The 55,317-nt window shown below is 64.8% G+C and carries 53 protein-coding genes, 2 tRNA genes and 5 pseudogenes (2 of these 60 only partly in view); 28 read left to right on the forward strand and 32 right to left on the reverse strand.

The features are described 5' to 3' along the window. A protein-coding gene (gene tmk, locus EAO78_RS05035) for a dTMP kinase (RefSeq protein WP_122104760.1) crosses the window boundary here: on the forward strand, positions 1-179 show its final stretch. Its footprint begins 421 nt before the window's first position; the window shows 179 of its 600 coding nt (coding positions 422-600); its start codon lies beyond the left edge, outside the window; the stop codon is at positions 177-179. Positions 180-208: 29 nt separating this feature from the next. Here the strand turns inward: tmk and EAO78_RS05040 are convergent, their stop codons facing one another. Then, the gene (locus EAO78_RS05040; protein WP_122104761.1) at positions 209-529 is read right to left on the reverse strand and encodes a hypothetical protein; all 321 of its coding nucleotides are present in this window, start codon (positions 527-529) and stop codon (positions 209-211) included. 95 nt (positions 530-624) lie between these two features. Continuing rightward, positions 625-1,194 carry a DUF5813 family protein gene (locus EAO78_RS05045; RefSeq protein ID WP_122104762.1) on the reverse strand — a complete coding sequence of 190 codons (570 nt, stop codon included), beginning with the start codon at positions 1,192-1,194 and terminating at the stop codon, positions 625-627. Between the two features lie 129 nt (positions 1,195-1,323). Here EAO78_RS05045 and EAO78_RS05050 point away from each other — a divergent pair, with 129 nt between their 5' ends. After that, a complete protein-coding gene (locus tag EAO78_RS05050) occupies positions 1,324-2,637 on the forward strand; it encodes a carboxylate--amine ligase (RefSeq protein WP_122104763.1) in 1,314 nt (437 codons plus the stop codon). Positions 2,638-2,711: 74 nt separating this feature from the next. Here the strand turns inward: EAO78_RS05050 and EAO78_RS18385 are convergent, their stop codons facing one another. Together EAO78_RS18385 and EAO78_RS18390 are read right to left on the reverse strand one after the other, a co-directional pair. Continuing rightward, complete coding sequence (locus EAO78_RS18385) at positions 2,712-2,858, reverse strand: SDR family oxidoreductase (protein WP_238987615.1); 147 nt, start codon at positions 2,856-2,858, stop codon at positions 2,712-2,714. Positions 2,859-2,878: 20 nt separating this feature from the next. Beyond that, positions 2,879-3,127, reverse strand: a pseudogene (locus tag EAO78_RS18390) (SDR family oxidoreductase); the annotation flags it as partial. Between the two features lie 165 nt (positions 3,128-3,292). Here EAO78_RS18390 and EAO78_RS05060 point away from each other — a divergent pair. After that, positions 3,293-4,219 carry a DMT family transporter gene (locus EAO78_RS05060; protein ID WP_122104764.1) on the forward strand — a complete coding sequence of 309 codons (927 nt, stop codon included), beginning with the start codon at positions 3,293-3,295 and terminating at the stop codon, positions 4,217-4,219. Positions 4,220-4,451: 232 nt separating this feature from the next. Here the strand turns inward: EAO78_RS05060 and EAO78_RS05065 are convergent, their stop codons facing one another. Beyond that, positions 4,452-5,909 (reverse strand): MATE family efflux transporter, encoded by a 1,458-nt coding sequence (locus tag EAO78_RS05065; RefSeq protein WP_122104765.1) that lies wholly within the window; start codon positions 5,907-5,909, stop codon positions 4,452-4,454. Between the two features lie 315 nt (positions 5,910-6,224). Here EAO78_RS05065 and EAO78_RS05070 point away from each other — a divergent pair, with 315 nt between their 5' ends. From EAO78_RS05070 to EAO78_RS05080, 3 genes are all read left to right on the forward strand, one after another. After that, complete coding sequence (locus EAO78_RS05070; RefSeq protein WP_122104766.1) at positions 6,225-6,827, forward strand: TetR/AcrR family transcriptional regulator; 603 nt, start codon at positions 6,225-6,227, stop codon at positions 6,825-6,827. Between the two features lie 182 nt (positions 6,828-7,009). Further along, positions 7,010-7,279: a type II toxin-antitoxin system HicB family antitoxin gene (locus EAO78_RS05075; RefSeq protein ID WP_122104767.1), complete on the forward strand. Its 270-nt coding sequence runs from the start codon at positions 7,010-7,012 to the stop codon at positions 7,277-7,279. A gap of 2 nt (positions 7,280-7,281) precedes the next feature. Continuing rightward, the gene (locus EAO78_RS05080) at positions 7,282-7,527 is read left to right on the forward strand and encodes a type II toxin-antitoxin system HicA family toxin (RefSeq protein ID WP_122104768.1); all 246 of its coding nucleotides are present in this window, start codon (positions 7,282-7,284) and stop codon (positions 7,525-7,527) included. Positions 7,528-7,756: 229 nt separating this feature from the next. On the opposite strand, the gene EAO78_RS05085 is transcribed toward EAO78_RS05080, so the two are convergent. Further along, positions 7,757-7,830 (reverse strand) — tRNA-Ile (locus EAO78_RS05085). Positions 7,831-7,944: 114 nt separating this feature from the next. Continuing rightward, positions 7,945-8,583: an FxsA family protein gene (locus tag EAO78_RS05090; protein ID WP_122104769.1), complete on the reverse strand. Its 639-nt coding sequence runs from the start codon at positions 8,581-8,583 to the stop codon at positions 7,945-7,947. A 136-nt stretch (positions 8,584-8,719) separates the two neighbouring features. Between EAO78_RS05090 and EAO78_RS05095 the strand changes: the two genes are divergently transcribed. Both EAO78_RS05095 and EAO78_RS05100 read left to right on the forward strand, forming a co-directional pair. Next, positions 8,720-9,427 (forward strand): DUF1405 domain-containing protein, encoded by a 708-nt coding sequence (locus EAO78_RS05095; protein WP_122104770.1) that lies wholly within the window; start codon positions 8,720-8,722, stop codon positions 9,425-9,427. Between the two features lie 71 nt (positions 9,428-9,498). Beyond that, positions 9,499-10,545, forward strand: a complete 1,047-nt coding sequence (locus tag EAO78_RS05100; RefSeq protein WP_122104771.1) for an enolase-like domain-containing protein — start codon at positions 9,499-9,501, stop codon at positions 10,543-10,545. 263 nt (positions 10,546-10,808) lie between these two features. On the opposite strand, the gene engB is transcribed toward EAO78_RS05100, so the two are convergent. After that, a complete protein-coding gene (engB, locus tag EAO78_RS05105; RefSeq protein ID WP_122104772.1) occupies positions 10,809-11,429 on the reverse strand; it encodes a GTP-binding protein EngB in 621 nt (206 codons plus the stop codon). Between the two features lie 138 nt (positions 11,430-11,567). Then, the gene (locus EAO78_RS05110) at positions 11,568-12,284 is read right to left on the reverse strand and encodes a DUF4013 domain-containing protein (RefSeq protein ID WP_122104773.1); all 717 of its coding nucleotides are present in this window, start codon (positions 12,282-12,284) and stop codon (positions 11,568-11,570) included. A gap of 157 nt (positions 12,285-12,441) precedes the next feature. Between EAO78_RS05110 and EAO78_RS05115 the strand changes: the two genes are divergently transcribed. Beyond that, positions 12,442-13,188: a 5-formyltetrahydrofolate cyclo-ligase gene (locus EAO78_RS05115; protein WP_122104833.1), complete on the forward strand. Its 747-nt coding sequence runs from the start codon at positions 12,442-12,444 to the stop codon at positions 13,186-13,188. A 113-nt stretch (positions 13,189-13,301) separates the two neighbouring features. After that, a complete protein-coding gene (locus tag EAO78_RS05120; protein ID WP_122104774.1) occupies positions 13,302-14,099 on the forward strand; it encodes a ZIP family metal transporter in 798 nt (265 codons plus the stop codon). Here the strand turns inward: EAO78_RS05120 and EAO78_RS05125 are convergent. Continuing rightward, positions 14,096-15,598 (reverse strand): cytochrome P450, encoded by a 1,503-nt coding sequence (locus EAO78_RS05125; RefSeq protein ID WP_122104834.1) that lies wholly within the window; start codon positions 15,596-15,598, stop codon positions 14,096-14,098. The genes EAO78_RS05120 and EAO78_RS05125 overlap by 4 nt on opposite strands. Before the next feature lie 118 nt (positions 15,599-15,716). On the opposite strand from EAO78_RS05125, the gene EAO78_RS05130 reads away from it, so the two are divergent. Beyond that, on the forward strand, positions 15,717-16,415 hold the full coding sequence (locus EAO78_RS05130; protein WP_122104775.1) for a helix-turn-helix domain-containing protein: 699 nt from the start codon (positions 15,717-15,719) through the stop codon (positions 16,413-16,415). A gap of 50 nt (positions 16,416-16,465) precedes the next feature. Here the strand turns inward: EAO78_RS05130 and gatE are convergent, their stop codons facing one another. Both gatE and EAO78_RS05140 read right to left on the reverse strand, forming a co-directional pair. Continuing rightward, a complete protein-coding gene (gene gatE, locus EAO78_RS05135) occupies positions 16,466-18,349 on the reverse strand; it encodes a Glu-tRNA(Gln) amidotransferase subunit GatE (protein ID WP_122104776.1) in 1,884 nt (627 codons plus the stop codon). A 497-nt stretch (positions 18,350-18,846) separates the two neighbouring features. Next, positions 18,847-18,931: transfer RNA gene (locus tag EAO78_RS05140), tRNA-Leu, on the reverse strand. Between the two features lie 163 nt (positions 18,932-19,094). On the opposite strand from EAO78_RS05140, the gene EAO78_RS05145 reads away from it, so the two are divergent. Then, a complete protein-coding gene (locus tag EAO78_RS05145) occupies positions 19,095-19,655 on the forward strand; it encodes a DUF420 domain-containing protein (protein WP_122104835.1) in 561 nt (186 codons plus the stop codon). Between the two features lie 88 nt (positions 19,656-19,743). Here EAO78_RS05145 and EAO78_RS05150 read toward each other — a convergent pair whose 3' ends face one another. The 4 genes from EAO78_RS05150 to rqcH form a co-directional block, all read right to left on the reverse strand. Then, positions 19,744-20,442 (reverse strand): halocyanin domain-containing protein, encoded by a 699-nt coding sequence (locus EAO78_RS05150; protein WP_122104777.1) that lies wholly within the window; start codon positions 20,440-20,442, stop codon positions 19,744-19,746. Between the two features lie 90 nt (positions 20,443-20,532). Next, positions 20,533-22,032, reverse strand: coding sequence for an amidophosphoribosyltransferase (gene purF / locus EAO78_RS05155; RefSeq protein ID WP_122104778.1), 1,500 nt, complete (start codon positions 22,030-22,032; stop codon positions 20,533-20,535). A gap of 141 nt (positions 22,033-22,173) precedes the next feature. Beyond that, complete coding sequence (locus EAO78_RS05160) at positions 22,174-22,557, reverse strand: DUF5820 family protein (RefSeq protein ID WP_122104779.1); 384 nt, start codon at positions 22,555-22,557, stop codon at positions 22,174-22,176. Positions 22,558-22,861: 304 nt separating this feature from the next. Next, the gene (gene rqcH, locus EAO78_RS05165; RefSeq protein ID WP_122104780.1) at positions 22,862-25,048 is read right to left on the reverse strand and encodes a ribosome rescue protein RqcH; all 2,187 of its coding nucleotides are present in this window, start codon (positions 25,046-25,048) and stop codon (positions 22,862-22,864) included. A gap of 136 nt (positions 25,049-25,184) precedes the next feature. Here rqcH and EAO78_RS17860 point away from each other — a divergent pair, with 136 nt between their 5' ends. The 8 genes from EAO78_RS17860 to EAO78_RS05200 all read left to right on the forward strand — a co-directional run bounded on the left by EAO78_RS17860 (position 25,185) and on the right by EAO78_RS05200 (position 32,977). Further along, complete coding sequence (locus EAO78_RS17860; protein WP_162498049.1) at positions 25,185-25,361, forward strand: hypothetical protein; 177 nt, start codon at positions 25,185-25,187, stop codon at positions 25,359-25,361. Next, on the forward strand, positions 25,358-26,404 hold the full coding sequence (locus EAO78_RS05170; RefSeq protein ID WP_122104781.1) for an FAD-binding protein: 1,047 nt from the start codon (positions 25,358-25,360) through the stop codon (positions 26,402-26,404). The genes EAO78_RS17860 and EAO78_RS05170 overlap by 4 nt, the downstream gene beginning before the upstream one ends. Beyond that, complete coding sequence (locus tag EAO78_RS05175; protein ID WP_122104782.1) at positions 26,401-27,597, forward strand: FecCD family ABC transporter permease; 1,197 nt, start codon at positions 26,401-26,403, stop codon at positions 27,595-27,597. The genes EAO78_RS05170 and EAO78_RS05175 overlap by 4 nt, the downstream gene beginning before the upstream one ends. Continuing rightward, positions 27,598-28,515 (forward strand): ABC transporter ATP-binding protein, encoded by a 918-nt coding sequence (locus tag EAO78_RS05180; RefSeq protein ID WP_122104783.1) that lies wholly within the window; start codon positions 27,598-27,600, stop codon positions 28,513-28,515. It abuts the gene before it with no gap. 85 nt (positions 28,516-28,600) lie between these two features. Beyond that, the gene (locus EAO78_RS05185) at positions 28,601-29,788 is read left to right on the forward strand and encodes an ABC transporter substrate-binding protein (protein ID WP_122104784.1); all 1,188 of its coding nucleotides are present in this window, start codon (positions 28,601-28,603) and stop codon (positions 29,786-29,788) included. A 1-nt stretch (position 29,789) separates the two neighbouring features. Beyond that, on the forward strand, positions 29,790-31,094 hold the full coding sequence (locus EAO78_RS05190; RefSeq protein ID WP_122104785.1) for an ABC transporter substrate-binding protein: 1,305 nt from the start codon (positions 29,790-29,792) through the stop codon (positions 31,092-31,094). After that, complete coding sequence (locus tag EAO78_RS05195) at positions 31,095-31,874, forward strand: FAD-dependent oxidoreductase (protein ID WP_122104786.1); 780 nt, start codon at positions 31,095-31,097, stop codon at positions 31,872-31,874. It abuts the gene before it with no gap. A gap of 38 nt (positions 31,875-31,912) precedes the next feature. Next, positions 31,913-32,977, forward strand: coding sequence for a DUF7551 domain-containing protein (locus tag EAO78_RS05200; protein ID WP_122104787.1), 1,065 nt, complete (start codon positions 31,913-31,915; stop codon positions 32,975-32,977). Positions 32,978-32,998: 21 nt separating this feature from the next. Here EAO78_RS05200 and EAO78_RS05205 read toward each other — a convergent pair whose 3' ends face one another. Further along, on the reverse strand, positions 32,999-34,171 hold the full coding sequence (locus EAO78_RS05205; protein WP_122104788.1) for a pyridoxal-phosphate-dependent aminotransferase family protein: 1,173 nt from the start codon (positions 34,169-34,171) through the stop codon (positions 32,999-33,001). Between the two features lie 415 nt (positions 34,172-34,586). Between EAO78_RS05205 and EAO78_RS05210 the strand changes: the two genes are divergently transcribed. After that, positions 34,587-35,879, forward strand: a complete 1,293-nt coding sequence (locus tag EAO78_RS05210) for a sensor histidine kinase (protein ID WP_238987616.1) — start codon at positions 34,587-34,589, stop codon at positions 35,877-35,879. Positions 35,880-35,903: 24 nt separating this feature from the next. On the opposite strand, the gene thrS is transcribed toward EAO78_RS05210, so the two are convergent. After that, complete coding sequence (gene thrS / locus EAO78_RS05215) at positions 35,904-37,850, reverse strand: threonine--tRNA ligase (RefSeq protein ID WP_122104789.1); 1,947 nt, start codon at positions 37,848-37,850, stop codon at positions 35,904-35,906. A 167-nt stretch (positions 37,851-38,017) separates the two neighbouring features. Between thrS and EAO78_RS05220 the strand changes: the two genes are divergently transcribed. Next, the gene (locus tag EAO78_RS05220) at positions 38,018-38,998 is read left to right on the forward strand and encodes a PLP-dependent cysteine synthase family protein (RefSeq protein WP_122104790.1); all 981 of its coding nucleotides are present in this window, start codon (positions 38,018-38,020) and stop codon (positions 38,996-38,998) included. A gap of 67 nt (positions 38,999-39,065) precedes the next feature. On the opposite strand, the gene EAO78_RS05225 is transcribed toward EAO78_RS05220, so the two are convergent. The 3 genes from EAO78_RS05225 to EAO78_RS05235 all read right to left on the reverse strand — a co-directional run bounded on the left by EAO78_RS05225 (position 39,066) and on the right by EAO78_RS05235 (position 41,240). After that, positions 39,066-39,488, reverse strand: a complete 423-nt coding sequence (locus EAO78_RS05225) for a CoA-binding protein (protein WP_122104791.1) — start codon at positions 39,486-39,488, stop codon at positions 39,066-39,068. A 59-nt stretch (positions 39,489-39,547) separates the two neighbouring features. After that, complete coding sequence (locus tag EAO78_RS05230; RefSeq protein WP_122104792.1) at positions 39,548-40,336, reverse strand: CPBP family intramembrane glutamic endopeptidase; 789 nt, start codon at positions 40,334-40,336, stop codon at positions 39,548-39,550. 82 nt (positions 40,337-40,418) lie between these two features. Then, on the reverse strand, positions 40,419-41,240 hold the full coding sequence (locus EAO78_RS05235; RefSeq protein ID WP_122104793.1) for an IS5 family transposase: 822 nt from the start codon (positions 41,238-41,240) through the stop codon (positions 40,419-40,421). A gap of 102 nt (positions 41,241-41,342) precedes the next feature. Here EAO78_RS05235 and EAO78_RS05240 point away from each other — a divergent pair. Next, positions 41,343-41,468, forward strand: a pseudogene (locus tag EAO78_RS05240) (IS1595 family transposase); the annotation flags it as partial. A gap of 173 nt (positions 41,469-41,641) precedes the next feature. On the opposite strand, the gene EAO78_RS05245 reads toward EAO78_RS05240, so the two are convergent. Beyond that, on the reverse strand, positions 41,642-42,037 hold the full coding sequence (locus EAO78_RS05245; protein ID WP_122104794.1) for a hypothetical protein: 396 nt from the start codon (positions 42,035-42,037) through the stop codon (positions 41,642-41,644). Between the two features lie 136 nt (positions 42,038-42,173). Then, positions 42,174-42,482: pseudogene (locus tag EAO78_RS18400) on the reverse strand (hypothetical protein). 265 nt (positions 42,483-42,747) lie between these two features. Here EAO78_RS18400 and EAO78_RS05255 point away from each other — a divergent pair. Next, on the forward strand, positions 42,748-43,119 hold the full coding sequence (locus tag EAO78_RS05255) for an SHOCT domain-containing protein (protein ID WP_122104795.1): 372 nt from the start codon (positions 42,748-42,750) through the stop codon (positions 43,117-43,119). A 141-nt stretch (positions 43,120-43,260) separates the two neighbouring features. On the opposite strand, the gene EAO78_RS05260 is transcribed toward EAO78_RS05255, so the two are convergent. The 3 genes from EAO78_RS05260 to EAO78_RS17660 are packed head-to-tail and all read right to left on the reverse strand — an operon-like array spanning position 43,261 to position 46,896. Next, the gene (locus EAO78_RS05260; RefSeq protein WP_122104796.1) at positions 43,261-44,046 is read right to left on the reverse strand and encodes an ABC transporter permease; all 786 of its coding nucleotides are present in this window, start codon (positions 44,044-44,046) and stop codon (positions 43,261-43,263) included. Further along, complete coding sequence (locus EAO78_RS05265) at positions 44,039-44,956, reverse strand: ABC transporter ATP-binding protein (RefSeq protein ID WP_122104836.1); 918 nt, start codon at positions 44,954-44,956, stop codon at positions 44,039-44,041. The genes EAO78_RS05260 and EAO78_RS05265 overlap by 8 nt, the downstream gene beginning before the upstream one ends. A 5-nt stretch (positions 44,957-44,961) precedes the next feature. Further along, complete coding sequence (locus EAO78_RS17660; protein WP_136516484.1) at positions 44,962-46,896, reverse strand: COG1361 S-layer family protein; 1,935 nt, start codon at positions 46,894-46,896, stop codon at positions 44,962-44,964. Positions 46,897-47,301: 405 nt separating this feature from the next. On the opposite strand from EAO78_RS17660, the pseudogene EAO78_RS18405 reads away from it, so the two are divergent. The 3 genes and pseudogenes from EAO78_RS18405 to EAO78_RS05285 all read left to right on the forward strand — a co-directional run. Beyond that, a pseudogene (locus tag EAO78_RS18405) lies at positions 47,302-47,526 on the forward strand (aminotransferase class V-fold PLP-dependent enzyme); the annotation flags it as partial. 188 nt (positions 47,527-47,714) lie between these two features. Beyond that, on the forward strand, positions 47,715-49,244 hold the full coding sequence (locus tag EAO78_RS05275; RefSeq protein ID WP_122104798.1) for an SLC13 family permease: 1,530 nt from the start codon (positions 47,715-47,717) through the stop codon (positions 49,242-49,244). Positions 49,245-49,557: 313 nt separating this feature from the next. After that, positions 49,558-49,956 (forward strand): DUF7383 domain-containing protein, encoded by a 399-nt coding sequence (locus EAO78_RS05285; protein ID WP_122104800.1) that lies wholly within the window; start codon positions 49,558-49,560, stop codon positions 49,954-49,956. 103 nt (positions 49,957-50,059) lie between these two features. Here EAO78_RS05285 and EAO78_RS05290 read toward each other — a convergent pair whose 3' ends face one another. From EAO78_RS05290 to EAO78_RS17665, 3 genes and pseudogenes are all read right to left on the reverse strand, one after another. After that, positions 50,060-50,473, reverse strand: a complete 414-nt coding sequence (locus EAO78_RS05290) for a TRAM domain-containing protein (RefSeq protein ID WP_203227831.1) — start codon at positions 50,471-50,473, stop codon at positions 50,060-50,062. A gap of 54 nt (positions 50,474-50,527) precedes the next feature. Then, positions 50,528-50,608: pseudogene (locus EAO78_RS18780) on the reverse strand (DUF7837 family putative zinc-binding protein); the annotation flags it as partial. A gap of 145 nt (positions 50,609-50,753) precedes the next feature. Further along, entirely contained in the window at positions 50,754-50,957 is a 204-nt protein-coding gene (locus tag EAO78_RS17665; protein ID WP_136516485.1) for a hypothetical protein, read from the reverse strand. 133 nt (positions 50,958-51,090) lie between these two features. Between EAO78_RS17665 and EAO78_RS18785 the strand changes: the two genes are divergently transcribed. Beyond that, positions 51,091-51,372 carry a DUF7344 domain-containing protein gene (locus tag EAO78_RS18785; RefSeq protein ID WP_463467549.1) on the forward strand — a complete coding sequence of 94 codons (282 nt, stop codon included), beginning with the start codon at positions 51,091-51,093 and terminating at the stop codon, positions 51,370-51,372. A gap of 278 nt (positions 51,373-51,650) precedes the next feature. On the opposite strand, the gene EAO78_RS05305 is transcribed toward EAO78_RS18785, so the two are convergent. The 3 genes from EAO78_RS05305 to EAO78_RS05315 all read right to left on the reverse strand — a co-directional run. Continuing rightward, positions 51,651-53,828 (reverse strand): heavy metal translocating P-type ATPase, encoded by a 2,178-nt coding sequence (locus EAO78_RS05305; RefSeq protein WP_122104838.1) that lies wholly within the window; start codon positions 53,826-53,828, stop codon positions 51,651-51,653. Positions 53,829-53,960: 132 nt separating this feature from the next. Further along, positions 53,961-54,389 carry a universal stress protein gene (locus EAO78_RS05310; protein ID WP_122104803.1) on the reverse strand — a complete coding sequence of 143 codons (429 nt, stop codon included), beginning with the start codon at positions 54,387-54,389 and terminating at the stop codon, positions 53,961-53,963. Positions 54,390-54,966: 577 nt separating this feature from the next. Then, positions 54,967-55,317 carry the end of a polymer-forming cytoskeletal protein gene (locus EAO78_RS05315; protein WP_122104804.1) on the reverse strand. It continues 765 nt past the right edge of the window, so only the last 351 of its 1,116 coding nucleotides appear in the window; the start codon falls outside the window, past its right edge — the gene reads right to left on this strand; it ends in the stop codon at positions 54,967-54,969.

Below are 55,317 nucleotides of genomic sequence, written 5' to 3' on the forward strand. Positions count from 1 at the left end.
CGGGCCGCACGGACAAGTTCGAGCGGGACGGCTACCTCGCCGCGGTCCGGGAGAACTACGAGCGGTTGATCGATGCCGAGCCGGGACGGTTCGTTCGCGTCGACGCCAAGCGGGCCCCCGAGGACGTGATCGCCCGCGTCGAGGACGTCGTCGCGTCCCTCCTCGCGGACGCGGAGTAGCGGGCATTCGCTTGCGTCTTCCGGAGACCTCATCGCGTGTCGGGGAGTTCGTACTCCTCCGGCGGCGGCACGTAGAGGTAGTCGATCGCCACGCCGAGCACGATCGGGAGCCCGACGAGCGCCGCGACGACGATCGTCGGACTCACGAGGTCCACGCCCGTACCGACGCCGATACCGGTGAAGAACAGCGTCGAGACGAAGAGCAACATCGGCGTCAGGACGATCGTGTACAGTACCCAGCCCCACGAAGTGGCCAGCCGGAGCCTGAAGAACCGGGTCGTCACGCCGGCGACCAGCGTGTGGAAGGCGACGAGCGCGACCAGGCTCGCGAACCCGAGGAACGCGATCATACCCGCACTACGGTCCCCCCGCTTTTGCCCCTATCGACGCATGTCGGTCGAGAGGTGGCGTCGCGGGGTCGCGCCGATCGGTCCGGATCCACGACTCAGAACCCCTCGGAGCCGCCGCCCTGCCGTCTGGCCGACGAGATGAGTCCCTCGACGGGCTCGGTGTACTCGTAGCCGGGGATCACGCCTTGGACGTAGGTCCCCTCGACGAAGTCGATCAGCGCGCCCGCGTCGTCGACGCCGCGCCGCTCGTTTACGTCCGTCAGCTCGAAGTTCACGACGATCGTCCCGCCGTCGCGCTCCACCCGCGGGTCGAACTCGCGGTTCCCGCGAGTCACCCCGCCGACGTCGACGACGCGGCGTTCGAACGTCTCGTACCAGCCCGTCTCGACCACGTCGGCCACCTCGTCGACGGTCACCGCCGACAGCGTCGGGACGCGGACGGTGACGAGGAAACGGATCCGACCGTCCTCAGGAGACGGTTCGGCCGACACTTCGGCGTCGAAGGCGGTCGTCTCCGACGTCCAGGCCTCGTCGCCGGCGGGCTCGAACGAGCCGTGGTCGCGGAAGGCCCGGCGGACGCGACTCGGGAGTCCGTCGGTGGCGGCGTCCGGCTCGACGGCGGCGTCGCGATCCCCGCCGTCGCCCTCGCGTTCGCTCTCGCACATACCACGAACGAGGGGCCGCATCGTACAAAAGGCCCGTGTCCTCGGGAGCGACGACTGCCGGCCGTCATCGATGGGGGCACGTCGGGCCGGTACTGGTGTGCCTTTGTGTCCGGACGCGAGAGGAACCGTATGGCAGACCGCTTCCGCTCGACCGAGGGGTTGATCGACGCGCTCGCGGACGCGTCGTTCGACCGACCGCCAGCGCTCGTCAGCAACGCACACGTCACCGGCCTCGGGGTCGCCCGCGCGCTCGACGCCCACGGCGTGCCCGTGATCGCGCTCGACCGCGCCGCCGGCGACGGAACGGAGCCCGTTACCCACGACGGGCTCGCACCACCGTCCGAGGCCGTCGACTTCGCCGGCGCGGTCACCTACCCGCTCGACGACTTCGACGGCTTCCGCGAGGACGTGGAGGCGATCGTCGACGCCGCCGGCACCGAGGCGGTCGCGTTCGGCTGTATGGACGAGTGGGCGCTCGTGTACGCGGAGGCCGACCCCGACGGGGTCCGGCTCCCCTACTCGGGGATCGACACGATCGACGACGTGTTGAACAAGTCGCGGCTGTACGCGACCTGCGAGGAGCTCGGCATCCCGTACCCGGAGACGTACCGGCTGGGGGGCGGGAGTGAGGAAGGGAGCGATGGCGGGACGATCGACGAGGACGCCCTCGAGGAGGCGGTCGACGCCCTCGGCTTCCCCCTCGTGGTGAAGCCCGCCCGTAAACGCGAGTTCGAGGAGGCCTTCGGCACGAACGTGCTCACCGTCGCGGACCGCGAGGAGCTCGAGGAGGTCGTCGCGGGCGCGGCCGCCGAGGGCGTCGAGGTGATGGCCCAGAACCGAGTCGACGTCGCGACCGGGAGGGACCACTCGCTGGCGTCGTACGTCCCGCCCTCGGGCGTCGACGACGCGCTCGCGGTCGTCGGCAACGCCGCGGTTCGGTACCCGCTCCAGTTCGGCACCTCCTGTCTCGTCGAGGTCGCCGACGAGCCCACGATCGAGGAGCGGGCGCTCGCCGTGCTCGAGGACGCCGGCTACCACGGGATCAGCGAGGCGGAGTTCGTCTACGACGACGAGCGCGAGGAGTTCCTGTTGCTCGACGTCAACACGCGGCCGTGGAAGTGGATCTCGCTGCCGGTCGCCGCGGGCGCGAACCTTCCCATGGCCGCGTACGCGTCCGTCACCGACGCGGAGTACGACGCCGAGGGAGTAGATCCGAACGAGTCGGCGCGATGGGTGTACCTGCGCGACTACCTCTCGCTTCTGGCCGGCGACGACCCCTTCTGGGACCAGCTGTCGGCCGACGACTGGCGGCGGCTCGTCTCCGGCTCCTTCGAGCAGGAGGGCGACCTGACCACCGGGATCTACCGCCCCTCGGATCCGGGACCGGCCGCGAAGCTGTTCGAGACGGAGTTCATCGACCGGGAGTACTACTGCTCCTGTTGAGGGGGTGCGGGCGCTCCGGATGACCGCCCGCGAGACGACTCAGCGGATGGCCACGAGTTGTGGCGTCTTCGCCTCTACTGTGCTAGCAACCCACCGTCGATAACAATCGGTTGTCCCATGACGTACGAGGCGTCCTCGGAACAGAGCCAGACGACGGCGTCGGCTGTCTCTTGGGAGTCACCGAGACGCCCTTCAAGTTCACGTCGATCATCCGGTCCCACTCCGCCTCGTCGTACTCGGCGAGACGAGTCCCCTCATCCGCGATGCCCGCGTTGTTGTGTGCGAAGTCCAGCCCACCGTACTCGTCGAGCGCCGTCCGTACCATCGCGGCTACGTCGTCGGAGTCGGTGACGTCCGTCCTGACGAACGTCGCTTCGCCGCCGTTATTCTTGACCATCTCGACCGTCCCGTGGCCACCGTCCTCGTCGATATCGGCGACGACGACTTTCGCTCCCGCCTCGGCGAATCGAAGCGACGACTGACGACCGATCCCCGACCCACCACCAGTAACGACCGCGACTCCGTCTGTATTCCGTTCGTGATCTGAACTGACACGCCGTTAGACGTGACATGATAACCGTTCACAACTTCTCGTAAGAGACGTATCGTCGCTCGTTTCGGTATACTCAAACACCGGGAGAGTGACGTCCGGTTCGTGAACCGGTATCGAAACGGGGGTCTATTTCTCACCCTCTGTCTCATTTGGGGAACGACGTTCGTCGCGATCAGCGCTGGTCTGTCACACTTCCCTCCGGTGCTTTTCGCCGCGTTTCGGTACGACCTCGCCGCGATACTGCTCCTCGCGTACGTCTATCACGCGAGGGATATATCGCGTCCACGGAAGCGAAACGAGTGGGCGGAGGTCGCCGTCGGTGCGGTGTTTCTCATCGCTGCGTATCACGCGTTCCTCTTCATCGGCCAACAACATACGACCGCCGCGACGGCCGCGATCATCGTGAGTCTCACCCCGGTTCTCGCGGCGGGCTTCTCGCGAGCGTTCGTCCCGGAATATTCGCTGACCCTGATCGGCGGTGTTGGCCTCCTGTGTGGCGTGGCTGGCGTGGTCGTCATCGCACGTCCCGACCCAGCGAACCTGCTGTCGTCGGACGTGGTCGCTACGGGCTTCGTCTTCTGTGCCGCTTCAGCGATGGCGCTCGGAAGCGTCCTCTCGCGCCGGATCGAGACGTCGCTCCCCACGCTCACGATGCAGGCGTGGGCGATGCTCGGCGGATCGGTTCTCATGCACGTGGTGAGCATCTCGATGGGGGAACCGATCGACGTCGAGGCTTGGACGCACCCGGAAGCGATCGGCTCGTTAGCGTTTCTCGTGATCGTTTCGAGCGTACTCGGATTTTTCCTCTATTTCACCCTGCTCGAGGAGCTCGGTCCGGTCGAACTCAACATGGTTTCGTACGTCGCACCTGCCATCGCCGCGGTCGTCGGCTGGCTCTACCTCGGTGAATCGATCCGTCCCTCGACGGTCCTTGGATTCGTCCTCATCGCCATCGGATTCGTCCTCACGAAGCGGCGTTTCATCGCACGGGAGCTTTCGGCACTGAAAGTCGAATCGACGGTGGAGTGACGTTTTGAAGATACGGGACAACTCCACCCCTGGCTCGTCCTGACCGCAGAGAGTGAGAATCCAGTACTCTCCGTGGTCCTTAACGGAATTTTGCTTTCTCTTCGGCCCGATCCGCCATCGGGCAACGTCGACGGTCAGTGGGAAGCCCTCTCGAAGGTCTCTCGGATCCTTCGTGAATCCTCGTTGCGGGCCCGTCGATCAGCGATCTCCGGCGGTACTGATCACGCTACGCCTAGTCGTCCGTCAAGTCCACATCCGCCACTGGACCGTCCACTTCCTCAGCGATCGCTCGTCCAGTGAGGTCTCCGCTGCGCCAAGTTCCACGGCGATACCATGCGTACGCGATCACTGCGCCGATAACGTTTGAGACCGCGAACGACAGCCAGATGCCGGTCTCGCCGATCCGGCTGGCGGCGACCCACGCGATCGGGAATCGAATGATACCGAGCATCAGTACCGAGATAGCCGCGGCGGTGAGCGTCTTTCCGGCCCCCCGAAAGCTCCCGGTGTATGCGCGCATGATGCCGATGAAGCCGAACGTCAACGCGACGATCCGGAGGAACTGCGAGCCGACTGCCACGACACGGACGGCATCGGCTTGATCGGCGCCGACGAACACGGAGACGATCGGTTCGGGGACGAGAAAGACGATGACACCGGCCACCGAGAGGACGGCGAACAGCGTCTTGGCGGCTAGATTCGCGGCTCGTGCTGCCCGGTCGGGCTTTCCTGACCCGATGTTTTGACCGGTCATCGTCTCGACGCCGCGGGCGACCGCGATCGCCGGGAGGAAGACCACGGAGAACACGCGCGTCCCGATCCCGTAGGCGGCCACGACCGGATCGGGAAACAGTGCAACGATGAACAGCAGGAGGTTCATCGAAACCGCCCGTCCGGTCCCCTCGATCGAGGCCGGCAGTCCGATACGGACGAGCCGCTGCAGGTAGCTCGCGTCGGGCACCATATCTCGGAGGTTGATCTGGACGCCACGCACCCCGCGGAACATGACAGCGAGCCCGACGACCAGCGCCAGAGCCCGGGAGAACACGGTTGCGATCGCCGCGCCCTCGATCCCGAGTGCGGGGAACGGTCCCCACCCGAAGATAAGGAACGGGTCGAGTGCGATGTTGAGCACGACCGACCCGAACATCACGAGCATGGGTGTGATCGTGTCGCCGTACCCGCGCATGAGCGCGATGAACACCGCGAAGCCGAACATGGCTACGAGTCCCAACGAGATGACCTCCATGTAGCTCGACGCGAGGGGCAACACGTCCGCCGACGCGCCCATGAGGTCAAGAAACTCTCCGACGAAGAGGAAACCGACACCGCCGAGGACCACCGAGGCGAGCACTGAGAACGTCACCGTCTGGGATGCGGCGTACTCCGCCTCACGCGGTTCGTCCGCACCGGTGTACTGAGCCACGAGGACGCTCCCCGCGACGGAGATCCCCATCCCGAGCGAGATCAACAGGAAAACGAGCGGAAACGCGAAGCTGATCGCCGCGAGCGCGTCCGTACTATACTGTCCGAGCCAGAACGTATCCGCGAGGTTATACGCCGTCTGGAAGAGATTCGTGACGACGATCGGCATCGAAAGGAAAAACAGCGGTTTCGCGATCCCTCCCGAGGTAAGATCGAACTCTTCGGGGCCCTTGAACAGCGCGTCGATACGGTCAAACAGCCCCATCAGCGGGACGCCTCCCCACGACTCCGACGGTTATCAATCGAAGGTCGCCGTCCGGCCGAGGACCGCCTTCCGATGTCCCCACCCGTATCCGTATCGAACGTCCCCGTCGGGATCACCGTAGATATGTGGTCCATCGTCGTTGATATCGAACTTACTGACTAGTTAGTCAAAAAAGTTCGGAAGTCGGATACGATAGCTATATCCGTGCCTCACAGGAGTTAAAGCATGATATAGAAGTGATCTTTGGGTAAGTTTCGAGGATCAAGGCAGGCATAGTCGCAATCGTTATTCCCTCGTGGTCGGAACCCTCCCGGTATGGCAGAACCCTCGGGGCGGACCTTCTCGGACGCGGACGAGGAGATCATGCGAGCGACCTACCGCGCGCTCCGCGAACACGGCTACGCCGACCTCACGATAAAGCAGATCGCGGAGGAGTACGGCAAGTCGACCGCCGCGATACACTACCACTACGACACGAAGGAGGACCTGTTGGCGGCGTTTCTCGACTACATTCTGAACCGGTTCGTCGCCTCCATTCGCGAGATCGAGACGACTGACCCCGAACAGCGTCTAACGGTTCTGCTCGATAAACTGCTCGTCGCGCCACAGGAGAACCCGGACCTGTCGGTCGCGCTACTGGAGATGCGGAGTCAGGCCCCCTACAACGAGGCGTTCGCCGAGCGGTTCCGGCAGAACGACGAGTACGTTCGCTACCTAGTCAAGGCCGTCATCAACCACGGCATCGACGAGGGTTCGTTCGCCGACGTCGACGCCGACCGCGTGACGCGGTCGCTGATGACGATCGTCGACGGCGCTCGCACTCGTTCGGTGGTGTTCAACGACGTGGGCGAGTACGAGCACGCGAGGCGGATCGCAGAGGAGTACGTGGACGCGATGCTCAGGGAAGTCGACGCGTAACGTCGTCTGTGCGACGCCGTGAAGCTCCTCGCTCAGACTGAACTCGTTGACGATCGAATCCTAGCAGATGGCGTCGTTGAGGATATCGGGAAAGAGATCAGTAATGGTAACTGAGCCGTTTCTCGATTTCTTCAACTCGTCGCGACCGAACGCTTATCCCGTGTTGAGAACTACCACGAAGTATGAGTACGGGACGGGAGATCCGGCTGATCGAGGAGGAGGACGGACTCTGGTCGGCGATCGACGAGGAGACCGGCGTGGCCTCCAGCGGAGAGACCCGTGAGGAGGCGCTGGAGATGCTGGACGAGGCGGTGTCACTCCACACGGGAGAGGCCGGCGAGCCGGTCACCGATGAGGACCTGGAAGAGTGGGGTCTCGATCCCGATTCTGTTCCCGATGAGGCGGGCGTTCCCGACGCGCCGTGGTTTAACGACGCGGACGAGACGGCGTGATCGTGGTCCGCCAGCGATTCAGCGGGTCGGGCATCGCGTCGGTACTGACGAACATGGGGTACAAGCCCGTCGATCGGACGGGGAGTCATCTCAAGCTGCGGTACGTTCACCCGGAGACCGGTGAGGTCCGGAACGTCACGGTCCCGATCGGACACGAGATCGGCGGGAACACGCTTCGGAAGATCGCCGACCAGTGCGGCGCGGAGGACTTCCACGCGTGGTGCGAGTGGATCGACGAGCACCGGTGAGGCACGGCGTCGGGTTTTAGCGACTTCTATCTTCTTTAGGAAGTTCGTATGCGCTTAGAGTCGACCGGGAAGCCGGACCAGTACAAGTGTGGATGACCGACGACGAGCTCGAGGAGATCGGATTACGTTTTTTCACCTCCTTCTCAGGAGCGTTAGAACGCCGAAATTGGGTGGCTGGGGAGTCCCAGCCCACCAATCCCGCACGGCCAAAGACCGTGCGTACAGTAGGTGGGCCAACACGGATTTGAACCGTGGACCTCCCGGTTATCAGCCGAGCGCTCAACCTGACTGAGCTATTGGCCCAGGTGAGCGCATCAGGTGCTTTCGTGGGTAGGATTTTAAGGGTTTCCTTTCAATAGCGCGCCGCCGTCACGCGGTTTGTGACCGGATCGCGAGACCCGAACGGGGTCCGAACGTTCACTCGGAGCGCTGCTCGCGGTCCGGATCGTCGTCCTCGACCGTGTACTCCACGTCGACGACGTCCTCCGGGTCGTCGTCGGATCCGCTTCCCCTTGCTTCGCTACCACCGATGCCGCCCGAGGGACCCCCGTCGTCTCCGGACGAACCCGGAAAGCCGCCCGGGAAGTCCTCGGCGTCACCCGGGAACCCGCCGTCGCCTCCGGTGGCATCCCCGCCGGGGAAGCCGCCGATGTACACGTTTCCGGTGGCGAACCCGCCGGTCTCGCTGTCGATGTACGGGACGACGACGTACCGCTTGACCGCCATCCGGGTCGGGACCCGCGTGAGCGGCAACGCGAGGAGGAATCCGAGCGCGTCGGTGACCAATCCGGGGGTGAGCAGGAACGCGCCGGCGGCGATGAGGAGCCCGCCGTCGAGCAGCTCGTCGGTCGGGGGCTCGCCGCGAGCGAGCTTCCGTTGGACCCGCGCGAGCGTCGCGCGTCCCTCGGCGCGCAGGAGCAGCATCCCGAGTATCGCCGTCAACACGACGAGCCCGACGGTCATCGGCCACCCGAGTCGCGTCGCGACGAAGACGAGGAACAACGCGTCGGCGAGGGGGACGACGAGGAGCAACGCGAGCAGCGTTCGCGGGCGCATGCCCCACGGTTCCGGCCCGGCCCCCATAGCCCTTTTCGTCGCGGACGAACGGTCCGATCAGGACCGCGACCGCCCGTCCCCGCCCGCCTCCGCCCGCGACCGCCACGGCTTTGAACCGGCGGGTCGAGCCACGGTCATGGACATCGTCGGCGCGCTCGGCCGCGACCCGCCCGAGCGCGGATCCTCGGAGGACGGCCGACCGACTCGGTGGGTCGCGCCGCTCCCGGCGGCGCTGGAGGACGTCGCCTACCGGTTCGTCTGGGTCATCGTCGCGATCAACCTCCTCGGAACCGCCTTCGGCTTCTGGTACTACCGCTTCCAGTTCGCGCGGGTGCCCGTCGAGATGTGGCCGTTCGTTCCCGACAGTCCCGGGGCGACGCTACTCATCGCGCTCGCGTTCGCGTCGTGGGCGGTGGGCCGCTCCAGCGACACGCTCGCGGCCCTCGCCTTCTTCGGGAACGTCAAGCTCGGGCTGTGGACCCCGTACGTGCTCGTCGTCTTCTACCCCGAGTTCCTCGCGAACGCGGGGCCCGCGCTGTACGCGTTCCTGTTCGTGAGCCACCTCGGAATGGTGCTTCAGGCGTTCGTGCTCCACCGGATGACCGACTTCCCGGTTCGGGCGGTCGGGATCGCGACCGCGTGGTACACCGTCGACCTCCTGATGGACTACTTCGTTCCGGTGATCGGCGGGGTCACCCACACGTCGCTCCCGTACCGCGACGGCCTTCCGTGGTTCACCACGACCGTCCTCCAGGTCGCCGCCGCGGGTGCGGTCGTACTCACCGTCGTGCCGATCTTCCTCGCGCTCTGGACCCGCGTCGAGACGCTTCGCGTTCAGGGCTGAGCCGTTTCGCGGGTCGAACGAATCCTCGGTTACGACGCCTGTTTAAGTCCCCGGGCGGCGTCGGACGACCCATGAGCGCGTACGAGCGGATCGCGGACCTCACCGTCACGATCGAATCGGTCGACCGGCGGCGGTACACCGCGGACACGACGAGCGGGTTCGAGCGGACCACCACCGAGTTCCGGCTCACCGGCGACGGCCTGGTCGGGCGGGGCGAGGACGTCACCTACGACGCCGCCGACCACGACGCGCTCGCCGGGACCGACCCGATCGATCTCGAGGGCGAGTGGACGATCGCCGATCTGTCGGCCGCCCTCGGCGACGTCGACCTCTTCGCCGCGAAGCCTCCCGAACAGAAGGCCTCCCGGAACTATCGACGGTGGGCCGTAGAGAGCGCCGCGCTCGATCTGGGGTTGCGCCAGGCCGACACGAGCCTTGGGGAGTACCTCGGGATCGAGCCGGATCCCGTTCGGTTCGTCGTCTCGACGCGGCTCGGCGATCCGCCGACGGCGGATCGGGTGGAAGAGTTGCTCGCGGTCGACGACGACCTGGAGTTCAAGCTCGACCCGACGCCCGACTGGCCCGACTCGGCGTTCGAGCGCCTGCGCGAGACGGACGCGGTCCGGGTTCTCGACCTGAAGGGGTGGTACGAGGGGACCGACGTGGACGTGCCCGCCGACCCCGAGCTGTATCGCGACACGCTCGCGGCCTTCCCCGCCGCCGTGATCGAGGATGCGGCGTTCACGGCCGAGACGCGGCCGCTCCTCGAACCGCAGGCCGACCGCCTCTCGTTCGATTACCCGATCGACGGGGTCGACGCGATCGAATCGCTGCCCGTCGAGCCCGGGTGGTGTAACGTCAAACCCTCTCGGTTCGGCACGCTCGAGTCGCTCCTCGAGACGATCGCGTACTGTCGCGAGGAGGGGATCACGATGTACGGCGGCGGCCAGTTCGAGCTGGCGAGCGGGCGGACCGCGATCCAGACGCTCGCCGCGCTGTTCTACCCGGCCGCCCCCAACGACGTCGCCCCCGACGCGTTCAACGACCCGGAAGCGACCCCGCCGTACCCGAGGAGCCCGCTCAAGCCGAGCAAGGACGCGGTCGGGCTGGAGTTCTAGACTGCCAACCACCGAGCGGTCGGCGCGTGCCGTGAGCGGCCCACCGGGCCGCGAACGACCGCGCGAGGGAGTCGATCGCCGACGGCGACCGACGAGGCTGGGGAGGCGTGAGGTGCGGTGTTGGGCGGTCGGGTGGGATCCAAAGGGGCAGCCGGGCTGCGGGCGCACGCTCGCCGCCCGGCTGGGGCTTTGTAGCCGTTCGTCTCGGAACCGCGTTCGATCGGATCGCGCCGTGGGACGGGACATCCGAGACGGAACCCGACCTACGAGACGAACTTCAACAGGTCGTCGCGGTTGTGCTCGTGAAACCGGTCACGGAGACACTCCTCGAGCGCGTCGATGTCGCCGCGTTTCGCACAGATGGGCGCGACCGTGTCGGACCACTGCTGCCACGGCGGGTAGAGGCCGAGCCGGTCGCAGATCTCGTTCAGCCGCTCGTCGAGGTCGTCGATCTTGTCGGTCTTGTTCACGGCCACGATGGGGTCGACGCCGACGTCCTCGAGGAACGCGAACATCTCCACGTCGTGGGGGACGTTCCCGCGCTCCCGGTGGCGGTCGATGATGTCGACGGCGCTCTTCCCGTCGAGGACGACGACGCCCGCGAGGACGTGCTCGGCGTTCTCCTCGACGTACCGTATCACGTCGGTTTTGATCTCCTCGCGGCGCTCCGACTCGACGCCCGACATGAAGCCGAAGCCGGGGAGGTCCGTGAACATGAACGACTCGCTCGTCCAGTCGAAGTGGTTCGGCTGGCGGGTGACGCCGGGTTTCCCCCCGACTGAGACGTCGTGACCCGTCAACTCGCGCATCACCGTCGACTTGCCGACGTTGGATCGTCCCACGAGGACGACCTCCGCGTCGCGGTCCGGCCGGTCTTCGAACATACCGCCACTCCGCCGGCGAGCGGGTTAAATGGCGCGTCGCGGGGGCGACCGTTCCGAGCCACGGTGGGGATGGGGAGGATCGCCCGGTCGGCTCCCCGTCGGTCTCGGATCCTCCCCGATCTCACGTTCCGTCCGGTCTCACACCGATCCCGTCGAATCAGTCGGGTCGATCGGCTCCGCGGGGTCGGCCGAGCCGGCGTCGAGTTCGTCGCTCTGGGTCGCGAACGCGGAGCCGAACATCCGGAACACCGCGACCTGGCCGTAGAACTGGAGGAAGGGGACGAGGAGCAGTCCGACGACCGTGATCGCGAGGATCCCCGTCGCGATCCAGAGGACGAACGTGACCACGAGCGGCATGAAGATCGCGACGAGGTACTCCGTGCTCAACAGGGTCGGTTTCAGGAGACTGACGTCGAAAGCGGCACCGATCTCGCCGCGGGCCGCGTAGGCGGTCAGCGCCGCGGGAACCGCGTAGTAGACTAAGAGCAACACCGGCAGGAACGCGAGCGCTAAGAGCACTCCGAGCACTCCCACGATCGCGCCAGCGTCGCCGCCGATCGCCCCGCCGGCACCGATCACGACGAAGACGAGGATCCCGTACGCGAGCACCGGAACGAACGTGTACGCGACGGTGATGACGGTTCCGATGATCCCCTTCACGAGGAGGTCGCCCCAGTCCTCGAACTCCGGCGGGTCCTCCGCGCCCTCGACGGTCGTCTCGAGGACCCGAACGAGGTATCCGAGGATGACGAATGCCGGGAGCAACAGCACCGAGAGGAATCCCAAAACGCCGCCGATCAGTACGCGTCCGATCCAGTCGCCGCGCAGCGGATACGACAGTCCGTCTTCGAGCATGCCCGAACGATCTCACAGGGAGTATATAAACTTACATCGACGATCGACGGCGGATCGGCGAGATCGATGCCGGAACGAGGAGCGTGACCGGGGATCGACGGGACGTTCCCGGAACCGCTTAATCGCGCGCCCTCCACACGATGCATACATGACGAACATGGACAAACGGGAGGTCCAGACGGCACTCTGGGACGCCCTCGAGGACCGCGGGATCGCCCGGTTCCCCTTCCCGCCGCACGACCGGATCCCCAACTTCGCGGGCGCGGACGAGGCCCGTGATCGGCTAACCGAGACCGCGGAGTGGAAGTCGGCGACGACGCTCAAGGCCAATCCCGACGCCCCGCAGCTGCCGGTTCGTCGGGCCGCGCTCCGCGCCGGCAAGACCGTCTACGTGGCCCAGCCCCGGCTCCGCGACCCGGATCCGTTCCTTCGGCTCGATCCCGCCGAGATCGACGACGCGGACGCGGCCATGACCGTCTCGGGGATCTCCGAGTACGGCGTCCCGACCGCGCCCGAGGACGTGCCCCACGTCGACCTCGTCGTCTCGGGTTCGGTCGCGGTCACGACCGACGGAGCCCGGATCGGCAAGGGCGAGGGCTACAGCGACCTGGAGTGGGCGGTCCTCCGCGAGCTCGACGCGGTCGACGACGACACGACGGTCGCGACGACGGTTCACGAACTCCAGGTCGTCGACGACGCTCCGTCGCCCGTCGATGACGCGACGGTACTCCCCGAGCCCGACCGACACGACGTGCCCCTCGATCTCGTCGTGACGCCCGAGCGCGTGATCCGGACGGAGAGCACCGCCGAGCGTCCCCCGGGCGTCGACTGGGACGCGCTCGACGCGGAGCGTCTGGACGAGATCCCCGTCCTGGCCGAGCGTGCGCCCGACGCGGAGCGGTGAGTTTCGGAAACCCCGGCGATTTCCGACGGGTCGGACGGTGCGATCGAGGCGATCCGGATCTCGCAGCCTCATCCGTCACGAATTTGTCGTCCCGGCGAGGAGTTCGGACACGGATGGCGCTCCTCGAGAACCTCGTCTTCGTCTTCGTCGCCGGGCTCGTCACGGCGCTCGCTACCGGGCTCGGCGCGATCCCGTTCCTCTTCTTCGAGTCCATCGGCGACCGCGGAAACGTGGTTCTCTGGGGACTCTCCTCCGGTATCATGGTTACCGCGTCGTTGTTCGGGCTGATCGACGAGGGGCTGGCCGAGGGGACGGTCGGTGAGGTCGCGGTCGGGATGGCCGCCGGCGTCGTCCTCGTGATCGTGGCCCACGAGGTGCTCCTTGACGCCGACGTCGACCCCAAGGAGTACGAGGAGGCGGACTTCCGCAAGCTCGTGTTGATCCTCGGCGTTCTGACCGTTCACAGCTTTCCCGAGGGCGTCGCCGTCGGCGTCTCGTTCGCGGATCTCGGGCTGGAGGGTGGAGTCTCGGTCCTCGGGTTCACCGTGCCCGCGCTCGCGGTCTTCATGACCCTCGCGATCTCGATCCACAACGTCCCCGAGGGGACGGCGATCTCGATCCCACTGCGGGCGATGGACGTCCCGGAGTGGAAGATGGTGTGGTGGGCGGTGTTCTCGAGTCTGCCACAGCCGATCGGCGCGGTGATCGCGTTCGCGTTCGTCCGGATCGCTCGGGAGTTCCTGCCGTACGGGTTCGGGTTCGCGGCCGGCGCGATGATCTACCTCGTCCTCACGGAGTTCCTTCCCGAGGCCCTCGACGCGGGCGAGGGGCTCCCCTACGGCGGCAAGCGCGAACTGGTCGGCGGGGTGCTCCTCGGTGCCGCAGTGATGGTCCCGCTGGCGTACGTCTAGCCGTCGGCGGACTCGAGCCTCCCGTCCGGTTCGCGGACCCTGACGCGCACCGGTCCCGCGGGTCGCGTGTTCGCGCTGGCGCGGAGCGTCAACTCCTCGTCCACCGCCTTCAGTCGAACCCGCCGGAGGAGCGTCGCGGTCGCGAGCCGCAGTTCCTGCCGCGCGAACCGCATACCGATACAGTGGCGCGGCCCGCCGCCGAAGGGGAAGTACGCGTACTCCGGCCGCTCCCCGACGGCCGGACCGGGCGTGTCGTCGCCGACCGACACCGCACCCGACGGCGACGTTCGAAGCCACCGTTCCGGCCGGTACGTCTCGGGATCCTCCCACCACCGATCGTCGTGATGGACGACCCACGGCGAGAGCGTCACCACGACGCCGGCGGGGAGCCGGTATCCACCGAGCATCACTGGCTCGGTCGGCTCCCGAAAGAAGGAGTGAACGGGCGGGCGGAGCCTGAGCGCCTCGTCGACCGCGGCGGTGAGCGCCGGACAGTCGCGGACCTCGACCGGCGTGGGATCGTCGTCGAACGCGCCCACCTCCCGGCGGACTCGTTCCTGGAAGTCGGGGCGCGTCGCGAGCGCGTGGAGGGTGTAGGTCAGCCCGAGCGCGCTCGTCTCGTGGCCGGCGAACAGGAACGTCACGGCGTTGTCGAGCAGTTCGTCGTCGTCGATCGCTCCCAGTTCCGCGGCCGCGACGAGCGTCCCCAGCAGGTCGTCCGCCGACCCCGGATCCGCGGGCGGGCCGGCGGCACGACGTTCGGCGACGAGGTCACGGAGCGTCTCCCGGAGCGCGTCGAGGCGGCGGCGATACCGCCGGTTCATCGGCGTCGGAACCCACTCGGGGAGGAAGGAGGTCAGCCGTCGCATGTCGAAGCGCTCGGTGATGCTCTCCGCTGCCGCCCGTACCGTCTCCCGTTCGCCCTCGATGTCGTCGCCGAGGAGCCCCTCGGCGAGGACCGAGAACGCGTACTCCGTGGCCGCCTCGTGGACGTCGACGGCGTCGCCGTCGCGCCAATCGTCGACCATCCCCCGGGCGTGGTCGATCATGGCGTCGCCGTATCCGTCGACGCGCTCGCGGAAGAACGCCGACCGCATCGCGGTCCGCTGTTCGCGCCACGTCTCGCCCTCCGCGAGAAAGAGCCCGTTTCCGAGGAGGTTTCCGAGCTGCTCGCGGGGCATCTCGCCTTTCACGTAGCTCGCGTGGTCCTCGACGAGGACCCGACGGATCGCGTCCGGATCGGTGAGGAGGTAGCTCTCCGTGCCGAACACGTCGTACCGGGCGACGCCGCCGCGTTCGGCGGCCCGGCGTTCGTAGAAGCCGAGCGCGTCGGCCGCGATCGAATGGACGTCGCCGAGGACGGGAAGTCCGTCGGACTCCGGCGGTCGTGCGGCGGCCCCGTTGTCGGTGACGACCTCGTCGCCGGGGTCCCTCACATCGGTCCCGTCGACTACGCGTCGATCGTTCTCGCCGTCGTGTCGCCGAACCGAGTCACTCATGTCTCCGAATGGACGTCGGCGCGTGCTGACGCTTCGGGCGGACACGTCCGCGTCCTTTTGCGTGAACCCGCCCGTATCGTCTCGTACCTTCAAGTCGCCGGCGACCGACGCCTCCCGCATGCGGTACGTCCACGTCGAGTTCCGGTTCCCGCCGTCGATCCGACATCCGATGCACGACTTCCTCGACGGCGACGAGAACTGGCGCTCGGAGCTTCTGACCTGGCGACGCCTCGACGACGGGACGCTCGCGACGCTGTTTCGAGTCACCGCGCCGCGGGAGCCGTACCTCGAACGATTACGGGCCGTCAATTCGATCGAGCGGTTCGAGGTCGGGCCGCCTGACGGGCCTCCACCCGACGGCGGCGGTGCTGGCGGAACCGACGGGAGCGTCGAGACGTTCCACCTCAGAGTACACGAGACGCTCGACGGTCCCCTCGACGCGTTCCTCGGCGCGTTCCTCGAGACCGAGTTCCTCTCGGTTCCGCCCGTGGTGTACCGCCCGGAGGGACGGCTCTCGTTCGGCGTCGTCGGTCCGCCGGACCAACTGCGTGACGCGCTCGCGGCGCTCCCGGATCCGATCGACGCCGACGTCGACCGGATCGGGTCGTACGCCGGCGGCCGCCGGCTCGCCGGCGTCGAGGTGACCGACCGGCAGAGGGAAGCCCTCCGTGCGGCGCGACGGGTCGGGTACTACGACGTGCCGCGCACCGGGTCGATCGCGGACGTCGCCGACGCGCTCGGCTGCTCGTCCTCGACGGCGGGGGCACACCTCCGGAAGGCGGAGGCGACGCTCGTCGACGCGTATCTCGACGGCTGAGCGGGAGTTCAACCGGGTTGAATCCGGGAGCCGGATGATCCCGGAGAGCCCTACGAACGCTCCGCGATCTCCTCGCGGAGGGCGTCGGAGACGACCTCGCCGTCCGCCTTCCCGCGAAGCGCGCCCATCGCCTCGCCCATCAGTCCCGAGAACGCGCCCATCCCCTCGTCTTCGACCTGGTCGGCGTTGCGATCGACGACCTCGCGGACCGCCTCGCGGACCGCCTCGTCGCTCACGCCCGAGAGGCCCGCCGCCTCGACCGCCTCCTCGGCCGTCAGCTCGGGGTCCTCCGCGAGCGTCGAGAGCACCTCCGGGACGCCCTCCTTGGCGAGGTCGCCCGACTCGACGAGGTCGAAGACCGCGAGGAAGTGGTCGGCGGTGAGGTTCTCGACGGGCGCGCCGTCCCGCCTGATCTCCGTCGCCGTCGACTCCAGCGTCGAGGCGGCGAAGGTCGGATCCACGCCGCGCTCGACGGCGGCCTCGAAGGTCGGGAACCGCCGACCGAACGCGACCTGCTCGGCGAGCCCGCGGTCGAGGTCGAACGACTCCACGTACCGGTCGGTCTTCTCGTCGAGCAGCTCCGGTCGGTCGACGTCCGACGGGTCGGGCTCGACCGGCGGCACGTCGGTCTCGGGGTACATCCGCGCCGCGCCGGGCAGCGGCCGGAGGTATCGGGTCGTCCCGTCGTCGTTCGCGCCGCGCGTCTCCTCCGGAACGCCCTCGATCGCGGCCTCCGCGCGCTCGGCCGCGGCCTCGATCGCGAGGTCCGCGGTCTCGGGGTCGGCGGCGACGATCGCCACCGCGTCCGCCTCGCCCGCGCCGACCGCCTCGCGAAGGTCGTCGACCTCGGCCGCGGTCACGCCGTAGGCGGGCAGCTCGTCGGTGTGGAAGATCCCGCCCGCGCCGTGGCGTTTGGCGTGGTCCGACAGCTCCGTGCCGAGCCGGCGGTCCGGCCCTATCTCCCGGCCGACGAGCCCGCTGAAGCCGAAAATCGGAACCGCGGTCACCTTCCCGCCAGAATCGAGCGCCCCCCGGATCACGCCGGAGTCGGTGTCGGCGAACACCTCGGTGGCGTCCCGGACGTCGCCCACGCTCGCGTCGCGCTCGCGGAGTTCGTCGCGGATCGCGAGCAACTCGGCCTGTCTCCCCACCTCGCCGCGGACGATGTCCTCGATCCCCTGGAGGTCTTGAACGCCCTTGACCTCGACTCGCGCACCCTCGGCGATGGAGACGTTCACGTCCTGACGGATCGTTCCGAGCCCGCGTTTGACCGCTCCAGTCGAGCGGAGCAGCATGCCGATGCGTTCCGCGGCCTCCTTCGCTCCCTCGGGGCTCCGTATGTCCGGTCCGGTCCCGATCTCGACGAGCGGGACGCCGAGCCGGTCGAGCGAGTAGACGACGCCGTCGTCGGTCTCCTCGACGCGTTTGGCGGACTCCTCCTCTAACATGAGGTCCGCGATGGAGACGGTCCCGTCGCTCGTCTCGATCTCGCCGTCCTGTCCGAGCAGGATCGACCGCTGGAAGCCGGAGGTGTTCGAGCCGTCGATCACGAGCTTCCGCATCACGTGCGCCTGGTCGACCACGCTCACGTCGAGGAGGTCGGCGATCTGGAGCGCCACCGACAGCGCCTCCTCGTCGACGCGGCGGGGCGGTTCGTCGTCCTCCTCGACCAGACAGGTCGTGTCGTACGCGAGGTAGGTGAACTCGCGGTCGACCCGGCTCTCCTCCACGGCGGCCTGGTCGAGCTCGCCCAGCTCGCTCTTCGTGGGATGGAGCCGACGGGTGATCTCCCGGTCGGCCGCCGCGGGGTCGCGCTCGACGGTCGGGGAGTCACAGAACAGCTTCGTCGCCGTGTCGAGCTGCTGGTGTATCTCCAGCCCGGCGACGAGGCCCAACTCCTCGTGGTCGTACTCGGGGTTCGCGTCCGTACTCATTACGCCCCACTCCGACGGCGCGCGACTAAAAGGGTGGCAGTTCGCGCGAGCACCGATCGACCGTGGGAATGCGCGGTGGAGATCGGCATCGGCGACGTGACTTATCCGGAACGAGGCGGTGGCGCGCCTCCGAGCGGGCCACCGGCCCGCGAGGAGCTCGCGAGGGACGTCGCGAACGAAGTGAGCGACAGGGCGAGAGCTCCGCTCTCGCTTGAAACCGGACGTAGTCCGGTGACGAGGCTGGGGAGTCGTGAGGTGCGGAGTTGTGCGGGGCGGGACTCAAAGGGGCAGCTGGGGCTTTGAACGTGTGCACGCCTACGTACGGATTATAAACGAGAACAGCATCGTCCGACCGAGTGATCGTGGCTTGACGATGTCCCCTGCATCGACATCCACTGAGAGTAACCACTCGTGGCGTGGCGTTCGTAGGAATTGTGCGTGGGTGCTGTCGTAGAGACAACACCGTGCATCGGTGTGGCGGGTGTGCCGCCGTGCGATGCGTGGGACCGGATTTGAACCGGCGGACCTCTACAGGACAGCGCCCTCAACGCTGCGCCGTTGGCCTGGCTTGGCTACCCACGCTCGCGTCGTTTTCTCGCGTTTCGTCGTACCCCGTCCCAGATTAAAAGCCCTTCCATTCGACACCGGCGTGCCGACCGATGGCACCGACGGACGCGGGCGGATCGTCGCCGACGGACGCGCCGGGACCGGCACCGGTTTTGCGCTTCGAACCGATCAACGAGACATGCGAGAGTGGGCCCGCGAGAACGTCCCGTCTCTGACCGCCGTCGCCTCCGTCGTGTCGCTCGCGCTCGTCTTCGGGGCCGTCGGCGGCGTGGTTCCGAGCAGCCTCCTTCCGCGTGCAAGCGACGCGACGCTCGCCGCGATCCCGCACCTGAACGCCGCGATCTCCGCGACCGCGATCGCCACGATACTCCTCGGCTGGCGGGCGATCGCCCGCGGGAACGTCCGACGGCACCGGGCGTTCATGCTGGCGTCGTTCGCGCTGTTCGCCGCCTTCCTCGCCGGGTACCTCTACCGACTGGTCCTCGTCGGAACCACGGAGTTCCCCGGCCCGGAAGCCGTCTACACCTACCTCTACCTCCCGTTCCTCGCGATCCATATCCTGTTCGCGATCGTCTGTATTCCCTTCGTCTTCTACGCGCTGATCCTTGCGGCCACACGGCCGTACGAGGAGCTGTACCACACCCGCCACGCACAGGTCGGGTTCGTCGGCGCGGTCCTCTGGCTCGTCTCCTTCGCGATGGGGATCGGCGTCTACCTTCTCCTGTACCACTTTTTCTGACGGAAGGAGTCCTCGAGGAGAGGAGTCGAGAGGCGACGTCGAGAGGAGACTACGGTTCGATCGAGAAGGATCGAGAACGTCCGTCGCGCTACCGGTTCTTCTCCGCCTTGCGGTGGGCCGCGTAGAACAGCGGCACGAGCAGCGAGCCGGCGACCCCGAGACCGAGGGCGAGCGCGCCCACGTCGCTCGCGGAGAGGTCACGGCCGCCTCCGCTGCCGTCCTCTCCGCCGCTGCCCTCGCCGTCCCCTCCACCGCTGCCATCGCCGTCGCCGCCTCCACCGTCGCCCTCTCCGCCGCCGTCCGGGCTCACGATGTCGTCGTCGACGTCGCCGATCGCGACCGATCCCTTCATGCCGACCGCCTCGTGGGGGACACAGAGGTAGTTGAAGACGTCGCCCTCGCTCGCGTCCTCGAAGGTGTACTCAAAGGTGTACCCCTCCTCGTCGACGCTCTCGCCGCTGTCGAACGTCTCGTCGTTCGCGACGACGTTGTGTGCGCCGCCCTGGCCGGTCCACTCCCATACCACGGTCGTCCCGGGATCGATCAGGATCGCGGCCGGGCCGAAGAGCAGACCGGTATCACCCGCGCCGACCTCGACGGTGACCTCGTCCTGCCCGCGGTAGTCGTGGGTGCCGTCGTAGTTCCCGACGTCGTCCAGCCACCCGTCGTACTGGGCGGCCGCGGTCCCGCTGCCGGCCGCGAGCCCCGCCGCCGCGACGGCGCCCGCGCCGCCCGTCCTGAGGAGCCCGCGACGACTCATCGACGCCTCGTCGGCGTTCCCTGTCATACGCGCATGTCGAACGGTCGCCGTATTTAAGCTCCCGATACGTTCCGCGTGGCCGAGAACCCGACGCGTTCGGACCGGCCGGAGAGCGGTTCAGTCGTCCGCCGCCGGCGCGCTCGTCGACGGGCTGTCGACCGGCCGGTCCGTCTCCTCTCCCTCGACGTCGAAGGGATACTCGCCGGTCACACAGCCCAGACAGAGGTCGGCCCGGCTCGCGTCGAGCGCCTCGGCGACCGCGTCGATCGAGAGGTACGACAGCGAGTCCGCCTCGACCCGGTCGCGGATCTCCTCGGTCGACTTGTCCGAGGCGATGAGCTCGTCGCGTGTCGCCATGTCGATCCCGAAGTAACAGGGCGCGACGATCGGCGGCGCGCCGATCCGGAGGTGGACCTCCTCGGCGCCCGCCTCACGGACCAGTTCGACGAGCTGCGTCGAGGTCGTCCCGCGAACGATCGAGTCGTCGATGATGGTGACCGACTTCCCCTCGACGGTCGAGCGGATCGGGTTCAGCTTCAGTCTGACCGCGCGCTCGCGTTCGTCCTGCGTCGGCATGATGAACGTCCGGCCGACGTACCGGTTCTTCATCAGCCCCTCCGCGAACTCGATCCCGCCGTCCTCCTCGATCCGTGGCTCGCCGTCGACGGTCGTCTCCGCGGCCGCGTCGGCGTACCCGGAGGCGAACGCCCGCCCGGAGTCGGGGACGGGCATCACCACGTCGGACTCGACGCCCGACTCCTCCCACAGCTTCCGGCCGAGCTCGCGACGCACCTCGTAGACGAGGTCGCCGTCGATCACGGAGTCGGGTCGCGCGAAGTAGACGTGCTCGAAGAAGCAGTGGGCCGTCGAGTCCGCTTCGACGAGCTGGTAGGTGTCGTAGCCGGAGCCGTCGGGCTCGAGGACGACGAGCTCGCCCGGCCGGACGTCACGGATCAGCTCCCCGTCGAGGGTGTCGATGGCGGCGGACTCGCTGGCGAGCACGTAGCCGTCGTCGAGCTTGCCGAGACACAGCGGCCGGTTCCCCATCGGGTCGCGCACGCCGAGGACGGTGTCGTCGTGCGTGATCGCGAGCGAGTACGAGCCGTGGATCCGGTTCATCGTGTGTTTGACCGCGCGGACCAGGTCCTCCTCGAGTAAGTTCCGCGCGAGGTCGTGGGCGATGACCTCCGTGTCGCCGTCGGAGGTGAACGCGTGGCCGGCCGCGGCCAGCTCCTCGCGCACCTCGTCCGCGTTCACGAGGTTCCCGTTGTGCGAGAGCCCGAGCGATCCGGACTTGAAGGACACCGAGAAGGGCTGTGCACAGCTCTTGTCGAGGCTTCCGGCCGTCGGGTAGCGTACGTGGCCGATGCCCGTCGAGCCGGCCAGCGACTCCAGGTCGCCCGGCTTGAAGGCGTCGCCGACGAGCCCGCGCTCGACGTGGCCGTGTTGCTGGAAGCCGTCGTGCGTGACGATCCCCGCCGACTCCTGGCCGCGGTGTTGGAGCGCGTACAGCGCGTAGTACAACGGCCGCGCGGCGTCCCTCTCCGCGAGCGAGACGCCGACGACGCCGCACTTCTCTCGCGGCTCGTCGTCGGCGTGATCCCCACCGGCGTTCATGTACCCGACCCTGGGACGGGAATCGATAAAAACCCTCGTGTTCGTGGCGTTCGTGACCTCATGGAGGGCACGTCTTATCCACGAGTGTGGATCATCTCGTGCGGGAGGCGGCGACCGGGAGAACCGTCCGCCCGCGGTCGATCACGCCCCGCCGACCAGTTCGTCCAACCGCTCGAAGTACGCTTCACGAGGGACCTGATAGGCCGCCCGGTAGTCCACGTCGCCGGCGGCGAACCGCTCGGCGACGGCCACGGCCGCGTCCGTGCCGGCCTCGCGCGACTCGTACGTCTCGGCGACCGCCTCGATCTCGGGCTCCAAGAAGAGGACGACGTGCCACTCGTCGGTCGCGTACTGGCCCGACCCCGGGCGGGCGTTCCGCGCGCCGTTCGTCAGGTAGATCGTCGGCAGGCACTCGGCGGGGACGTCGTCGCCGTCGAAGACGTCAGGCCGGTAGACGAGGATGGCCCGGCCGCTCGGCTCCTCGTTCCACACCCGCCACCCGTCGGGGAGCGCCTCGAAGCTCATGGTTACGCTCGGTCACGGGGCCTTGAAAGGGTCGCGCTCCGAGGCGAACCGGCGCGCGAGAAAGTCACGAAAAACGTATCCGAGATCGAGAAAAGGGATTATATCTTGACGAGTAGTATATAATGTGGTGACAATACCATGCATACAAGAACTCGCGTCCCGGTCGGAGCGACGCCGAAGCGGACGTACGCCACCTGGGACGAACACCGAGAGGCACTCCGTCGTGAAGCGGACGCGAACCGCCGGCGGCGGGCTGAATCGCGTCGGTAGCTCGACGCCGTCGGCGCGAGGCCGACCCGATCCCTCAGTCGACGACGTCCGAGCCCCCCGGCGGCAGGAACTCCTGGAGCTGGTCGGCGCTCGCGACCTTCCGCACGAACGACTGGTCGGCGAAGCGCTCCTTGAGCGTCCGATACACCATCATCGCGGCGTCGTTCTGCGCGTACATCCCCGGCTCCAGCGTGACGTGGGCGGCCGCCCGCTCCACGATCGCCGACGGCGGCCCGCCGATCGCGCGGGTGACGGGCTCGCACTGGACGCCGACGGCGACCCGGCAGGGAACGTCCTCGAAGTAGGTGCGGTCGCCGCGGATCACGAAGCTCCCCTTCTCGATGTACTCGCCGCTCTCGGGCGTCTTCGACACCTGATCCGGCTCGACCATGTAGGCGTCGCCCGCGCCGCGGCCGTCCTTCCAGTCCGATGAGTACGAGACGGCGAACTGTGCGGCCTCCCGCAGGGTCTCCTCGGAGAAGTCCACGGGGTCCGCCGACTCGGACGGCCCCGCCGCCTTCAACAGCGTCACCGGGCCGCCGTGTGCCTGCGTGTGGAAGAACCGGTCGTGGTTGCCCATGTATTTCTTCACCAATTCCTCGTTCTGGTCGGCGTTGCGCCCGCCGATGACGAGGTAGCCCGTCGAGGTGTGGAACCAGCGGAACCGCTCGTACCAGTCGTCCGGCTTCCGTATCGGGATCGACGTGCGCGAGAGCCAGTCGATCTCGTACTCCTCGTCGTCCTCGTCGCCCTCGGCGTTACCGTCGGTGCCGGGCTCCTCGTCGGCCGCCTCCCACTCGGCCTTTCGCTCCTTTACCGCCTCCAGCTCCTTCCGGGTCGACGCGATCGCCTCCTCGGCACCCTGCTTCTTCTCCTCGATCCGTTTCGCCTCCCGGTAGAGCCGGTCGGCGTTCACTTCGACGCCGTCGTCGGCCTCGAGCTCGACGGCGAGGTCGTCCTCGCCGAGTTCGACCGTGACGGTTCCCGCGCTCCCGTCGACGTCGATCACCGTCTCCGCGGCCGCGATCCCCCGTTCGGCCCCCTCCTCGAGCGTCGCCTCGATCTCCTCCCACGACACGTCGTTCCCGCGGGCCTCCCGGACCGTCGAGAGGACCTCGTCGACGAGGTCGTAGTGGGCGTACACGAGCTCGGCGCGCTCGCGCTCCGTTTCGGCCTGCTCCTCGAACCCCTCGATCGCGCCGCGTTGCTGTTCGATGATCCGCTCCTGTTTGGCGATCTCCTCCTCGAAGTCCGGGCGGGAGGGCGACGCGTCCGCGGGGGCGTCTCCCGTCTCCTCGTCGTCGCGCGCGAGCCGGTAGAAGTACTCGTCGACGGCGGCGTTAAACGAGTCGAACCCCACGCTCGGAAGTCCCTCGCGTTCCGATAGCGGGAACGGCGTGACGTCCACGACGGGGCGGTCCGCCGACTCCGCGTTCGAGTCGTCGACTTCCCCGTCCTCCGATCCCTCGAGCGGCTCCTCGTAGACGCGCGGGTCGATGTCGCCGGAGCGGAGGCGCTCGGCGATGCGTTCGAGCGCCCCGTGGAGCGCCCGGTAGGTTCCCTCGTCCGCCTCGTCGATCGGGGTCTCCTTCTCGACGCCCGCACGGGAGCACACCTCCTCGGCGTAGAGGCCGCCGAGGTTGAGCTGGGTGGCGAGCGTCCGGACCACGTCGGTGTCGGACTCGTCCATGTGCCGGACGAACGCGTCGAGGCTCACGTCGAGGGGGTTGAGCCGCGAGGCGGGATACTCGTACTGCGCGCCGGGCGCGACCGTGCGGGACTTGAGCCGGACGGTCGACAGCGAGCCGACCACCTCGCCCGTCTCGTCGAGCGCGGCCACGTTGCCCTGCCCGAACAGCTCCGCGACGAGCGTCGTGTTCTCGTCCTCGCGCTCGAACTCGAAGGTGAGGATCCGGTCGAACTCGTACTGGGTGACGCCCGCGAAGTCCGCACCCGACAGCCGGTTCCGCAGCATCTTCGCGAAGTTCGGCGGCCGGCCGGGCGCGTCCGCGACGTGTTCGGGATCGGCGGCGTGGGCGCGCTTCACGTCGCCGACCTCGATCATGAGTTCGACGCGACCGTGATCGAAGTCGCGCAGCTTCAGCCGGAGCAGGTCGTCGTCGTAGAGGTACGCCTTGTCGACCTTCGCGCCCTCGTACCGGCCGAGCTCGGTGACGAGCGCGCTCAGGTCGATGCTCGATAGCTCCCGCTTCGGGTCCATACGGGCTCCACACGCGGCCCGGGAAAAGGCGTGTCGTTGTGGCTTCCCGTCGGAACGCGGTCTCGACCGATGCGTTCGTTGAAAACGGACGGCGAGGATTCGAAAACGATTTAATCCTTTAGGCGGGCCTAAATCTATGGCGAGACGGACGGGTGAAGACGAGACGATCCGGCAGGACGCCGCCGGACACGGCGGCAGGACCGTCGACGCCGGGGCCCCTGCGGGTCGCGTCGACGGTGCGGAGCCGTTCGACCGAGTGGGTTCGTTCGACCGGGAGAAACCCACGAGCATCGCGAACGGAGGCGGCACGTGACCGACCCGGTCGATCGCGACGTCGTCGTGGTCGGCGGGGGTCCGGCGGGTGCGTCCGCCGGCGTCTTCATCGCTCGCGGGGGATCGAGCGTGACGGTCTTCGATCGGGGCCGGTCGTCGATCGCCCGCTGTGCGCACCTGGAGAACTACCTCGGGTTTCCCGCGGGGATCGACGTCGGCACGTTCTCCGACCTCACGCACGACCACCTTCGACGGGCGGGCTGTACGGTCGTCCCGGACCTCGTCGAGTCGGTCGAGTGGTGGAACCCCTCCGAGGAGGACGCCGGCCGCCTCGACGACGGATCCGACCGCGTCGGCGACTCCGGCGATCCCCGCACCGACGCGGGCTTCCGCGTCACGCTTCAGGAGGGCGAGCCCGTCACTGCCCGTCGAGTCGTCGCGGCCACACGGTACGGCGGCGAGTACCTCCGCGGGCTCGACGACGACGCGATGTTCGAGACCCGCGAACACCACGGGGAGACGACGGAGCACTTCGACCGCGAGTACGCCGATCGGGACGGAACGACGCCGATCGACGGGCTCTACGTCGCCACCCCGTCCGAGGCGGATCGGCAGGCCATCACGGCCGCCGCGCGCGGAGCCCGGGTCGGCAAGCGGGTCGTCGCCGACATCCGGATCGACGACGGCTGGTGGCCCGCGGCGGCTGAGGGCGTCGACTGGCTCCGCCGTGAGGCCGAGCTCGACGACGAATGGGCCGACCGCGAGCGCTGGTGCGAGTGGTTCGATACACACCACGCCGACGCGCCGGTCGATCCGGACTCGGACCGGTTCGCGCGAGTTCGCGAGGCAGCCGTCGACGAGGCCCTGTCGGCGTACGTCGACGCCGAGCAGATCGAGTCGCGGGCGGCGGCCGGCCAGCGGGCCGTGGCCGAACGACTGGACCCGAGCGCCGTCGTCGACGCCCACGACGCCGACGCGCTGCTCGACGCGCTGGACGACGGGGCGATCGCCGAGTACGTGGCCGGGGGGATGGACGGGGACGACCCCGAGAACACCGAAGCCGTCGAGGGCGACGCCCGATGAGCGGCGAAGGGTCGACGGTCGGCGGCGAGTCGACCGCGGGGGAAGGGACCTCGAGACGACGACCGATCGACCGGGGCTCGGTCGGATGGCTGTTCGACGCGAAGCTGATCGCCGTCGCGGTCGGCAGTCTCGCGGTGATCGTCGCCGCCGGGCTCGTTCAGGTGAGCTTCGGCGCCTACTCGATGACGGTCGGCCAGGCGTGGCGTGCGGTCCTCGATCCCGCCGTCCTGTTCGATCCGCGATGGCTGCTCAACTTCCTCGTCGGGGAGGACCTGATGCGGACGATCACCGGGTTCGGCGGCGAGCTTCCACGGCTGACCCGCGAGACGCTCATCGTCTGGAACATCCGGCTGCCGCGGGTGGTCGTCGGGACCCTCGTCGGCGCGAACCTCGCGGTCTCCGGGGCCATCTTCCAGGCGGTGACGCGAAACGAGCTGGCGAGCCCGTTCATCCTCGGCGTCTCCTCGGGAGCGGGGCTGACCATCCTGCTGACGCTCGTCGTCTTCGGGAGCCTCTCGGCGTTCCTCCCGCTTTTCGCGGCGCTCGGAGGGTCGCTCGCGTTCCTGATCGTGTACGCGATCGCCTGGAAGAACGGGACCAGCCCCGTTCGGCTCGTGCTCGCGGGCGTGATCGTCGGGACCGTCTTCAGCTCGCTACAGACGGCGCTGTTCTTCTTCGCCGACGACATCGGCGTCGTCCAGTCGGCGATCGCGTGGACCACGGGATCGCTCACCGGTACCGACTGGGAACAGGTTCGACTGGCGCTGCCGTGGACGCTCGTCGCGGTGGCGCTCTCGATCGCGGGGTCGCGGCAGTTGAACCTCCTGTTGCTCGGCGAGGGGACCGCGAAGGCGCTCGGGATGTCGATCGAGAAGGTCCGGTTCGCGCTGTCGGGCGTCGCGGTCCTCGCGGCGTCCGCCAGCATCGCGGTGGCGGGTATCGTCGGCTTCGTCGGCCTCATCGTCCCCCACGTGGTTCGAAACCTCGTCGGCAGCGACTACAAGCGGCTGATCGTCGGCTGCCTGTTCGTCGGCCCGGCGCTGATGGTCGGCGCCGACGTCGGCGCACGGCTCGGAATGAGCGTGATCACGGGGGCGGACGCACAGGTCCCGGTCGGGATCGTGACGGGGCTGGTCGGCGGGCCGTACTTCCTGTTCCTGATGCGGAGACAACAACACATGGGTGAGATCTGAATGTCGATCGACGGACTCGAACGGGCTCGAACGGACGAAACGGACGGAACCGACGCGGCGGACGGAACCGACGAAACGGCGGACTCGACGGCCGCGAAACGCCCCGGAGACGCCGCGAACGACGACGCGAGCGACCTCGGCGGAGAGGGGCTCGTGTTGGGGTACCCGGACGCCGAGGAGCCGGTCGTCGACGGGGAGTCGATCGCCGCGGCGCCCGGGGCGGTCACCGCGCTCGTCGGCCCGAACGGATCGGGAAAGAGCACCCTCCTGAAGGCGCTCGCGAACCAGCTGGCGCCCGAGGACGGTTCGGTGCTGCTCGACGGCCGTGACGTTCACTCGATGGACACGAAGGCGCTCGCCCGGAAGCTGGGGCTGCTTTCCCAGGAGAGCACCTCGCCGAACGGCATCACGGTCGAGGACCTGGTGTATCACGGTCGGTATCCGCATCGCGGTTTCTTCGAGCGGACGACGACGGAGGACGCGAGGGCGGTCGATCGTGCGATCGACCTGGCCGGCTGTGGCCACCTGCGCGACCGGGAGGTGGGCAGCCTCAGCGGCGGACAGAAACAGCTGGCGTGGATCGCGATGGTGCTCGCACAGGACACCGACGTGCTCCTTCTGGACGAGCCGACGACGTTCCTCGATCTCCACCACCAGATGGAGGTGATGGAGATCATCGAGACCCTGCGTGACGAGAGCGAGGTCACGGTGGTCGTCGTCCTCCACGACATCGAGCAGGCCGCACGGCTCGCGGACCGCATGGTCGCGCTGGCGGACGGCGAGATCCGCGCTCGCGGTCCGCCGGAGGAGATCGTCACCGAGGACCTGCTCGCGGACGTCTTCAGGGTCGACGCCGACGTCGTCTCCACCGACCGCGGGCCGCGAGTGACGCCCATCCGCGCGCGTCACGCGGATTGATCTGTTCGCGCGGGCGGTCGTGTCGATTGTTTTAGGTAGGCCTAAAGATCGGAACGGTTAAATTTGTTTAGGCTGGCCTAAAAGTATGCGCAAGGAGGACGCGGTAGACGGGGAACCGACCCGCAGAGCGGTCGCGAAGTACGGCGGCGCGGTCGCTCTCGGCGGCCTGCTCGCCGGCTGCACGGGCGGCGGGGCGTCGGAGGGCGACGAAGCGGCGACGGACGACGCCGGCGACGAGAGCTACACGGCGTCCATCTCGCCGGTTGGCGAGGTGACGTTCGAGTCGCCGCCGGAGACGGTCTTCACGCGGCTCACCCACCACGCCGACATGGCGTTCGCGCTGGGACGGGGCGACGGGATCACCGCGATGCACGCGCCCGACTACTACGATGGACTCTGGAACCAGTTCGTCGAGCGTCTTCCGGGCGTCTCGCTCGATTGGTCGGGACGCTACTCCTCGTGGGAGCCGGACAAGGAGACGCTGTATGAACTCGACAGCGACGTCCACCTCGCGGACCCCGCGTGGATCACGCAGCTCGACGCCTGGGACCGAGCGGACATCGACGAGGTCGCCGAGAGGGTCTCGCCGTGGTTCGGCAACTCCCTCAGCGACCGCCACCAGGATCCGACGCCGGAGTGGGCCGACGGCTACGAGTACTACGGTCTCTGGGAACAGTTCGAACTCGTCGCCGAGGCCTTCGACGAGCCCGAGCGGTACGAGGCACTCGCGAGCGTCCACGAGGGGCTCCTGTCGACGATCGAGTCGCGGCTTCCGCCGGAAGGAGAGCGGCCGACCGTGGTCATGATCGCCGCCGCCGACATCGAGGAGATCTACGCGTACACGCTGAGCAACCCCGGCTTCCTCACATCGCACACGCGCCCGCTCGGTCCGCGAGACGCGTTCGAGGGGAGCATCGAGTCCGGTACCGTCGTCGACTTCGAGACGATACTCGAGGCCGACCCCGACGTGATCCTCTACCTCGGCGGCATGGAGCCGGGAACGGACATGGCCGGCCGGCGGACCGCCTTCGAGGAGGACCCGGTCGGTTCGGAGGTCACCGCGGTGGAAAACGATCGGGTCCATCCGCAGGGTGCCCGATATCAGGGGCCGATCATCAACCTCTTCCAACTGGAAATGACCGCGAAACAGCTCTACCCCGAGACCTTCGGCGAGTGGCCCCGCTACGAGGAGGGACCGTATCCGGAGATCCCGGAGGGAGAACGACTGTTCGACCGGGAGCGCGTCGCGGACGTGATCAACGGGGTGTTTTGACATGAACGACACAGACGACGTACACGACACGGATCCGACCGGTTCGGACGCGATCGACGGACCGACGCGACGGGATGCGATCAAATGCGGCGGCTCGGTCGCTCTCGGCGGCCTGCTCGCCGGCTGTACGGGCGGCGATCCGACGGCCGACACGGGCGAAACGGCCGAGGACGGATCGTCCCCGGCGAGCGACGCGACCGACGGAGAGCCCGACGACGACGCGGACGGTTCCGCGGAGACGGAGGGAGACGGCGCGGGACACGCCGCGACGCTCTCGCCGATGGGCACCGTCGAGTTCGATTCGGTTCCCGAACGGGTCTTCACCGTCTTCACGGGGTACGCCGACATGGCGGTGGCGCTGGGCCACGGCGACGCGGTCACCGCCGTCTACGTCCCCGAGATGTCGGGAACGACGATGAACCGCTACTACGGCGACCTGGAGGGCGTCTCCTTCGAGTGGGAGGACCTCTTCGACCCGCTGAGCGAGGGACTCGCGAAGGAGCGGCTCTACGACCTCGACGCCGACGTCCACCTCGCGGACCCCGCGTGGGCGTCGACACAGGAGAACTGGGACCGGAGCGACGTCGAGGAGATCGATTCGCGGGTCGCGCCGTGGTTCGGGAACTTCTACAGCGGGACGCGGGCCGCTCCCCCTTCCGGGTACGACGACTACGAGTACTACGACCTGTGGGAGGTGTTCGGCGGCGTCGCCGACGTCTTCGACGAACGGGAGCGCTACGAGGCGCTCGCGGCGGTCCACGAGGACCTCCTCGAGATGATCCGGAGCGACCTCCCGCCGAACGAGGAGCGCCCGACCGCGGTGCGCGTCTCGCTGGCGGCCGACGGCGAGTCCTTCTACACCTACCACCTGAACGAGCCGGGATACTGGCTCGCGGACACCCGGCCGCTCGGCGCGGTCGACGCCTTCGCCGAGGAGGAGTGGGGCGGCCTCTGGGGCGAGGTCGACTTCGAGGCGATGGCGGAGGCCGACCCCGACGTGATCCTCCACCTCTGGGGGTTCACGCCCTCGCGGAGCATGGCGGAGTTCCGGTCGACGCTCCGGGACCATCCCGTGGGCGCGGACCTGGCCGCGGTGCGGAACGACCGGCTCCACGCGCAGGGAATGCGGTACCAGGGACCGATCATGAACCTGTTCCAGATCGAGATGACCGCGAAACAGCTGTATCCCGAGACGTTCGGCGAGTGGCCCCGCTACGAGGACGGCGACGGGTATCCCGAGTTCTCCGAGACCGAACGCCTGTTCGACCGCGAACGGGTCGCGAACGCCATCGCGGGTGATCCGTAGATGTCCGACCGCGACGTCGTCGTCGTCGGGGGCGGTCCCGCCGGGCTCTCGGCGGCCGTCTTCACGGCCCGTCACGGCCTCGACACGCTCGTCGTCGACGCGGGCGGCTCGATCCTCCGCCGGAACGCCCATCTGGAGAACTTCCCCGGATTCCCCGTCGGCGTCAACGCGCGCCGCCTGCTCGACCTGCTCGGCGAACAGGCAGGGAACGCCGGCGCGGTCCGGGCGAGCGCTCGAGTCACCCGCGTCGCGCTCGTCGACGGCGACGACCCTGTAAGTTCGGACGGGCCGGACGACTCCGCTTCGAGCGGGCCTCGGTTCGCGATCACGACTGACGACGACGACCGGATCCGAACGCGATACGTCGTCGCGGCGACGAAAAACGCGACCGGCTACCTCGAGGACGTCGACGGCGTCGGCCTCATCGACCGCGGAAAGACGTTCGTCGATACGGACGAGCGCGGACGGACCGGCGTCGAGGGGCTGTACGCGGCCGGGCGGCTCGCGGAGAAGCCGCACCAGGCGGCGGTGTGTGCCGGCCACGGCGCCGAGGTGGCGGTCACGCTGTTGGAGGACGACGACCGGCCGTTCTACCACGACTGGGTCGCCCCGGAGGGGTACTTCTCCGATCGCGGCCGGCCGATCCCGCCGGGATGTGAGGAGATGGACGACGAGGAGCGTCGGCGGCGCGAGGCCGAGTCGCTCGAGACCACGCGGGAGCGCTTCACGGAACCGCACCCCGACGACCAGGAGACGCACCCGAGCCTCCGCGAGGACTGAACGGTGCGTGGAGCGTCAACGCGTTCGACGGAGGACGAATGATCGGCACCACGCTCGAGGAGGTCCGCGACCACATCGAACGGCTCGCCGACGGAGAGGGCGACTACTATCTCGTCTGTGCGCGCTACGGCGACCGTCCGGTTCCCGCGGCGGGACTCCGGTTCCCGGACCGGCCCACGGCGCGGGCCGCCGCACGGACGACCGAGCAGTACCGGGCCGCGCTCCGCCGGTACGACCCCGCCGTCCCGCGGTACGACGTCATCGTCTGTCAGCTGAGTGACTGCCCGGAACGCACCTCCGAGCGGAACGCGATCCCGAACGCGCCGCACCCGGACGGGACCGGTGGAGACGACCGGAACGAGGGGAACGACGTCGACGAGGAACGCTGGACCCTCTCGGAACCGGTGATAAACGGTTCGGCCCGCCGGAACGAACGACGGCGGCGGCTGGTGGAGCGGTGTCACCGAATCGCGGCCGCCGTCTTCGAGACACTCTCCGAGGGCGGCTGGCGCGCCGTCGAGACGGCGGTACTGGACCGCTACTTCGAGCTCGCGGAGAGCGTGCCGGACCCCGACGACCTCTGTCTCTGCCTGCTCGAGGGGATGGCGGCGGAGCTCGCCGACCGACTCACGGCCGTGGATCAACTCGAGGTCCTCTCCCGGGCCGCAGACCGTCTCGAGGACCCGTCGATCGACGCGTTCGACGACCTCGACGGCGGATCCGCGAACCCCGACGGCGCTCCACGGGGTGACGATGACGACGCAGCCGCCCGGTTCTCCGCGACGCTCGAGGGGCTCCGCGAGGACGGGATCCTCGGGGGATTCACTCGCGTTTCGACGCTCCCGGTGGGTTTCGATCTCGATGCCGGATCCGAAGGTTTCGTGGAGAGCGCCCGGATCACCGGCTACGCGCTTTCGGCGCGGAACGGGTCGCTCCCGGTGTTACCGATCGTCGTCGAGTTCCTTCGACGTGCTCCAGGGCACCGACCGAGCGAGGTCCGAGTCGAGCCGGCCGACGACGGATGGACGGTGCGGGTGGCGTTCGACGCCGACGTCGACCCCCGAGGCCTGGCGGTCTCGCCGATCGGGTCGTCCGGGACGTGATCGGCCTCGATCGACCGGTAGTCAGCCGTTGAACCCCTGCTCGGCGAGCGCCTCCTCGAGGACCGCCAGCAGGAACTCGACGTTCTGGGGACGCGCCGAGTAGCCCATACAGCCGATCCGCCAGATCTCGCCCGCGAGGTCACCGAGCCCGGAGGCGATCTCGAGGTCGTACTCCTCGAGGAGGTAGTCGATGACCGCGCCGTCGTCGACGCCGTCGGGCACTCGAACCGCGTTGAGGCTGGGGAGCCAGTACTCGTCGGGCGCGTTCATCTCCAGACCGAGTTCCTGGAGTCCGTCCTTCAGGTCGCCGGCGACCACACGGTGGCGTTCCCACCGGTTCTCGATGCCCTCCTCGGCGACGAGCCGGAGCGCCTCGCGGATCGCGTACACGTTGGTGATCGGTGCGGTGTGGTGGTACGCGCGCTCGTCCCCCCAGTATCCCTCCAGAAGCGAGAGGTCGAGGTACCACGACCGTGGCTGCTCCTCGCGGTCGAGCACCTTGTCCATCGCGCGGTCGTTCAGGGTGAGCGGGCTCGCGCCCGGCGGACACGAGAGACACTTCTGGGGACCGGAGTAGGCCACGTCGACGTCCCACTCGTCGACGCGCATCTCGACGCCGCCGAGCGACGTGACGCAGTCGGCGATCACGTACGCGTCGTGGGCGTGTGCGATGTCGGTCAGCTCCGGCACGCCGGGCTGTAAGACCCCGGTCGAGGTCTCCGCGTGGACGAACCCGAACACGTCCGGCTGGTGCTCGTCGAAGGCGGCCTCGACGTCGGCGGGGTCGAGCGGCTCGCCCCACGGCGCGTCGACCTCGACGACCTCGCCGCCGGCGCGCTCGGCCATCGAGGCCATCCGGCCGCCGAAGTAGCCGTTCGTCGGGACGAGCATCGTGTCGCCGGGCTCGACCAGGTTGCCGATCGCCGCCTCCATCGACGCCGACCCGGTCCCCGAGACGGGGATCGTCCACTGGTTGTCGGTCCGGAACGTGTACCGCAACAGCTCCTGGACCTCGTTCATGATCTCGACGAACGAGGGGTCGAGATGTCCCACGAGCGGCGTGCTCATCCCCCGCAGCACTCGCGGGTGAACCTCGCTCGGTCCCGGTCCCATCAGAGTCCGGTCCGGCGGCGAGAGTTCCCCGAATTCGGGCGCTTCGTCGTCCGCGACAGTCTCCAACGATCGATCGGACATACAGGCCGTTCTCGTGGCGGACGTAAAAAACGCGACGGAAACACGGTCGGCACGAGGTGTGCGGTACCGGTCACTCCGTGTCGGGACGGACGTGGGTCCATCGTCCCGGTGGGACCGATGGAACGACCCCGGCAAGTGAAGTGATCGGGCGCCCTTCAGACCGCATGAGCGATCCGCCGTTCGTCTCGACGCCCGCGGCCGATCTCGAGACGATCCTCGACCGGATGGCGGACGGGTTCTTCGCCGTCGATGCCGACTGGAAGATCACGTACGCGAACGAGACCGGAGCCGAGATCTCCGGGAGGCGATCGACGACGACGTCCTGGCGTCCGCCGACGGGATCGAGGGGCTCCACCTGTGGGAGTCGATCCCCGAGGCGGTCGACACCGACTTCTACGACCGGTATCACGGGGCGATGGAGAGCCAGGAGCAGACCGCCTTCGACGCGTACTACGAGCCGCTCGGAGCGTGGTTCGACGTGCGGATGTTTCCGTCGGACACCGGGCTCTCGATACACTTGCGCGACACCACCGACCGGCGGGGGATCGAGCGCCGACAGGAACGAAGCCTCCGTGCGATCCAGCGACTCTACGCCGTCTCGTCCGACCGGGACCGTTCCCTCGAGGCGAAACTCGAGGCCATGCTGGAGCTGGGCTGTGAGTACCTCGACGTTCCGAACGGCTTCCTCACCCACATCGAGGCGGGAACACAACACATCGAGGCGGCACACGCGACCCATCCGGGCCTCCAGCCGGGTGAGAGCTGTTCGCTCGCCGAGGCCTACTGTAAGCGGACCGTCGAGCTTGACCGCCTGTTGACCGTCGTCGACGCGGCGGCGGAGGGATGGGAGGGCGAACCGGCCTACGAGCGGTTCGGGCTCGGGACGTACGTCGGGGGTCGCGTCGAGGTCGACGGCGAGCTGTACGGCACCCTCTGTTTCGCCGACACGGCCGCCCGCGAGGACCCGTTCACCGACCTCCAGAGGACGTTCGTCGAGCTACTGACCCGCTGGGTAAGCTACGAGTTCGAGCGGCGGCAGGCGAAGTCACAGCTTCGGCGGGAGCGCGACCGGTTCGAGGAGTTCGCGAGCGTCGTCAGCCACGACCTCCGGAACCCGCTGAACACCGCGACCGGCCACCTCGACCTGCTCGCGGCGGAGTGCGACAGCGACCACCTGGAACCGGTCGATCGGTCGCTCTCGCGGATGGAAGCGCTCATCGAGGACCTGCTGACGCTCGCACGGGACGGCATGAGCGTCGAGGAACTGACCGACGTCGACCTCGCCGAGACGGCCCGCGACGCATGGGCGACCGTCGAGACCACGGACGCCGAGTCGGTCGTCGACCTCGACGGCGACTCGATCCGCGCGGACGGCTCGCGACTCCGCCAACTCCTCGAGAACCTGTTTCGGAACGCCGTCGAGCACGGCGGGACCGACGTGACCGTCCGGATCGGGGTCCTCGCGGACGGGTCGGGGTTCTACGTCGCCGACGACGGCCCCGGGATCCCCGAGTCGGAGCGCGAGCGAGTGTTCGAGACGGGACACACGACGAACGAGGAGGGGACCGGGTTCGGGCTCGCGATCGTCGCGGAGATCGCGTCCGCGCACGGCTGGGACGTGACGGTGACCGAGGGTTTCGAGGGCGGCGCACGCTTCGAGTTCGCGGGCGTCGAGTTCGTCGAGACCCCGTCACCGAGCGACGACTGATCGGCCGGTTCGGCTCGACCGCGGCTACCCGTCGATGAAGTCGGGTTCGACGCGTTTCTCCTCGTACTCCTCGACCAGGTGGTCGACGAAGTCGTCGAGGTCGACGTCGCCGCGCTGGTTCTCGAAGCGGTCGCGAACGGAGACGGTGCCCGCCTCCTGCTCGTCGTCGCCGACGATCACCATGTACGGGAGCCGGTCGTCGTGTCCCTGCCGGATCTTGCGGCCGACCGTCCAGTCGCGGTCCTCGACCTGGACGCGGATCCCCGCGTCCGCGAGCGCGTTCTTCACGCGGTGGGCGTACCCCAGCGTCTCGTCCGAGACGGGGAGGATCCGGACCTGTTCGGGTGCGAGCCACAGCGGGAAGTCCCCGTCGAAGTGCTCGATGAGCACCATGAAGAAGCGCTCGTAGCTCCCGTAGAGCGCCCGGTGGATCATCACCGGACGGTGTTCCTCGTTGTCCTCGCCGGTGTAGGTCAGCCCGAAGCGCTCGGGCATGTTGAAGTCGAGCTGGACCGTCGGGCCGTCCCAAACGCGGCCGAGCGCGTCCTCGAAGCCGAAGTCGATCTTCGGGCCGTAGAAGGCTCCGTCGCCGGGCTCGACGTCGTAGTCGTAGCCGCCGGACTCGAGCACGTCACGCAGTTGCTCCTCGGCGGACTCCCAGATCTCGTCGCCGCCGACCGACTTCTCCGGGCGGGTCGCGAGCGCGACCTCGACCTCGAGGTCGAGCGTCTCGACGACCTCGAAGATCATCCCGATGACGGACTCGATCTCCGCGCGGATCTGGTCGGGCCGGACGAACAGGTGGCCGTCGTCGATGGTGAACGACCAGACCCGGGAGAGACCCGAGAGCTCGCCGCGCTGCTCCTTCCGGTACACCTTCCCGTTCTCGAAGTACCGCTTCGGCAGGTCGCGGTACGACCACGACTGCTGGTCGAAGATGGTCGCGTGACCCGGACAGTTCATCGGCTTGAGCCCGTACTCCTCGTCGTTGACGTCGAGGAGGAACATGTCCTCCTTGTAGTTCTCGTAGTGGCCCGACTTCTTCCACAGCTCCGTTCGGAAGACGTGGGGCGTCTCGACCTCCTCGTAGCCGTTCTCGCGGTTGAGCCCGTTCGCGAACCCCGAGAGCTCGTTCAGGACGGTCTTGCCCGGCGGGTGGTACAGCGGGAGCCCGGGACCCGTCACCGTCGGGATCGAGAAGAGGTTCATCTCCTGGCCGATCTTCCGATGGTCACGTTCCTTCGCCCGCTCGCGCATCTCGAGGTGTTCCTCGAGGTCGGACTCGGAGGCGAACGCCGTCCCGTACACCCGAGTCAGCGTGTCGTTCTCCTCGTCGCCGCGCCAGTACGCCGCCGAGACCTCGAGCAGCGCCGTCGCCCCGATCTCGCCGGTCGACTCCACGTGCGGGCCCTGACAGAGGTCCTGCCAGCCGTCCTGGACGTAGAAGGTGACCTCCTCGTCCGCGGCCTCCTCCTCGAGGATCTGGCGTTTGTACTCGTTTTCGGCGTAGATCTCCATGGCGTCCTCGCGAGGACGGACGACGCGCTCGACGTCGTAGTCGGCCGCGACGATCTCGTCCATCTCCGTCTCGATTGCCGCGAGGTCGTCCTCGTCGAGGTCGACGTCGGACACGTCGTAGTAGAAGCCCTCGTCGGTCGGCGGGCCGATCGTGAGCGTCGCCTCGGGGTGGAGCCGCTGGAGCGCCTGCGCGAAGACGTGTGCGGCCGTGTGGCGCAGGACCGTCAGGTACTCGTCGGATCCCTCGGTGACGATCTCGATCCGGTCGCCGTCCCCGACCTCGGCGTACTTCTCGACGAGTTCGCCGTCGATCTTTCCGGCGACCGTGTCGCTACCGAGTCCGGGACCGATCTCGTAGGCGACGTCCTCCACCGTCGATCCGGCCGGTACGGAGAGCTCTGACCCGTCCGGGAGGACGACCGTCACGTCGGCCTGCGCGTCCGTCTCGCTCATACCCTCGGAAAACCGGACGAGCGGCATAAGTGTTGTTCGATCCGCGCGGATCGTGTCGTCTGGACCGCTGGACCGCAGGGGAGCGGTACTGCGTGGAATCGTACCGTTCAGGCCCGATCGTCCCGGCGATGGAAACACACAAACCGGGCGGCAACCCTTGCCTGTATATGACCACCCATCGCGAGCCCCTCCCGTCGGTGTTGGAGACGATCGGCGAGACGCCGCTCGTCCGGGTCCACGACTCGCCGGACGCGGTGCCGGTGTACGCGAAACTCGAGTCGTTCAACCCCGGCGCGAGCATCAAGGACCGGATCGGGAAGTACATGCTCGAACGCATGCTCGAGCGCGGGGACCTCGAGCCGGGCGGGACCGTCATCGAGCCGACCGCCGGAAACACCGGGATCGGGATCGCGGTGGCCGCCGAGCAGCTCGGAGTGAACGCCGTCTTCGTCGTCCCCGAACGCTTCTCGGTGGAGAAACAACAGCTGATGCGGGCGCTCGGCGCGGACGTGATCAACACGCCGACCGACGAGGGGATGGGCTTCGCCATCGACCGCGCCCGCGAGATCGCGGAGGAACTGGACGACGCCGTCGTCCCTCAACAGTTCTCGAACCCGCTCAACGCGGAGGCACACTACGAGACGACCGCTCCGGAGATCGACGACGCCCTCGACGGCGAGGTCGGGGCCGTCGTCGCCGGCTGCGGCACCGCGGGTACCCTCATGGGTACGGCCCGCTACTTCCGCGAGCGAGATCCCGAGACCCACGTCGTCGCCGTCGAGCCCGCCGGCTCCGCGTACCGCGAGTTCCTCGGCGAGGACGTGGATCACGAGGAGTACAAGACGGAGGGGATCGGCACTCACGACATCGAGACGAACGAGCTGTTCGACCCCGACCTCGTCGACGAGATCCACGCGATCCCCGACCGCGAGGTCCACGAGGAGATGGGTCGGCTCGCCGCGGAGGAGGGCCACCTCGTCGCCTCCTCGGCGGCGGCGAACGCGCTCGCCGCGAAACGGGTCGCCCGCGGCGTCCGCGACGGTGAGATCGACGTTCCCCACGACGGCGTCGTGACCGTCTTTCCCGACTCCTCGGAACGCTACCTCTCGAAGGGCGTCTATCGCGATTTCGCGGAATGGGAGGGCTGACGCCTCCGTCCGTCGGCAACGCTCACGGGACGACGTCCGACGTCCGGCGTCCGATCCGGATCCGACGTCACCCGAGCAGCCGACCGTGTTCGACCTTCATACATCGGTCCTGGATCACGTCGATCCCCTCGGCCTCCGCGGCGGCGGCCGCCTCGTCGTGGCTGATCCCGAGCTGGAGCCACGCGATCCCCGCGTCGCCCCGTTCGGCGTGTCGATCGCGCACCGCCTCGAGGATCTCCGGTACCTCCTCGCTCGGTCGGAACACGTTCACCACGTCCACCTCCTCGTCCACGTCGGCGAGCTCGTCGTAGGCGGGCTCGCCGAGCACCTCGTCGGCGAACGGGTTCACCGGGATCACCCGGTAGCCGTGTCGCTGGAGGTACGCCGGGATCCTGTGGGCGGCCTTCTCCTCGTTCGTCGAACAGCCGACCACGGCGATCGTCTCGGTCGAGAGCGCGCGTTCAAGTCCCGCATCGTCGGTGATGGGCATGTTCGAACGTCGGCCGGCAAAGGTGGTAAATCTTGGTGGGCTCAGGCGGTCGCGTAAAGTTAGAGAATGAGGCGTTCGACTTCAGAGTGTCTATGACCGAAATCGAACGCCTCATTCTCTAACTTTACGCGACCCACCCATCCGTGCAAGAGAATAATGCCGATGATACTGCGTGCCGTGTGATTGTACACCCAGGTGAAGATAACCGATAATGCGACGACGCCGATATTGAACAGCCAGAAGCCGACTGTCAAGAAGCCAACCACCTCGTAATGAAACGATCCCCTAATAAAGAACAGTGGGAGGTGCCAGGCTGCCCACACGACACCCAGGAGTAAACTTGCGTTCAGCGCTGACCAATCCATCTGAAGCCGATCTAACGCGTAGCCTCGCCAGCCGAGTTCTTCGAGAAGGGGCGGAAGCGTCGAAATGAATAGCGTTGGCAGCGTCGGGAGAGGGAATCCGGTTACCGCTTCGCCAAATTCGACACCAGGCCCCCCGAGGAGAATATCCGCGATTGCGGCGACGATTGTGACGCCGACGGGAACCGCCAGAATGACGAGAAACCACCGCACGCCGACGCGACGAACTTGTTTGACGCGATTCCAGAAATCGACCCGTCCACGCTCGCCATAGACGAGATACACCAACGCGATCCCTGCGACTGCGGGACCGGCGAGTCCAACTAGCAGAAGGACGGTCCCGATGGCAGTGTCAAAACTCACATCAAGGGCTATCGCCGACACCCAGAACCCCCACGTTATCGCGTACGTCGCAGCGAAATACACCCACGGACTTCCCAACCGCGGACGATGCGCCTCGGTCGTTGACTGCTCGAATCCTATCATATCCAGTTAATGTTCAAGGGAAGCAAACATAAATATGACAGTCAGTAGCATGGGTCCAGTTGGGGTGGCTTGGCGGTCGATTTCACGGAAATCGGACGCTCCGACGAAGGTTGTAGACGGTGGCTTTCAGCAGCATTTCACGAAACTCTAGCCACCAGCTTCGCGCACGCACGGAGGAGCCGAGCGTGCGCTTAATCGAGGAGAAGACGGTCTCAGACATGGATCGTTGGTGGTACCGATCACCGTCCATGCGGGCGTTGTGGGCGTGATCGAGCGGATTCATGATCCGGTGTTTGATCAGCGGTCTGATGCCGTTTTCACGGAGTTCGTCGCGGAAGGCTTTCGCGTCGTAACCGCGATCAGCGGCGAGACTCCGCAGGTCGCCCGCATTGCGCCGGGCGACCTGCGGGCCGATCTTCGCGTCGTGTTTCTTCGAGGTGGTCGAGTGGATGTCGGTGATGTACAGCGTTTCGACATCCACGAGAGCAGTGACTTTCAGCGCTCGAACGCGGTAGTTAGTGCGGTTGGCGTAGTGTCGGCTGGGCTGATCGCGGTCAAAGCCGGTCGAATCGATGGCGGCGTGGCCAGTGCGTTTCTCGGCTGACACGCCGAGAAACGCACGCCACGTCTTCGTCGGAATTCGCTCGAACCAGTTGCGTAACACCGTGTAATGAGGAAGCCGCGTGAGACCGATCTCGTCGAGTACGCCGGGCATTTCAGAGAGCAAATCCACCGCGACGCGGTAGGATTTGCCCAGCTCGATGCGAAGTGCATGCACGGTGAGCATCGCCCACTCAGCGAACCCGCCTCCCCCGCTGAGGTCGGCGGGTTCGTCCGGATTAGCGACAACTGCTTTAGCCTTAGCCACCGTAACACGAGTGAAGAGACGGATTTCGGATGTCACACCGATCCGTCTCTTCGCTTTCTACCCAGATAACGCAGTCGTCGCCGTCACGTCTAGCGAAACTACAGAGCCCAAAAATCCGATGTTGTCGCCGTCTTGCGTTCAACACGGCAAGGCATCTCAAAAGATCGCCTCACACAGTATCTTCGAGCGTTCCAACTCAGACGAGAACTTTACCGCAAACCCGGACGAGAAGCGCTCAAACACGCCGTTAAAACCACACTCTGAAATCAACAATGTGCTACACAAGAGCGTACATGGATACATACGGTCCCCTCTCTTTAGCGAATTTCCCCTTCGATCATACTGGTATCGTGGGGCTCAAACTTTAGATTCAAAGTGGCATCTGCGGCCGCAACCAAGCAGATTTCGAATCCACCAGGTGTCTGTGTCGAGGAGGCTCACGTATCGTTATGGCGCTCTCTGTACGTCTTAGCCGCTAAAAAGACATAGAGTACGCCGATAGCCCGAATGCCAGAGCGGAATCGCTCGTTCCATTCTATCGACTCCGGTCGCTCGTACAGGAACGCGGTGGCAAATTTACGATACAGATCGGGGAACAGGAACACGACAGCGCCGAACACGCCGGTGAGATTCATCAGCCACGCATACGCCCGGCCGGCAAAGAGGGAAATCGCAGCTATCAGAACACCCTCCGACCGGATTGCTTGACGGACCCACCCTCTCACCGTTCCCTCCCCCGGATTCGAAATCGCGAGTTTCTCGAAGAGGTCGACGATCTCGTCCGGGAACAGCGCTGAAACAGCGCCGAGGACACCCATGACTGTTCGAATCATACCGTATGGTACGACTGATACGAATATAATTCCCGCTGCGAACCTGCACAATCGAGAACGGAGGGACTCCGAACAGTAGCGGCTTCGAACCGGGCACGACGCGTAGTATCCCTATTCGAATGGACATCCCGAATACTCAGGGATTCGGGGCATACAGGGCGTAGAGGATAGACAGCATCCCAGCTGCGGTGACGAGTGCTGCGACGAATCCCGCCTCGAAGATCGACACCTAGAAGAATTCGAAGAGTACGCCTTCGAGGAGCTCCATCCAAAGGAGTCCCCAGAGCTCCATCGCTCCGCCAAAGAGGCCCCAGCCGCTCCCACCCATCATCCCGCTGCCGTAGCTCCGGCCGCCGTGGGCAGCGGCCGTTCCCGTCGCCGCAACCAACAGCGGGACGGCAAGTAGCGCGAGTACCTGGACGAAGCTCGTGACCGTGAGCCCCATGATGATTGCCCACGCCGCCGTCCACAGGAAGCCGACACCGATGCGGAGCGCTTCGAAGATCCCCTCAATCATCGTCGCCACCATAGGTATCATTTCGAAGGGATCATCTTTTGCATTTTTCCTTCAAATATTTCGGCTCAGAGCCGTAGTAAGTAGGAATTCAAAGGAAATCCGGTGGGCAGAAGGCGTAGATCAAAGGCACAACCGCAATGAATAGTCAGTGCGTAGTATTACCCGAGACACCAACTCACGGGGGGATCACAATATGCCTACAAAAACAGACGATACACGACTTGTCACACTCCTACTCGTTATCATCGGTGCCGTATTCATCTTCCCAATGTTCTTCATGGGATTCGGGATGATGGGATTCGGACCGATGATGGGCGGAATGTGGGGCGGTGGAATGTGGAGTGACGCAACGATGCCAGGCTGGATGTTCATTGTTGGCATCGTGATGCAGCTCCTGTTCCTAGCCGCCCTCGCCGGCGGGGGCTACCTCATTTACAGAGCAGTAGCGGGACGAGAGAGTGACTCCGACCAAGCGGTAGAGGAACTCCGACTCGCATATGCTCGTGGTGAGCTGACGGACGAGGAGTACGAACAGCGGAAAGACGCACTCAAACGAGATGCCTGAATCCACCCCACGGGATGACCACGACTGGAGAAACTAAACGAGCGGCAATGTTTGATAGAAAAGTAGCGATCATTACAGACAGATCGACAGAGATCAAGAAGGCGACTGCAGCGAAGTACGTTGAGTACGGTGCCGATATTGCTATAGATCCCTCCGAGAGAATATGATCTGGCCGAGTAGCAACAAACCCAGCAGCGTCACCAGTAGTATTGCCGAGTCTATGAATTCGAACGTCCCATCGATCAAGACCGGTGTTGGTTCGTAATACTGTGTTGGGCTGAGATATTGTATCCAATCGTATTCATCCGCACCCCCGACGATCGATTCGATAAGATAGAGCACAAAAACGACACCAACGGCGCCCTTCTCGGCAACGGACGTACGGTTTACCGCGACGGAGAAGACTCCTCCAATACCAGCACAGACCAATAGATACGGGATCGAGAGCACGTGAGCTAACAGCAGATGAGTCAGATCAATCGATTCGTCAACGGCCAACACGAGTCCATAAATCGCTACGCCACCCACCGTGTTCACGACAAGGATCGGGAACAAAATCGAGGCGAACTTTTCGAGAAATAACTGCGATCGTGAGATCGGAAACGACAGAAGGACATCTATTCGTTCCGATTCGATCTCGCTCGCGATGATCCCACCACCCATGTACGCAAAATAGAGACCTAAACCAAGTAACCAGACAAAATTGAATATCTGAGCCCCTAGAAAGCCTTCTATCGTGGAGAGCGACTCGATCCCGAACGCATCCACCATCGCGGGAGGCAGTTCTTCGAACACCTCTTCAGTGTTTACACCCTCCAAGACGGTGAAATACCAGACGATAAACGCCGAATAGAGTGAGATCGCGGCCGTGAGCACGATGCTCCCACGAATCCGACGTTCCACCTCATATCGAGCGGTCTCACTCATTGTTCGGATTCCACTGATTCGATTTCTCCTCGGTTCTCTCTCCATAGTAATGAATAAAAACGTCCTCTAAGGGTGGCTCTTTGATGTCGATGTCATGAACGTCATACCTGGCGAGTTCCCGCAAAAGCCGGTTGATTTCACCGGTGTATATGAACTGAACACCCCCCGGAAACGTGCTTTCGTCGACGACCCCGTCGAGAGCGGAGAGTTGCGGGATCACCTCGTCGGCCGCATGTATGCGAACGCGCTTCCCGCTCCGAGTCAACAGCGTTTCGACGGCTTCGAGTTCGACGAGCCGACCCTGACGAATGATCCCCACACGATCACAGACACGTCTGACCTCGCTCAGCACATGCGATGAGAAGAAGATCGTCGTCCCGCGGTCACGCTCGGCTCTGATGAACTCGTTGAACTCCTCTTGTTTGAGTGGATCTAACCCGGATGTAGGTTCATCCATGATGACGAGTTCCGGATCGTGCATGAACGCCTGAATGAGTCCAAGCATCCGCCGATTTCCGGTCGAGTATTCACGTACCGGCCGTTCGATCGGTGGTGTGAATATCTCCAACAATTCGTGTAATCGACTATCACCCTTCATTCCGGCGTGGTATTCGAGTACTCGCTCACCCGTCACCCCGTCATCGAAGCCGAGATGCGCCGGAAGGTATCCGATCCGTTTCTTTGCCTCGATCAGTGATTTCTCGTCACGGATATCGGCACCGAGGACTCTCGCAGTTCCTCCCGTTGGCTTTAACAACCCGAGAAGCATTCTGATGGTGGTCGATTTACCCGCCCCGTTCGGTCCCAGGTAGCCGAATATTTCGCCACTCTCGACACGGAATGACAGCTGATCGTTTGCGATGACGCCCCCATAGTCTTTAGTTAGCCCATCGAGATCGATCTTTGCCATACCGTTCATTTCAGATACACCCACCAGATCCCAGCCGTAACGATCACCAGCAAGAGACCGAGGATGACCATCTCCACCGGGAACTCACTACCGCCCTCGTTAGTCACCGAGAGCGCAAGCGTTTCCGGTCGCGTTGTCACCTGTTCGTCGTTTGGATCGGTATACTCACCCCCGATGGTTACCGGATATCGAGTCGGTGGTGCATCACTATCCACCTCGATATCGAACGCGACGGAGTCCGATTCACCCGGTTGGAGCGACGGAATCACAGTCGAACGAAAGTCACTCTGTATCGGTTCCTCGGCAGCGAGACGGAGATGGATATCGCGTATCTCGACGTCCCGTTGATTGGTGACCTTCAACTCCAAGACCCCCTCTCCACCCGAAACGAACGGTGATTCGACGGTTTCTATTGCCAGTGTATCACGACGTTCTGCGACGGCGACGCGGATCCGATCGGTGGCGACCCGCTCGTCATCCGTCGACGTTCGATACCGTGTAGTTACCTCGATCTGTTGGGGGATCGCATCCATTGATGGTGGTATCGTCCCGCTGAATTCGAATGGAGCGGAAGCGCCAGCGGGTAGGTCGCCGACGGAGTAGTTCGGGCTGCGTGGACTGAATTGTGTGTCACCAAGGTTGACGACGACACTGCTTGCGTCTGCTGGCCCGTCGTTCCGAATGACACCGCGGATCGTTTCGGATTCGCCGACCCTGAGGTTCGCTTCTTCGACCGAGATGTTGAATCGTTGGTCCTGAGCGAGATGAACGCCGAGTGATCGTTCCCCTCCAGTCATGCGAGTCCCGCTCGGATCGGTAAATTCGACGTAACTCGACAAACTGCGGTTTCTGAACGTCGTCCCATCTCGGGTGGAGACGTCATATGTCAGTATCTTCGTTTCACCCTGACTCAGAGAATCGATATAGCCCGTGTTTTGAGAGCTACCTCCGAACGAGATATCAGATGAATCCGATTCGAGGTGGACAACCAGATCTCGGGCGGGTTCACTCCCAGTGTTTGTCACTCGGGTCGTCAGCGTTCCAGCTTCTCCGGCGCTGAAATTTGCTTCTTCGACGGAGATGCTGAACCGCTGTTCTTGAGATGGTTGGATCCCGAACGATCGGTCTTCTCCGGTCGCCCGGATCCCATCTCGATCGGTGAATTCGACGGAACCTGTAAGGCTCCGGTTCCTGAATGTCGTCCCATCCCGGACGCGTACATCGAATGTGAGTGTCGCGTTTTCGCCCTCCGCGAGAGATTCGAGGTAGCCCGTGGTTCGTGAACTGCCACCGACAGAGAGATCTGTCGATTCGGATTCGAGGTGAACGGTCAGATCGTGGGCTGGCTCGCCGCCGACGTTCGTCACGCGGGTCGTCAGCGTTCCGGTCCCGCCGATTTGGACTGTGCTATTGACAGGGGTGAACTCGAATCGAGGACCGGTATTGATGTCGACCTCAATCGTTTCACTGATCGACGGGGAGCGCTCCTGAACGACGCCACTTCGAGGAGAATACTGATAGGTATGTGAATACCGAATTCGGAGGTCCACCGAATACTCTCCGGGGTTGATGTCCGCCGGCACAGTCATATCGAGAGGGACCTCTCGTACGGTTCCATCAGGAATCGTTCCGATCGACTGTCGCTGTGTCTCAATAGTAAACGGGAGCTCGTCTCGGTTGACTACTTCAACGGTCACGCTTCGAGCGGTCGTTACCATCTCACGTTGTGCAGAAGATCCGGAATGAACTTCTCCATCGTTTGCGATCTGAACCATTAGTGTGGAGGTATTCCCCGGATTCAACACTGGGTTGGGTGTGTACACGTCGATATCAGGCTCTCCGCGGACGTATTGAGTCTCCTCCTGACCTACACTCCCTCCAGAAAGGATCCCGAGAAAAAGAACGAATACGAGAACGACGCTGACGAGCCGTCGAATCATCTGTATTCACCGCTCAGATAGCACGCTCCGAAACAGGAGGTCTCATCCACGATGATACGGAGGGTACTGGATTTCATACCTGCCCATTATTTTCAACGAACATATAGATTCGACATGAGGGTTTTCGATATGAACACTATACTTCCGTACGGTTCTGATTTCGATATCGACCGATACACCACCGTTAGAGATAATGTGTGGGCGAAGTTTCTCACTGACTGATGGAAAGCCATTCGTCCATCATGGCCGGTGGCGCCCGAAGAAATTCGGTACTACAATATGTCCGAGTGTAATATCGAAGTTGATTGGGTCGCTATGCGATCAACGTTTGCCGACGATGCTCTGGAGAGAACCCGGAATGAGTGAGAGGGACGGTTCCTACGAGTGTGAGGTGTACCGCAGACTGATGGAATTCCCGATGAACGACTCCGTAGCTCGACAGATCCCGAGTCGAGTCTCGTGACGATTGACGTCGACGATACTGCGGCGACGGTCGAACAACTTGCGTTGGAGGGTATCGTTGTTCGAGCCTTGCCGCATCCGAACACGATTCGAGCGTCAGTTCATATGGTCAACACGCAGACCGAGGTTGATCGCTTGCTCACTGTGCTCGAAGCGGAGTGGGGCTGAATAGAATACTGTTCTCTACTAGTGAACCAAATCGATCTCGAGATACAGCTTCCGTGGTTACTATGACACCTAGTGACCTCCTAGTAGGCCGAGATGCTCTCTGAGATGACATTCCCGGACATCTCCAGTGGTGTTCTCCTACAGTAACTAGAGTCGGTTTTATTTGTCATCCACGTGACGGCGACTTTATGATTTCCAGACGGCGAATATCGCGGGCGGGTGTTGGCCTGTTCTTCGGTCCGTTACTGTTCGCGGGTATCTCCCTTATCCAACCGTTCGGTCTCTCTCCAGAAGCGACGGCCGTTCTCGCAAGTACGACATGGATCATTATCTGGTGGGTCACAGAGGCCATCCCGATTCCAGTCACGTCGCTTCTTCCCATTATCCTCTTTCCGTTGACTGGCGTGATGACCGCTGGAACTGCCACCGCACCGTACGCGGATCCGGTCGTCTTCCTTCTGCTCGGCGGATTCCTCCTCGCACTCGCAATTGAACGATGGAATCTCCACCACCGCCTCTCATTACTCATCATCTCCCTTGTCGGCACCAGTGGCAAGGGACTCGTCTTCGGGTTCATGGCCGCGACTGCGTTCCTCTCGATGTGGATCTCGAACACGGCGACGGCGATGATGATGGTCCCGATTGGGACGGCCGTTATCGTCGAGCTCACCGCGGTGGGTGGTCGTCGCACCCCGCCGCTCGACCGCGAGGATCTCGAAGAACCGAACGAGCCGATCGACGTCGACGGTGAACTCCTCCGTCAGTTCGACGACGAGTCGATCGACCTCCCGAACACGTCCTTCGGGCTCGCACTCATGTTGGCCATCGCGTACGGCGCGTCCGTTGGTGGTGCAGCAACACTCATCGGGAGTCCACCGAACGCGGTTCTCGCCGGCGTCGCGGAATCGAGCCTGGGCATGGAGATCGGGTTCCTCGACTGGATGCTCGTCGGCGTGCCGCTCGCCGGGACGTTCCTCCTGATCACGTGGGTCATGCTCGTCGGGCTGCTCCGCCCGTCGATCGAGAAGCAGCCCGGCCGGGACGACGTCATCGACGAGCAACTACAGGAGCTGGGATCGATGACGACCGGCGAACGGCGCGTGCTGGTCGTGTTCGGGCTCGTCGCCGCCGGCTGGATACTCCGGCCGTTCGTGCTCCAACCCGTGTTTCCGATGCTCACCGACGCGATGATCGCCATCATCGGAGCGATCCTCGTGTTTCTCGTCCCGGTGGACGGCGACCGGATGCTCACCTGGGAGTACACCTCCCGCGTCCCGTGGGGCGTGTTGCTGCTCCTCGGCGCAGGGTTCTCCATCGCCAGAGGGTTTCGGGAGAGCGGCCTCGACGGCGTCGTCTCGGACGCGATCGCAGATCTCGGAATCACGGAACTCGCCGGGATGATCCTCCTCGTGGCGACGGTCGTCATCCTGTTAACGAACGTCACCTCGAACACGGCGACCGCCTCGCTGTTCATGCCGATCACGCTGAGCATCGGACTCGCCATCGGTGTAACGCCGTTAACGCTGATGGCGACGGCCGCGTTCGCTGCCTCATTCGCGTTCATGCTCCCGGTGGCGACCGCGCCAAACGCCATCGTGTTCGGCAGCGGCTATATGACGATCCCGCAGATGGCGAAAGTCGGATTCGTGATCACCGTTCCGGCTGTCCTCGTCATCTCGGCGTTTGCGATCTGGTGGATCCCGATCGTTTGGTCGTAGGCCCGCCGCGGGGAACAGTCTTCCCCAAATAAATACAGAAAACGAAACCGCTACCGGCCACTCCATCGGTGATGTCGAGCTCCTCGATGATGGACGTATTAGAGTTGAAGATGAGTGGGAATGGGAATCAAAGCCCGGAAAGGGTGAATCAGTGGACGAAGAAGTTGACCAGTAGATCGTCTACGAAAAGCCAACCTTCGTCCAATCACGACACGACCTGTACAGATCAGATCTGAATCCGGATCTATCACTCACTGAGAATTTAAATAGAGCCGACGGTACGTACAAGGTTCCTGTCCGTGAAAGGCAGTACATGCCACCGCACACCGACTACGCACTCGTCACCGTCCTCGAACACCTGGGCGAAGATCCGGACGCACTGAACATAGAGTGGGCCGAGTTCGTTGGCGATGCCTCGACTCTTCATACGTTCGAGGTCACGACTACGAATCCACTCGACGCGTACTTTGAGGTTCAACTCTATGACGTGGGAACGTTCGGACATGAAGTCCTTGTCAACGGCGAGCCGTTGACGGGGTTCGACCTCCCGCCCTCGGACGGCTGGCAACTGTGGATGGATGCCGTCACGGACGCGATGCTACAACAGGGCGAGAACACCGTTCAGATCGTCCGGGATGGCGAGAGCGATGACGAATTCGCCATCGGGAACGTGGTCGTCCACTGGCGCTCGGAGAGTTCGCCTGAGAGGTGACTAACCGAGAACTCCCTGGTTTCTATCAGAAGTGACGTGCTCGATAGAGAGTGCGTATCGGTCACGCGGCCCCGTCCACGAACAAGAGAAGTACCGCTTCAGACTACTCGTAGTAACTGACGCGCTCGACAACTTCCGCGAAGGCGACATTCTCGCGGACATCGGTAATTTCGATAGTAACACGCTCGGTTTGTTTAGTGTCGGGAACAATAACGACGAACCCACGCTCAACACGGGCGATACCGTCGCCTTGGTCACCGATGTTTTCGATTTCGACGGTGCGTTGTTCGCCCTTCTCGACAGGGGGTGTCTGTGGCGCTTGCTCCGGATCCGGGGTAGCGTCAGTGTTGGTTGCCTCGTTGGTCGCGGGTACCGGCAGAACAGCCACACGGTACGTCTCGTCCGCCTGTAGCTCACCAAGGCGGAGTTCTTGCTCCGGTACCTCAACTACATATGACCCATCACGCTCTTCGACCGTTCCCGAGAACAGACACTGAAGTTCCTCTGAAATCTCCATTTGAAGACCTTACACTGTAGACGCGACGAAGAGCACTTTATTCTGCTGTCTTCGCTACTCCGGTGCTACAACGTCCTCACACGCCGGGCACTCGGTCCACACGCCTTCGGTACCGTCGTTCTTCTTGTACACAACAGGAGGATGTCATAGTACAGTTCACATACCCGCAGAATGGCGATCTATTTGAAGAGTGAGCCGAATCCGAATTGAACACTTACAGAGAATTTCAATAGAGCCAAAGGAACAGGAGTAGCGAAAGGCCCCCGCAAAGTGGAGTCTACTAATCTTGCTTCCGCCACTCACCGGTCGACGGGTGGTCGTACACGGCCGTCGCAAAACGCCCCGTTCGCATGACCCAGTGCGAGCCGTTCGCTTCGAGCGCGTCCTCACAGTCGATCGCATCATGGAGGAGAGCGTCGACATCGTCCGGGTCGAGGTCACGAACGGCGTCGGCAGCCAGCTCGCGAAGCTCCCCACGGGACACACCCGGGTGGGCGGCGATCGTTTATACGGACAGGTTCGAGAGCCATCCGTGGGATGAGACAATACAGGAGTATACCACTGAGGAGATCGACCAACGGTTCGCACTGTTAGACCAGTACGAGCGCCGATGTGTCATTCGCTTCTTACAAGAAACCGAGACGGATCACGTGTCAATCAGCGATTTGGTGAGTCACCTCCGGAAGCAGAACCCGACGCCGGACGATCGCGACAAACTCGCCATAGCCCTCCACCACTACCACCTCCCCAAACTGGCTGTAGTAGGTGCGCTCGAGTTCGACTCCGGCTCTGGAGCTGTCCGGTACAACGGTGACGAACTCGAGCGCACCTCGAATCGACCCCGGAGGCGTACGTTCCAGACGCCTAAAAAACGAGCACACGCTCCTGTATCCCTCTGACACGCCCCCTGTCTCTCCTTGCTCATGGAAACGCCTCTCAAAACCGGCAGCGATCCCTGTAGTCAGTACACATTCTTCAGCGACCAACCGTTTCAGGCGAGAATGTGTCTGAAGAATACGATTTCAACCGAGCCTTGAACCCCAATAATAGAGTTGATCCGGTACCGCTCTGTACAAAGTGTACAAATAGCATCAGCTCGAACGTGCAATCGTCGAAAAATCGAAGTTGTCTCTCGCTGTGAGCGACAGGTGTGTCTCGGTATTACCCTGCAAACCGCTCATTTGCGGTAGCCAAGTAACCGAAGGCCGTTTAGGGAAACGAGCACCGTGGACCCCTCGTGACCGATCACGGCCAGCGGCAAGGGGATACCTCGTAGCAGGATTGCGCCGACCATCAACGCAATCGCACCGAACGCGATAGCGAGATTGACTGAAAGTGTTCGTCGAGTTGTACGGCCTAAACCGAGGACGTAAGGGATCTTGCTGAGGTCGTCGCCCATCAATACTACGTCGGCAGTGTCGAGCGCGACGTCGGTTCCAGCGCCACCCATCGCGATGCCGAGCGTCGCGGTCGCCAATGCCGGTGCGTCGTTGACGCCGTCCCCGACCATCGCCACGTTCTCGTGCTGATCGACCAAGGATTCGATGGTTGCCACTTTCTCCTCCGGCAGCAGTTCGGCCTGCACCTCGTCGATCCCGACCTCCTCGGCGATTCGCTGTGCGACGCGCTCGTTGTCGCCTGTCAGCATGACGATGTGCTCCACGCCGAGCGAGCGGAGGTCAGCAATCATCTCCGCAGCGCCAGGGCGGACCGTGTCAGTAAACGCGAGCCACCCCAACACGGTGACCCCGTCAGTGTTCTCTCGGGCGGCGATGACGCTCGTTTTCCCCTCCGATTCTAGCGACTGGAGCCGATCCAGGCCGGGTTCGAGCCCCTCGATCGCTGCGTCTTCGAGGACAGTCCCGAAGTAACTTCGATTCCCGATGTGAATGGTGCTGTCTTCGATGTCAGCCCGGACGCCCTTCCCCGCAGCTGACTGAAAGCGCTGTGCGTTGGGAACGTCGAGTGACCGTTCTTCTGCCGTTGTCACCGTCGCACGAGCGAGGTGGTGCTCCGAGCGGGCCTGTACTGCGGCAACGAGCGCGAGCAGTCCATCGTCAGTAAGTGCCTCGTCTACTGTCTCGCGGACAATGACGTCCGTCAGCTGTGTATCACCCTGCGTGAGCGTCCCCGTCTTATCGAAGGCGACCGCGTCGATGTTCGCTGCCGTCTCGACGTGCTCGCCACCCTTGAACAGAACGCCCTGTCTCCCCGCAGAGGCGATCGCCGATAGGACGGCAGCCGGCGTCGAGATGATGACCGCACACGGCGAGGCGGCGACCATCAGGGTCATCGCGCGGTAGAACGTACTGGAGAATTCACTGCCAAGCGTCAGCGGAATCGCAATTGCGGCGAATGTAAGCCCGAACACGCCGAGGACGTACGGCTGTTCGAGCCGGTCGATGAGCCGTTGAGTTGGGGCTTTCTCACTCTGGGCGTTCTCGACCATGTTGATGAGTCGGCTGATAGCTGACTCGTGGGCCTGTCGAGTGACTTCGATCTCGAGGCTTCCGCTCTCGTTGATCGTTCCGCCGAAGACCTCGTCGCCGAGTTCCTTCGGCACGGGGACGGACTCGCCGGTGAGCGACGCCTGGTCGACTGTCCCCTCGCCGGATGTCACGGTGCCGTCAAGCGGGATTCTGTCACCGGGGCGGACCACGAACACGTCACCGACGGCGACGTCATCGATCGGGACGGTAACCTCTTTCCCGTCGCGGAGGAGCTGCGCTTCGTCCGGCCGCATCTCGACGAGGGACTTGATCGCCCGCCGCGATCGACCGATCGCGTAGTGTTGGAGGGCGTTCGACAGCGAGAACAGGAAGAGGAGCATCGCGCCCTCGAACGGGGCTCCAATCGAGAGCGCACCGAGCGCGGCGACGATCATCAATAAGTCGATATCGACCCGATAGTCGCGAAGTGTCTCGATTGCGCCCTTGAGCCCGTACCAGCCGCCAAAGATGTACGCGACGCCGTAGCCGGCCCATATGAGGAGTGTCGGTCCGTCAAGCCATCCCGTCGTCAGGCCGGTCACCATCCCGAGCAGCGTCAGCCCAACAAACACCACCTCCCGTCGAAGTTCCGAGCGGGTGCTTTCGTCGGCCGTGTCTGACTCGGCCTTATCCCGGATCGAGACAGCACGGTCGCGGACTGCATCTCGGATCTTGGCTTCGGATGTGACTCCCCCGTCGTAGGTAATCCGAGCTCTTCCCGTTCGGAAGGAGACCTCGACGTCGTGGACGCCGGAGAGATTCTGGAGGTGTCGCTCGAGTGCCCGCGCCCCCGCTTCGCCACGTCCTCCTCGTCGCTCAATAGAGATGGTACAGGTAGATAGCGGAGGGGATTCAGTAACGGCCACGTTCTCTGTATCTATGGATTGCTTGGCGTTCACCTTTATGTAATGCTTGTGAGCATCCAGCCGTTCGTACACGATTTCGGATTTTCGAGCCCGTAGAGGCTACTGATATGAATCCACTCTGAGACGGTCGGGTCATCCGATGATCGTCACTGGAATCTGTCCCCGACGAGAGACTGTCTCGGCAACGCTGCCGAGGAACGTCCGATCAATTCCTGAGCGACCGTGACTACCCATAACGATCTGATCGATGTTATGGTCGTCAGCATAGTCGACAATCGTGTGTGCGGGCCTGCCGACTTCCGTAACGGTATCGATGTCGCGATCGTGTTCTGCCGCGAGGTCTACGGCTGTCGTTTGGATGGTCACTGCACGTTTCTGGGCATTCTCGTACCAGTCCTCAGCGACAGGTAAGCCGCCAGCTTCGACGTCGATTACCGAGTCGATAGGATTGATGATGTAGATCGTCGTGATAGCCGCATCCGGGAATGTCTCGATAGCGTACGTCAGCGCACGCTCGGCAAGCGGGGACCCGTCAAAAGCGACCAGAACGTTGGTTGGCATATGAACCAGATTCGAGTCGACTGGAAAAGAGTGTATTGACCGAGATTCGACGGCCAAGACTACCGTTACGTAGAATCTCGGTCACAAAGTCGGTAATGAAATATAATCTTCACTTATGGACCGATCAGCATCCTCTACAGAAGAACAAGGCGAGTGCCTCGGGGCTTGACCCCGAGGCGGTTCACGACCGCGTGCAAAAGATCTCTGAGATCGAGCGCTACGAGTCGTCTCCACGTCCTGATCACTGAGATATACTAGCAGAATTGAGAAACATCGAATAACGGTGTTGGCATTCTGGGAACGTACGATACACAATCTCGGTATCGGTGCCGAACTTGACATTCCCCGCGTCTTCAGGCGTAAGAGGATGTCAATTGTGGAGAAATCCGACTCTTCAGACACGGAAAGAGCTGGACAGTCGATCATTCACAGACTGTGTACTGGCGGGTATGAGAGAGAACGTGTTTGCCGACGCCTCAGACGGATGATACCGAACCAAACGACGATTCTCAAGGGCAAGAGGAGATCGGGACCCACACCTGGGTACTCTGCGGTGACAGCAGAGAAAGGATCAGGATCACTTTGACTGTGTATGAGCCCAAGAGAACTCATCATCGCCGGTTGCTGGTCCATTCTCTCCGCCTGTGACTCGCTGCGTGTACAGCGTTCGAGCGAAGGCCCCGATCCCGAGAAGGGAAATGAGAACCAACAGGAAGCCGACGTACGGGAGCGCCTGAATGACGCTTACGGTCGCGAGCCCGAGCGCTAACCCACCCCATCGATTGGTTCGATCGAACACGGACAGTTCCCATGTCCCGACGACGAACGCACCATACACGAGTCCGATCCACAGGAGGAACAAGAAACCGTAGCTCGCGAAGAACGCGAGCGGGATGCCGACGATCGATAGGAACAAGCCGCCGAGAAC

The sequence above is a fragment of the Halobellus captivus genome (assembly GCF_003697845.1).
Taxonomy (GTDB): Archaea; Halobacteriota; Halobacteria; order Halobacteriales; family Haloferacaceae; genus Halorubrum; species Halorubrum glutamatedens.

What these genes read in the sequence shown, in the direction of transcription:
- EAO78_RS05040 (WP_122104761.1), bottom strand. Translation starts at nt 529, where the DNA reads ATGATCGCGTTCCTCGGGTTCGCGAGCCTGGTCGCGCTCGTCGCCTTC.
- EAO78_RS05045 (WP_122104762.1), bottom strand. Translation starts at nt 1,194, where the DNA reads ATGTGCGAGAGCGAACGCGAGGGCGACGGCGGGGATCGCGACGCCGCC.
- EAO78_RS05050 (WP_122104763.1), top strand. Translation starts at nt 1,324, where the DNA reads ATGGCAGACCGCTTCCGCTCGACCGAGGGGTTGATCGACGCGCTCGCG.
- EAO78_RS05065 (WP_122104765.1), bottom strand. Translation starts at nt 5,909, where the DNA reads ATGGGGCTGTTTGACCGTATCGACGCGCTGTTCAAGGGCCCCGAAGAG.
- EAO78_RS05070 (WP_122104766.1), top strand. Translation starts at nt 6,225, where the DNA reads ATGGCAGAACCCTCGGGGCGGACCTTCTCGGACGCGGACGAGGAGATC.
- EAO78_RS05075 (WP_122104767.1), top strand. Translation starts at nt 7,010, where the DNA reads ATGAGTACGGGACGGGAGATCCGGCTGATCGAGGAGGAGGACGGACTC.
- EAO78_RS05090 (WP_122104769.1), bottom strand. Translation starts at nt 8,583, where the DNA reads ATGCGCCCGCGAACGCTGCTCGCGTTGCTCCTCGTCGTCCCCCTCGCC.
- EAO78_RS05095 (WP_122104770.1), top strand. Translation starts at nt 8,720, where the DNA reads ATGGACATCGTCGGCGCGCTCGGCCGCGACCCGCCCGAGCGCGGATCC.
- EAO78_RS05100 (WP_122104771.1), top strand. Translation starts at nt 9,499, where the DNA reads ATGAGCGCGTACGAGCGGATCGCGGACCTCACCGTCACGATCGAATCG.
- engB (WP_122104772.1), bottom strand. Translation starts at nt 11,429, where the DNA reads ATGTTCGAAGACCGGCCGGACCGCGACGCGGAGGTCGTCCTCGTGGGA.
- EAO78_RS05110 (WP_122104773.1), bottom strand. Translation starts at nt 12,284, where the DNA reads ATGCTCGAAGACGGACTGTCGTATCCGCTGCGCGGCGACTGGATCGGA.
- EAO78_RS05115 (WP_122104833.1), top strand. Translation starts at nt 12,442, where the DNA reads ATGGACAAACGGGAGGTCCAGACGGCACTCTGGGACGCCCTCGAGGAC.
- EAO78_RS05120 (WP_122104774.1), top strand. Translation starts at nt 13,302, where the DNA reads ATGGCGCTCCTCGAGAACCTCGTCTTCGTCTTCGTCGCCGGGCTCGTC.
- EAO78_RS05125 (WP_122104834.1), bottom strand. Translation starts at nt 15,598, where the DNA reads ATGAGTGACTCGGTTCGGCGACACGACGGCGAGAACGATCGACGCGTA.
- EAO78_RS05130 (WP_122104775.1), top strand. Translation starts at nt 15,717, where the DNA reads ATGCGGTACGTCCACGTCGAGTTCCGGTTCCCGCCGTCGATCCGACAT.
- gatE (WP_122104776.1), bottom strand. Translation starts at nt 18,349, where the DNA reads ATGAGTACGGACGCGAACCCCGAGTACGACCACGAGGAGTTGGGCCTC.
- EAO78_RS05145 (WP_122104835.1), top strand. Translation starts at nt 19,095, where the DNA reads ATGCGAGAGTGGGCCCGCGAGAACGTCCCGTCTCTGACCGCCGTCGCC.
- EAO78_RS05150 (WP_122104777.1), bottom strand. Translation starts at nt 20,442, where the DNA reads ATGACAGGGAACGCCGACGAGGCGTCGATGAGTCGTCGCGGGCTCCTC.
- purF (WP_122104778.1), bottom strand. Translation starts at nt 22,032, where the DNA reads ATGAACGCCGGTGGGGATCACGCCGACGACGAGCCGCGAGAGAAGTGC.
- EAO78_RS05160 (WP_122104779.1), bottom strand. Translation starts at nt 22,557, where the DNA reads ATGAGCTTCGAGGCGCTCCCCGACGGGTGGCGGGTGTGGAACGAGGAG.
- rqcH (WP_122104780.1), bottom strand. Translation starts at nt 25,048, where the DNA reads ATGGACCCGAAGCGGGAGCTATCGAGCATCGACCTGAGCGCGCTCGTC.
- EAO78_RS17860 (WP_162498049.1), top strand. Translation starts at nt 25,185, where the DNA reads ATGGCGAGACGGACGGGTGAAGACGAGACGATCCGGCAGGACGCCGCC.
- EAO78_RS05175 (WP_122104782.1), top strand. Translation starts at nt 26,401, where the DNA reads ATGAGCGGCGAAGGGTCGACGGTCGGCGGCGAGTCGACCGCGGGGGAA.
- EAO78_RS05180 (WP_122104783.1), top strand. Translation starts at nt 27,598, where the DNA reads ATGTCGATCGACGGACTCGAACGGGCTCGAACGGACGAAACGGACGGA.
- EAO78_RS05185 (WP_122104784.1), top strand. Translation starts at nt 28,601, where the DNA reads ATGCGCAAGGAGGACGCGGTAGACGGGGAACCGACCCGCAGAGCGGTC.
- EAO78_RS05190 (WP_122104785.1), top strand. Translation starts at nt 29,790, where the DNA reads ATGAACGACACAGACGACGTACACGACACGGATCCGACCGGTTCGGAC.
- EAO78_RS05195 (WP_122104786.1), top strand. Translation starts at nt 31,095, where the DNA reads ATGTCCGACCGCGACGTCGTCGTCGTCGGGGGCGGTCCCGCCGGGCTC.
- EAO78_RS05200 (WP_122104787.1), top strand. Translation starts at nt 31,913, where the DNA reads ATGATCGGCACCACGCTCGAGGAGGTCCGCGACCACATCGAACGGCTC.
- EAO78_RS05205 (WP_122104788.1), bottom strand. Translation starts at nt 34,171, where the DNA reads ATGTCCGATCGATCGTTGGAGACTGTCGCGGACGACGAAGCGCCCGAA.
- EAO78_RS05210 (WP_238987616.1), top strand. Translation starts at nt 34,587, where the DNA reads ATGGAGAGCCAGGAGCAGACCGCCTTCGACGCGTACTACGAGCCGCTC.
- thrS (WP_122104789.1), bottom strand. Translation starts at nt 37,850, where the DNA reads ATGAGCGAGACGGACGCGCAGGCCGACGTGACGGTCGTCCTCCCGGAC.
- EAO78_RS05220 (WP_122104790.1), top strand. Translation starts at nt 38,018, where the DNA reads ATGACCACCCATCGCGAGCCCCTCCCGTCGGTGTTGGAGACGATCGGC.
- EAO78_RS05225 (WP_122104791.1), bottom strand. Translation starts at nt 39,488, where the DNA reads ATGCCCATCACCGACGATGCGGGACTTGAACGCGCGCTCTCGACCGAG.
- EAO78_RS05230 (WP_122104792.1), bottom strand. Translation starts at nt 40,336, where the DNA reads ATGATAGGATTCGAGCAGTCAACGACCGAGGCGCATCGTCCGCGGTTG.
- EAO78_RS05245 (WP_122104794.1), bottom strand. Translation starts at nt 42,037, where the DNA reads ATGATTCGAACAGTCATGGGTGTCCTCGGCGCTGTTTCAGCGCTGTTC.
- EAO78_RS05255 (WP_122104795.1), top strand. Translation starts at nt 42,748, where the DNA reads ATGCCTACAAAAACAGACGATACACGACTTGTCACACTCCTACTCGTT.
- EAO78_RS05260 (WP_122104796.1), bottom strand. Translation starts at nt 44,046, where the DNA reads ATGAGTGAGACCGCTCGATATGAGGTGGAACGTCGGATTCGTGGGAGC.
- EAO78_RS05265 (WP_122104836.1), bottom strand. Translation starts at nt 44,956, where the DNA reads ATGGCAAAGATCGATCTCGATGGGCTAACTAAAGACTATGGGGGCGTC.
- EAO78_RS17660 (WP_136516484.1), bottom strand. Translation starts at nt 46,896, where the DNA reads ATGATTCGACGGCTCGTCAGCGTCGTTCTCGTATTCGTTCTTTTTCTC.
- EAO78_RS05275 (WP_122104798.1), top strand. Translation starts at nt 47,715, where the DNA reads ATGATTTCCAGACGGCGAATATCGCGGGCGGGTGTTGGCCTGTTCTTC.
- EAO78_RS05285 (WP_122104800.1), top strand. Translation starts at nt 49,558, where the DNA reads ATGCCACCGCACACCGACTACGCACTCGTCACCGTCCTCGAACACCTG.
- EAO78_RS05290 (WP_203227831.1), bottom strand. Translation starts at nt 50,473, where the DNA reads ATGGAGATTTCAGAGGAACTTCAGTGTCTGTTCTCGGGAACGGTCGAA.
- EAO78_RS05310 (WP_122104803.1), bottom strand. Translation starts at nt 54,389, where the DNA reads ATGCCAACCAACGTTCTGGTCGCTTTTGACGGGTCCCCGCTTGCCGAG.